Source organism: Synechococcus sp. Lug-A (assembly GCF_024345655.1).
Lineage (GTDB): Bacteria > Cyanobacteriota > Cyanobacteriia > PCC-6307 > Cyanobiaceae > MW101C3.
On record NZ_JAGQBN010000004.1, the window covers coordinates 1 to 53792 of the forward strand.

A 53792-nucleotide genomic window follows, 5' to 3' on the forward strand; every position below is an offset into this window, starting at 1 on the left:
ACCCGTCCGCCACTAGCCCGAAGGCTCGTTCGACTTGCATGTGTTAAGCACGCCGCCAGCGTTCATCCTGAGCCAGGATCAAACTCTCCGTTGTATTCACTGTTCCTTTAAATCAATTCATCAAAGCTTTTAGCATTCGCTAAACTCTTAAACTCATCGATCGCAAACAATGCCGTCTACGCCCAAAATCATTAACCTCTTCAAAACCACACTCGCGTATCGCTTCTTCAAAGCTCATGCTTTCAGTCGTGACCTCCTTCCTTGGAAGGGTTCGAGAGCGCATCTACAATCAAGCAATCTTGCTTTCGCCTCATTGCTCAATGTTCAATGACTTTCCAAATCACTCAGATCCGGTCGCTTCCTCGTAAACCGAAACTTGCATCCCTATTCACATCGTGAGAACGCAAATAGAAACATCTCAGCTCACTCAGTCGCTTGTTTCTTTTTGACGGGACCTCACACCTTTGCTGCACGTTCGTCACTCCCTCCAAAGGCAGCGCTTCCGCGCTCTCCTCCTTCAGTCATGACGCAGCAAAAGCGTCAGTTCCTAAACTTTTTAGTTGTCCAGGTGCGCCTCCCCCTTCTTCAGGGTTTGGCTCTCGCGGCTTCCTCAGCCACTTTCAAAACTTACAGCATCGTCGGCTCGCGCCTCCTTCTCCGTAAGCCCTGCAGCGCTCGCCTCTCGGCTCCCGCGCAGTCCAAAAAACTAGCACACAAACTCACCCCCCCGCCTCAACCAAGGCCTCCGCCCATGGCGCGAAGCGTGCCAGCTGCTCGCTATTGCTCGCCGCAAGCACGGGAAAGTCTGTGCTCGCAAGGCTTTCGCCCGCTACTAGAGCGGTGGGACTGCGTTGCAGCCACTGCTCTCAACGAGCCTCAGGAGCCACTGCGAAACGAGCCAAACCGTCCAGTGTGAACTTTTGCAACAGTCACGCGGCTCCCTGGCTCACGGTTGCGCTGGCCGCGCGCTTGAAGCCACGAGAGAAGACAGCAGGTGCCACACGAAGGCAACGACTCCGCTCAGACCTCTCCAGCGCACGCCCTCCTGGCAGAGCTGAGAGAAGCCGGTTCGCACCAGAGGCCGAGCACAAGCTCTTCGGAGGTAGCCGTTCCAAGCCCCATCGCATTCCAGCTTCCAATCCCCGCTCCGCTACTCCGGTTCTCACCACCCGGGGGCCGGCTTGCTGATCGCGACGGACGGATAAGGCCCAGAAGCCCGCAGCCATAGGGAGGGCCAGTGTGCTCAGGAAGGTGCGTTCAAAGCCGTGAGCAGACTTAGCCTCAATCGGACCTCTGCCCCTGGGAGGCCTTCGAGCAGCAGAGTGTGGCTGTCACTACAGACGCGCTACCGAGAGGCAAACCCATGTCTGCCCAGGCCAGAGCAAAACCGAGGCAACAGAGGCGATAGCAGTTGCTGGCCTGCCTCAAGAGAGAAGAAGGCCCAGGACCTGCCAGCGGACCGTTCTCCCATAAAAAAGCCGCGGCTGGTGCCGCGGCGGGGGAGTATTGGCTGAGCTCGGAAGAGGCTCAGAACAGACCAAGGGTGAGGGACTTGTCAATCGGCATGGCGGCACCGATGCCCAGGTAAATCGTGAAAGCAGTACCAAAAAGGAAGGCACCCATGGCCACAGGGCGGCGGAAGGGGTTCTGGAACTTGTTGAAGCTCTCAATAAAAGGAATGAGCATCAAGCCGAGGGGCACCATCGTTTGAAGAGCGATGCCGAGCAGCTTGTTGGGGACAACCCTCAGAATCTGGAAGACGGGATAGAGGTACCACTCGGGGAGAATTTCCAGAGGAGTGGCAAATGGATCGGCTTTGTCGCCCAGCATGGCTGGATCGAGGACAGCGAGCCCAACAACGCACGCGATGGTGCCAAGGATCACCACTGGGAAGATGTAGAGGAGATCGTTGGGCCAAGCGGGCTCTCCGTAGTAGTTGTGCCCCATGCCCTTGGCGAGCTTGGCGCGGAGCTTGGGATCGCTCAGATCAGGCTTCTTGAGGATGTGCATGGAGGGGACCTAGTGAGGGCGGCGGAAAGCAGAGAGCAGGGGCAAGAAACAGGCAGAGATCACAAGGGACCGGAAATGCCTTGCTTACGGATCATCAGGAAGTGCATGAGCATGAAGACCGCAAGCAGCCAGGGCATCACGAAGGTGTGAAGGCTGTAGAAGCGGGTAAGAGTGGACTGACCGACGCTTTCACCACCACGGAGCAGCTCAACCATGAAGTCGCCAACCACAGGGACGGCGGCAGGAACACCGGAAACAATCTTGACGGCCCAATAACCCACCTGATCCCAAGGGAGGGAATAGCCGGTGACCCCGAAAGAAACTGTGATGACAGCCATGGTGACGCCGGTGATCCAGGTGAGCTCACGGGGACGCTTGAAGCCGCCAGTGAGATACACGCGGAACACGTGAAGAATGAGCATCAGCACCATCATGCTGGCGCTCCAGCGATGCACTGAGCGGATCAGCCAACCGAAGCTGACATCCGTCATGAGGTACTGAACCGAGGCATACGCCTCAGCGACGGTGGGCTTGTAATAGAAGGTCATCGCGAAGCCGGTGGCAAACTGGATCAGAAAGCACACCAGGGTGATGCCGCCGAGGCAATAGAAAATGTTGACGTGGGGCGGCACGTATTTGGAGGAGATATCGTCTGCGATCGCCTGGATCTCCAGACGCTCCTCAAACCAGTCGTACACAGGGGACGACTTGGCAGCCGGAGACGAGTTCGCCATGCAGCAGGGGACGGTGGGTTGCGAGAGTCTACCGATTGCCGTGGACCGGTCGTGATTGCTGGCAGGCCTCTGAAACAGAGGGCATGGGCCTTGGTGTCGGCGGCCTCTTTGGCCCTGATTCTGCTGGGGTGTCCGCCCCCCGTGCAGGCCCTCAACGACGCGCAGCAACTGGTGGTGGAGGCCTGGCGCCTCGTGAACCAGAGCTATGTGGACCCCGAGCGCTTCGAGGCTGTGCACTGGCGCCAGTTGCGCCAGCAGGCCCTTGAACAGAGGATCGAAAGCAGTGGTGAGGCCTACGACGCCATCGCCGCCATGCTGGCCCCGCTGGGTGACCCCTACACACGGTTCCTCAGCCCATCTGACTACGCCGCTCTTCGTTCAAGCACCAAGGGGAGCGTCAGCGGGGTGGGCCTGCAGCTTGGGACGGTGGGCAACGACCAGACCATCGTGGTGATTGCGCCCCTGGATGGCTCACCGGCTGCCGAGGCGGCCATCGGCAGCGGCAGTGCACTGCTTGAAGTGGAGGGGCAAAGCTGCGCCTCACTCGGTCTGGAGGCCACAGCGGCACGGCTGCGGGGACCGGCTGGAAGCCGGGTTCAGCTGCTGGTGCGCTCACCCGAAGGCGTGGAACGGCAGCTGCTGCTGGAACGCAGAACCGTTGACCTGCAACCCGTGCGGCAGCGCGAGTTCAATGCGCAGGGCCACCGGCTTGGGTACCTGCGCATCAGCCAGTTCAGCGAGCAGGTGCCCGAACAGGTGCGCGACACCCTCACTGCCTTCGACAGCCATGGCGTGGAAGGGCTTGTGCTGGACCTGCGCAACAACTCCGGCGGACTGGTGGATGCCGGAGTTGCCGTAGCCGGCGCCTTGCTGGATGGCCAGCGGATCGTGGAAACCCGCACCCGCAGCGGCCTGAGCGAAGAGAGGCAGGCCCCTCCCGGCCAACTGTTCCGCGGGCCGATGCTCACGCTGGTGAATGGCGGCACAGCCAGTGCCAGTGAGATCCTGGCCGGGGCTCTCCAGGACGATGGACGTTCGGAGCTGTTGGGTAGCCGCACCTTCGGGAAAGGGCTGATTCAGACACTGATCGGGCTGGGCGACGGCAGTGGCCTCACGGTGACCGTGGCCCGCTACGTGACCCCCAGCGGCCGCGACATCCAAAGCCTGGGCATCACCCCCGATCAGCCCCTGCCCGAGCCGGAACCGCTCAACCCCGGCGGAGAGGACGACACCTGGCTGGCGGAAGCGGCCGCGACGCTCGCCGGGGAGTTGGCCTGAATGAAACGCACCCGCACGTATCACGATCCCCTGCATGGGGCCATTCGCCTCGACCGTGACAATCCAGCCGAAGCGCTGGCCATGGAACTGGTCGATACCGTGCCGTTTCAACGGCTGCGCCGCATCCGCCAGCTGGGGCCCGCCTTTCTGACCTTCCACGGAGCTGAATCCAGCCGCTTCACCCATTCCCTCGGGGTGCTCCATCTGGTCCGTCGCGCCCTGGCGGAACTCACTCCCCAGGCTCCCGATCTGCTCGAAGCCCAGGGCGTTCTGTATGCCGCGGCCCTGCTGCACGACGTGGGCCATGGCCCGCTCAGCCACTCGGGCGAGGAGATGTATGGGTTAAGGCACGAGCGCTGGTCGGCCCGGCTGGTGCGCGAGCACCCGGATCTGCGCGGCCCGATGGAGCAGTTCGCTCCCGGCACCGCCGAGGCTGTGGCCAGCCTGCTGGAAGAGGGCAGCCATCCGCATCCCTCGATCGCGGCGCTGGTGAGCAGCCAGCTCGACTGTGACCGCCTCGACTACCTGCTGCGGGACAGCCACAGCACCGGAACCTGCTTCGGACAGCTGGACCTCGACCGCCTGCTGGCCGCCCTGACCCTGGCCCCCGACCGCAGCCTTGCCATCCATCCCAAAGGCCTGATGGCAGTGGAGCACTACCTAGTGGTGCGCAATCTGATGCACCGCAGCGTCTACAACCACCGCCTCAACGTGGTCTGCAACTGGCTGCTGCGGCAGCTGATCCTGGCCGCCCGCGACGCTCGCCCCGATCAGGTGTTTGCCGATGCGGTGATGGCCCGCTGGCTGTGGGAACCGGCGGCGCTGGATGTCTCCACCTATCTGGCCAACGATGACGTACGCACCGGGTACCACCTGCTCCGCTGGGTCGAGGACGGACCTGAGCCCCTGCGGCAGCTGAGCGCTCGCCTGCTGGAGCGCAGGCTGTTGAAGGCCCTTGACGTGAGCGCCCTGCCAGCGCAGGGCCGGTTGGAGCTGCTGGCACTGGCCCAGCGCCACGCTGCCGCCGCCGGCCTCGACCCACGGGTGTGTTGCGGGCTCGATCAGCGCCAGAGCCGTGGGTATCACCCATACAAAGGTGGGCTGCGGCTATGGGACGGTCACACGCTCGAAGCGCTTGAGGAGCGATCGCCATTGGTGAGCAGCCTGGTCAAACCGGTGGAGCTGTGTTGGCTGATCCATCCGGCTGAGGTCAACGCGCAGCTGAGGCAAGCGCTCCGGCAGCGATCGGCTGAATCGAGACCTCCTGGGTAAGTTGTCCTCCTTCGCCCGCACCGATGGCTGCCGTTCTGATTGCGGCTTCAGCGCCCGGCCTCGCCCATCAGATGCTGCTGCCGGCCTCCCCTGACGGAGCAGCCACTGCCTTTCAGAACGTGCGCCTCGCTCTGGGGCACAGACCACCGCAGGGGCCGGTGGTGCTGCAGAGCGGAACCTGGCAGCTGGATCTGCCCCAGCTGCGCGAGCTCCAGCGGTTGTTCCGCAGCCATGGCCTGAAGCTTTGCATGGTGGAGGGGCGGTGCGAGGAAACGCTGGTGGCGGCGGCGGCGATCGGACTTGCCGTTGTCTCCAGCCGCAGCTCGGAAGAGGGGTCAGGCGCGGCGGGGAACAGCGACAGCCAGGCGAGCGGCACCGTCGCAGGGCTGCCCGGCAGCGACGGACTCAGCCTGCATCGCGGCACGCTGCGCGCCGGGGACCACGTGGAGGTGGGGGGATCGCTGCTGGTGCTGGGGGATGTGAACCCGGGCGCCCGTGTACGCGCCGCGGGTCATGTGCTCGTGTGGGGACGGCTGCGGGGCATTGCCCATGCGGGCTGCGAAGGGGATGCAAACGCCAGGATCGTGGCCTTGCACCTGCGGCCTCTGCAGTTGCGGATCGCCGATGCCGTGGCCCGCGGGCCCGAAGATCAACCACCGCTGGGCTTCTGCGAGCAGGCCACGCTGGTGGCAGGAAGCATTCGGATCGATCCGGCGGAACCGTTCTGGCCGGTGACGGAGGCCTGAAGATCGCTTGGCTGGCATGTGTTCGGCGACAGCACTGACGAACAGCACGCTCATCAGCGGTTGATGATCCCCAGCCCGCCCAAAAGGCCCGCCACCCCCATGAACCACAGCGGCGAAAGCCGCGTGCGCAGCATGAGGAAGCACACCACAATCGAAACGAGATAACCCGGAACCCCGTGGTTGGCCGTGTTGAGGATCTTGAAGCCCACCACGAAGAGAATGCCCAGGGTGATCGGCCCAAGACCGCGCTCAAATGCCACCCGCCAGGGGGAATGCTCCAGGCGTTTCCAGCTGAGGCAGGCGACCACCATCAGCAGCGTGGATGGAACGAGAATGGCCAGTTCAGCGGCGTAGGCACTCACGAGCGCCATCCATGGCCCTTCCTTCCAGGCCGCCCCCATGCCCAGCAACCCCACAATCATTGAGCTGGGGCCCGGGGCCGCCTCCGCCAGCGCGTAGATATCCGAGAACTGGGAATCGGTGAGCCAGCAGAACTGCTCCACACTGATGTGGTGATACTCCGCCAGCAGGGTGTTGCCGCCTCCCAGCGAAAACAACGAAAGAGAAAGGAAGGTCCAGATCAGTTGAAGGAAGTCACCCAGCTGAGTGGTGGGAGGGGTCGCGCAGGAAAGCAAGACCAACGGCGAGCTCATGACGGCTCCTGGGCGCTGCTGCGGGGCCAGTACCAGACCATGGCCAGTGGACCCGCCACCAGCACCATCGGAATCAGCCGCACATGGAACACGGCCATCGCCACAAAGGTGAGCGCAGCCAGTAGCAGGGCAACCCGATCTCGCCAGTAGGTGTGCAGGATCTTGAAGCCCATCGACAGGGCCATGCCGGCCGCCGCTGCAACGACCCCGGCCAGCACCCGATCCACGGCCGGGATCTCATGCGCCTGGAAATACACGAGGCCGAGCAGCATCAGCAGCGTGAATGGCACCACCAACATGCCGGCAAGAGCCACCAGCGCTCCGACGAGCCCGTGAAAACTGGCGCCGATGTAAACGGCCATGTTGATCTGGTTGGGCCCGGGGAACAGGCGCGCCACGGTGAGGCCGGTGAGGAAGTCCTGGTCGGACATCCAGCGGCGCTGCTCCACCACGATGCGCTGGCTCCAGGCCGAAAGGCCACCGCCAAAGGAGGAGAGCGCGACCTGCAGCATGCCGATGAACAGCTGACGGAGGCCGGGGGGTGGCGCCAGCCCGGCAGGGCACGGAATCGGGTGCGGTTCGGGAGCAGACGCAGGCATCAATCGTGCACGAAGTGGGGATCAGGGGGGAGTTCACCCAGTTCGTGCAGGCTTGGATTGAGCGGGTCGGGGGCGGCATAGGGGCTGGCCTGCTCCCAGTCGGCTGCGAACGTGGCCTTGAGCCGTTCCACCACGGCCGGGGCATCACACTCGATGCCCAACTCCCGGCGCAGATCGAAGGCGCTGCGGTCGATGTTCATGGATCCGGTCTGGGCGGCAATACCATCCATGAGGATCAGCTTGGCGTGCAGCTTGAGATGTTTCTGCCGCCGCACCTTCACACCGAAGCGTTGCATCACCCGCAGCGATGAGAAGGTGTCATAAATGTCCCAGTCACTGATGCCGTGCTTTCCTCCGCAGAGCACGCGCACCTTCACCCCCCTTTCGCGGGCCGAAATGATCCGATCGAGGATCACCGCATCCACGAACTTGGGATGCTGGATCCACAGCGTGTCGTTGGCAGCATCCACGATCCGCGCCATCTGGCCGCGGCTGTGCAGACTGCTCCACAGCAGGCCGACCGCCAGATCAGGGGAGAAGAAGGTGCGGTTCCAGTCGGCCTCGAAGCCAGCAATCACCTGCTCCACCACAGCTTTGGCACAGCTCACCACGCCATAGTCGCGCGTCTGGGTGAAGTACTTGTCACTCAGGTTGAAGGTGGCGATCAGGGCCTGCTCGCGGTCCACCACCATCGATTTCTCGTGGGTCACAGGGAAGGCTTCGCTCGTCCAGTTCACCTCCATGCCCCAGTCACACAGGCGCTGGTAGGCGGCATCGTTCCAACGATCGCCGCCGGAAGTGTGAGGATTGAGCATCACCCGCACCTGCACACCACGTTGATGGGCCCGCAGCAAGGCCGCTTCCACCGCTTCCGATTCCAGCTTGAACTGCTTCAGCAGCAGTTGCTCCCTGGCCCCTTCAATGAGCGCCACCACCGCTTCAGCGCCGTCGTCGGGCATGACCAGAAGCCTCTGGTGATGGGGGAGCGGATCCGGCATCGGACAGGTGACAGCACGTGCACCGTTTTACTGGGCTCAGGAGCGTCTCGCCCGCAGCAGCAACGGGTACGGAGGGTGCCGACCACAAGTGGACGTAACCTGCAGGCATCCCTGGCAGCGCCGTGACCTCCGCCTCGAGCCGCACGATCCTCATCTGCTCCGGCAAGGGGGGGGTCGGCAAGACCACCCTCACCGCCAACCTCGGCATCGCCCTGGCCAAACAAGGCGCCAGAACCGCCGTGTTGGATGCCGATTTCGGTCTGCGCAATCTGGATCTGCTGCTCGGCCTCGAAAACCGGATCGTCTACACGGCGCAGGAAGTGCTCGCGGAAACCTGCCGCCTGGAGCAGGCGCTGGTGAAGCACAAGCAGGAGCCGAATTTATCGCTGCTGCCCGCAGGCAACCCACGCATGCTCGAGTGGCTTACGCCCGACGACATGAAGAAGATCGTGGCCATGCTGGAGGAGCGCTTTGATTTCGTACTGATCGACTGCCCGGCCGGCATTGAGGACGGCTTCAAGAATGCGGCGGCCGCCTCCCGCGAAGCCCTGATCGTGACCACTCCGGAAGTGTCCGCGGTGCGGGACGCTGACCGGGTGATCGGCCTGCTGCAGACGCGGGAAATCCAGCCGGTGCAGCTGGTGCTGAACCGGGTGCGGCCAAAGATGATGGCCAATCAGGAGATGCTGGCCGTCGACGACGTGACCGACATCCTCGCCCTGCCGCTGGTGGGCCTGGTGCTGGAGGACGAGCAGGTGATCGTGTCGACCAACCGCGGCGAACCGCTCACCCTCAATGGCAGCCGCTCCCCCGCAGGCCAGGCCTACATGAACGTGGCCAGGCGCCTGCGGGGCGAGGACGTTCCACTGGTGGATCCCACCAAGAAAGCACCAGGGCTGAGGGCCAAGATCGGCCGCTTGATGCAAACCAAGATCTTCTGATCACCGATGACGCTCCGCGAACTCATCGACAAGCTGCTTGGACGTCAACCGGCCAGCGCTGCCACCGCCAAGCAGAGGCTGCAGTTGGTGCTGGCTCACGATCGCAGTGATCTGAATCCTGAATTGCTGGAGCAGATGCGCCGGGAAATCCTTGAAGTGGTGTCGCGCTACGTGGAAATCGATCTGGAGGAAGGTGATGTGAGCCTGGAAACCGAAGACCGCGTGACTGCTCTGGTGGCCAACCTGCCGATCAAGCGGGCCCGCCCCACACCGTTACCTCCACCGCCTGGCACGGCTGCCGCCTCCGCCTGAGCAAGCCAGCGGCTTCAGCCGCTGGCCATGGGCTACGCCGGCGTGAAGTGGGAACCAGGGCCAGCAACGAGGGCGAAGCTGCGGTTGCGTGGGAACCCTGGCATGAGCCCCACTTCAGCGATGGATCCCTTGCCTGCCACCAGCGAAGCCACACTGACTTCACCCGTGCTCACCCCTGCCGAGAGGCGCGTGCTGCACATGTTGAAAGATGGGAGAAGCAACAAAGGCATTGCCGCCGCCCTTACCTTGAGCCACCGCACCGTGGAAAGCCACGTGTCGCACTTGCTGGCAAAAACCGGCTGCAACAACCGGAGCCAACTGCTGCTGTGGGCTCTGGGGGAGAGATAAGCTCAACGCGTGCCGGCTTAGCTCAGCGGTAGAGCAGCGCTTTTGTAAAGCGAAGGCCATCGGTTCAAATCCGTTAGCCGGCTTCTCTTTGCCCTCAAGCTCACTGCTGTTGCCTTCTGGCCAGCAGGTTCCGGCGGCGTGCCGGCCTTCCCGGTGCTGTGCAACAGCATTGCTCCTTGCCGCTTGATGCTGTTTTGCTCTATGCCCTGCAGGACGTCAGCGGCTCAGGAGGCAAGACAAGCAACACACGGGGAAGCCCCTCAGCCGACGCCGTCTTTCAGGAGCGCCGGCCCGCCAGCAACCAGCCGCCAGCGATCAGCGGCAGCCAGATCCAGCCGCTCAAGGAGAGGAGCGGCGTGAAGGCGCGCAGCACCGGCTCCAGGAGTGCGTCGAATCCCGTGAGCAGGAACACGATCAGCAGGATCAGCCAGAGCATGGCGGCATCATGGCGCGCCGTTGATGGGCATCACAGCCCCACGCCGCAGCACTTCCCAGCGATCGTCCGGATGCCAGCGAAGCACCGTGCTGGCCTGGCCCTCCATCGACGGCCATGGCAGCGGAGCCAGGATCGGCAACCCGCCGAACACCGCAGCCACCTCGACAGGGGTGCGGCAAGGCGGCTCCCCTGAGCGGTTGGCGCTTGTGGTGGCCAGAGGGCCGGTGCGCCGCAGCAGATCCAAAGCCGGGGCACAGGCTGGAATGCGCAGGCCCAGGGAGATTCCCTGCTTGGGCGCACTGGGCTGCAGGGCCTCAACGATCGGGCCGCTCGCCGGCAGCACGAGGGTGACCGCGCCTGGCCAGCAGCGCGCCGCCATCTCCAGCCAGGACGGCTGCAGAGGTTGGTGCAACGCCGCAAACAACAGCTCCGGATCTGCCCCCATGAGGATGAGCGGCTTGCCTTCAGGGCGCTGCTTGAGACGCCAGATCTGGGCGGCCACAAGGGGTTGGGTGGCCAGGGCGGGAAGGGTGTCGGTGGGAAACACCGCTGCTCCGCCACCGACCAGGTGCTGAGCCAGAGCCGCTGGCCCGAGGGTGAGCGGCAGAGAGGAGCCGGAAGCAGGCAACGAATCCATCAGTGGGGAATGGGCGGACGCCGGCCCTGGGCAAAGCGGAAATGCCCTTCCAGATCCTTGTGGGCAACAACCGCTTCCAGACCGGCCGCGCTGAGCAGAGCGCACACGGCGGGGGATTGGTCGTGGTGGTACTCAAGCAGCAGCCAGCCCCCGGGGGCCAGTGCCTGGAGAGCTCCGGCGGCAATCAAGCGAACTGCATCAAGGCCATCGGCACCGCCATCGAGGGCGAGATGGGGTTCATGCCAGCGCACCACGGGATCGAGCTGGCTCACCTCGGCTGAGGGGATGTAGGGGGGATTGCTCACCACCAGATCGAGCTGCCCCCAGACGGCCTGCAGGGGGTCCCACCAGGACCCTTCCAGCTGTGCGACCCGGCCTTGGACGCGGGCGCGCTGGAGATTGTTGTGCGTGTGGTGAAGCGCCTCCGGGGAGCAATCCACTGCCCATCCCTGAGCCTCTGGGAAAGCCAGCGCCAGCGCCACTGCCAGGCAACCGGAACCGCAGCCAAGATCGGCCCAGCGGCGCGGCCAGCCGGGGGCGAGGGCGCCGGCAAGCTCCAAGGCCAGTTCCACCAGCCATTCGGTTTCCTGGCGGGGAATCAGGGCCCCGGGCCCCACAACAAGCTCCAGATCGCGCCAGGGGCATAAGCCCACCAGGTATTGAAGGGGGATGTGCTCGCTCAGATGACGGCGCCAGAGGCGCTCGATCTCGCCGAGGCTGCATCGCAGATCCACGCTGAGCTCAGGCTCAAGCCGCAGGCGATGGCGGCAGCGGCCATCCACTCCGCCGGCGAGATCCAGCAGCCAATCGAAATCTGCGGCAACTCCGCCGAGGCGAAGTTGTTCGCGGCGCCAAGGCCAGAGTTCCTTGCCGCTGAGCCGAATCGGCCGTGGGGAGCCTGTGGATGGGGTTTCCACGGGGGAGAACGCCTGTGGCGAGGCTGGAACTGCGATGGGAATGCGTTTGGGCGATGCGGAAAGGCTAAGCAAAGCTGCCGTGGGCGGGCCGCCAGTACAGCCCAGGCTCGGCGCTGATCAGCCCCGCCAACTCCAGATCCAGAAGCAGGCTGGAGAGATGCGCTGGTGGCTCTCCAAGAGACTGGCAAAGGTGCTCAAGCGAGGCCCCGCTGCCCAGTGCGGCGAGCAGATTCCGCTGCACAAACGTCAGTGCCCCCACCCGGCAAGATGGCAAGCCCGTGGCTCCCTCAGCGGAGCTCTGCGCCTGCAACAGCGGGCCGGGGCCCAGCTGGTGCACAAGATCCCCAGGCTGCAGCAACGGTGTGGCACCTTGCAGCAGCAAGCGGTTGCTGCCCTGGGCAGACACCTTGGCCGCATCGGCCGGCACCACCCAGAGCGGCAGACCCTGCTCCCAGGCCAGCGCCGCGGAATGGAGAGCGCCACTTTTGAAGGGGCACTCGATCACTACCACCGCCTTTGCTAGGGCCACCTGCAGGCGGTTGCGGGCGGCAAAATGGCCACGCTGAACCGAGGCGCCCGGGGGTTGCTCGGTGATCAGCAGCCCCCGGGCGGCCACAAACTGCTGAAGGGGCCCGTGATGGCGGGGATAAGCCCGCCTTAGCGGCGTGCCGAGCACCGCCACTGGCTTGCCATCCTGAGCCAGACACCCTCGATGGGCGGCGGCATCGATGCCATCGGCGAGGCCGCTCACCACAGGCCAGCCTGCCGCGGCAAGGGCAGCACCCACCGCCTCCGCCATCGCCAGACCGTGCAGGGAGGGGTTGCGGGTGCCCACCACAGCCACTGCCTCACGACGGCGCAGCACCGGCCATAAGGCGCCCTGCCCCTGCCAGTAGATCGCCAGGGGTGGCCGTTCCAGGGCAGTGAACGCCCGCGGATTGGCGGGATCCCCGGGAAGCAGCACCCGGCGCATCGCCGCCGGCGCCGGCTTGCCGGCGGCGACCGGATCGGCGCCGTGCCGCTGCCGATAGGCCTCCACAGCGGCCCGCAACCCTGCACCCAACCCCTGCACAGCGGCAAGATCCGCGGCCGGCGCCTTCCAGGCCTCTTCCAGAGAGCCGAACCGCTGCTCCAGCCCCTCCAGCCGCCGGATTCCCAGACCCGGGCAGCCAGCCCATAGCAACCACCACCGCCGACGCCGCTCTGGCCATGGCAGCCCCATCTCAGACGTGGGATTACCAGAAACGAAGCCCTTGGGCCATGGGCTCCGCACAGCGCCAGAGCCCCGAGGAAAGCTGACGGCAACAAGCTCTCCCATTCCGCCGACAAAAGTTCAGTACGCTTGTACTATGACATGGCGGTCCGAGGGCCCCGCCGCAGGGCTGCCAGCGCCTCCGCCAGATCGGCGGGCGGTTGGCGTCGCAGCCGCCGCTGTGGAACCCCCCCGGCCGGATGGGGCCTGGATTCCACCAGCACAAGCTCCACCCGCGCGGTGGCAGCCACATGCCCTTCCATGCCCACGAACCTGCTGCACCAGGGCAGTCGCAGCCCCTGCGGATCACCCACCATGCTCTCGATGTCCACGCAGTCGCCGTGCTGGAGCGGGCGGCGGTAGTCGATGGTGAGCGAAACCACCGGCAGCTCAAGGCCCCGGTCGGAGAGCACCCGGTAGGGCAAGCCCACCGCGGCCAGCGCCTCCACTCGCGCCTCCTCCAACCAGCGGAGGTAGGCCCCGTGCCACATCACACCTGCGTGATCCGTGTGCTGAGGCAACACGCGCCGGGTCAGACGCCAGGGCCAGGTCGGATCACGATCGTCCATTACGACCTCGACAGGGCGGAGCTGCTGGCCCCGGAGGCGGCCATAGGCTGATTTTGAACCGTGACGCCCCCGTGTTTCGCAACCTTCTGATCGCCGATTCCGGCAAAGGTCATGTGGAGGAAATGGTGCGCATGCTGCGCGACCTCCCGGCCTTCCGGCAGGCACGGCTCAACCTGCTCCATGTGGTGCCCGAGCAGTCGGGGGAAACCGTGCAGGAGCACTGGCAGCGTGCCGGCGGGTTGATGGCGGAGGCCGTTCAACGCCTGGGCCTCAATCCCACCGATGTGAACACGATCATCCGTCAGGGGGATGCCAAGCAGACTGTGCTGAAGGTGGCCGATGAGCTGGATGCCGACTTGATCGTGATGGGGTCGCGCGGCCTTGGACGGCTGCAGTCGATCCTGGGCAACAGCTCGAGCCAATACGTCTTCCAGCTGTCCACGCGGCCCATGCTGCTGGTCCGCGACGACCTTTACGTCCGGCATGTCAACAGGGTGATGGTGACCATCGATGGCACCGGCGTGGGCGATGACGCCCTCAAGATCGCCTGTGAGCTGGTGAAGGAGATTCCCGGGGGCACCCTCACCGGTGTGCACGTGAGCCGCCAGCAACTGGCTCCCAGCCGAGGCGGAAAAACCCCGGCAGACGAGGTGCTGGAGAAGGCCAAGCAGCGCGCGCGCAGCTTTGGCGTGGAGCTCAAGGGGGTGCACCGCGATGGCAACGATGTGGGCCGGGAAGTGTGCGCAGCAGCCAAGGAGATCGAGGCCGATCTGCTGGTGATTGCCTCTCAGGATCGTCGCCCGCTGGTGGCCAAGGCACTGGTGGACATCGATCGGCTGCTCGGGACCTCGGTAAGCGACTTCATCCGGGTGCACGCTCCCGCGCCGGTGCTGCTGGTGCGCGAACCCGAACGCCGCGCCTGAATCCGAAAGCTCTGGCCCGTTTCAGCCGGAGCCGGTGGTGCAGTTGTCAGGGAATGGCGTAAAGGCAGTTGCGTTCGTGCAGTTGCGTGCAGGCAGCTGGCTTCACGGCCTGAAGAACGACCACCTGACTGGATCTCTAGCAAGCAGAACCAACGGCCAGCTCTGGGGAAAACCATTCCTGCGGCAAAAGGCGTGAGCAAACCACTGGGTTGCGCTCATGCGTTGCGCTCACCTTGCCCGAAAGCTGTGAGCGGAGGGAGCGATGCAGGCGGACGAAAACACGGGTTTCTCTCTGCCAGAAAATCACCCCAGGGCAAACCTGAGGTTGCTCTGGGGTGAAAAAGCGCCAGCTGCGGGCTCAGCCTTGCTGGCGGCTGTTGGTCTGGATGTAGAGGATGATCAGGAAAATGGCCGGGACCAGCACGAACAACAGGCTGGCCACGAAACCGAGATCGTTGGTTTCCATCAAGGCATGGAGGACTCAGCGGACCGTATCACCATTGCCAGACGCTTCAGGAAGCCCTTCACCCGTCGTTGCGGTCGTGGCGCCCTCGTCCTCGTCGTCCAACGGCGCTTCCACCACGGGCCAGCTGGTGGGGCCCTCCGGCAGCGGCTGCTGATGGGCCTCCGCAAGCAGCTGGTCACCGTCCGGCAAGGCGACCTGGGGGCGGGTCACCACGATCAGCGAGCGCTGCACCAGCGCCTGGCAAGCCAGGCGCCAGTTCCCAGGACGCTTGAGCAGCTTCCGCTCCTCCACAGCGGTGCGTGGGGAGAGGGCGGCCGCAGACGTTGCCGGCTCCTCAACCGCCACAAAACAGGTGATGCACTGGCCGCAGCCGCCGCAATTGCCCAATTTCCCCTTCAGGCCATAGATCTCCACCCCTTCGCGCAGGGCCACCTCCCGCAGGTTTTCGCCGGGATAACAGCTGACATCACGGCCTTCACGAACAAAGCGGATCACGGGCATGGAGGAACGGCTCAAACCACGCCATTGTGCTCCCAAGGTTGCGAAATGTAACTGCACCATCGCGACAGGGCCAGACCCCGTATCACGGCTCGTTTCAGCTCCCTTGGTGGCCTCTCCGCAACGGAAGGAAACCCTTACGATCGCCAGCACGGAACGATCCATCTGATCGTCCGCTGCTCGGGTCACACCCTTGCAGCCGTTTGTTTCCCCGGACCTAACCCCCATGGGATTGCCCTGGTATCGGGTGCACACGGTCGTGATCAACGACCCGGGCCGCCTTCTGGCCGTGCACCTCATGCACACCGCTCTTGTTGCCGGCTGGGCCGGCTCCATGGCGCTTTACGAGCTCGCCATCTTCGATCCCTCCGACCCGGTGCTCAACCCCATGTGGCGCCAGGGCATGTTTGTGATGCCCTTCATGGCCCGCCTCGGGGTCACAGGCAGCTGGGGAGGCTGGAGCATCACCGGTGAAACCGGTGTCGACCCTGGCTTCTGGAGCTTCGAAGGCGTAGCCGCCGCTCACATCATTTTCAGTGGCCTGCTGTTCCTTGCCGCCATCTGGCACTGGACCTACTGGGATCTTGAGATCTGGCAGGACCCTCGCACCGGCGAGCCCGCCCTGGATCTGCCCAAGATCTTCGGCATCCACCTCCTGCTGGCCGGCCTCGGTTGCTTCGGCTTCGGAGCCTTTCACCTCACAGGCGTCTTCGGCCCTGGAATGTGGGTATCCGATGCCTACGGCCTCACCGGGCACCTTGAGCCCGTTCAGCCCTCATGGGGGCCCGAAGGATTCAACCCCTTCAACCCCGGTGGAATCGTGGCTCACCACATCGCCGCCGGCATCGTTGGGATCATCGCCGGCATCTTCCACATCACCACGCGCCCCCCGGAGCGTCTTTACAAGGCTCTGCGGATGGGCAACATCGAAACGGTGCTCGCCAGCGCGATCGCAGCCGTTTTCTTTGCAGCCTTCATCGTGGCTGGCACGATGTGGTATGGCTCTGCGGCCACCCCAGTCGAGTTGTTCGGTCCCACCCGCTACCAGTGGGATCAGGGCTACTTCAAAACCGAGATCAACCGGCGCGTGGCCACGGCCATGGAGGCCGGAGCCAGCAAGAAGGAGGCTTACGCCTCCATCCCTGAGAAGCTTGCCTTCTTTGACTACGTCGGCAACAGTCCTGCCAAGGGAGGTCTGTTCCGCGTCGGCCCGATGGTGAACGGTGACGGCCTGCCCACCAGCTGGCTGGGTCATATCAGCTTCACCGACAAAGAAGGGCGCGATCTCCAGGTTCGCCGTCTGCCCAACTTCTTCGAGAACTTCCCCGTGGTCCTTGAAGACAGCACAGGCATTGTGCGGGCTGACATCCCCTTCCGCCGCGCCGAAGCGAAGTACTCCTTCGAGCAGACCGGCGTCACCGCCACCGTCTACGGCGGTGCTCTCGACGGTCAGACCTTCACCGACCCTGCAGACGTGAAGCGCCTGGCACGCAAGGCCCAGCTGGGTGAAGCCTTCGAATTCGATCGCGACACCTATCACTCCGATGGCACCTTCCGCAGCTCCCCCCGCGGCTGGTTCACCTTCGGGCACGCCACCTTCGCGCTGCTCTTCTTCTTCGGCCACATCTGGCACGGGGCTCGCACCCTCTACCGCGATGTGTTCGCAGGCATCGATCCTGATCTTGGCGAGCAGGTCGAATTCGGCCTCTTCCAGAAACTCGGTGACCGCTCCACCCGTCGGATCCCCGAGGGCTTCGTGCCCCCGGCCGGCAGCACGCTCAGCTGATCGTCCCTTCGCCCGAGAACCTCGATGGAGAGCTTCGCCTACATCCTGATCCTGACCCTGGCGATCGCCACCCTGTTCTTCGCCATCGCCTTCCGCGATCCCCCGAAGATCGGCAAGTGATCCCTGTCCAGCTCTGCCCCCGCCCCGGCGGGGGCTTTTTCATGCCGACGGGCCGGAGAGAGAGGGGGGAAACCTGAGGGCGAGAACCCTTTTCATTGAATGAATGTCTGCTTACAATTGATAAGCGCAACTTGCGGCGAAAAAAGGGATGCAATGTCCCTCCTGCCAACACACCGACAGCCGGGTCCTCGAATCCCGATCCGCAGATGGAGGCAGGAGTGTGCGCCGTCGCAGAGAGTGCCTCAACTGCGAAGCCCGCTTCACCACCTACGAGAGGGTTGAAACGGTTCCGGTCACCGTGGTGAAGCGCAACGGCCAGCGGGAGCTGTTCAGCCGCGAGAAGCTGCTGCACGGCCTGATCCGCGCTTGCGAAAAAACCGGCCTGGAGCCAGCCCGGTTGGAAACCGTGATCGACGAGATCGAGCTGCAACTCCAGCAACGCGGCGGTCGTGAGGTCAGCAGTGCCGAGATCGGCGAGCTCGTGCTCCAGCAGCTCGGCGAGATGAGTGAAGTGGCCTACGTGCGCTTCGCCTCGGTGTATCGCCAGTTCCAGGGGATCAGCGATTTCGTTTCCGCCCTCGAAGGGCTGAGCCGGCGTCCCGCCAAGCGCCGCAACGACGGATCCAGCCCGGCACTGGCCATCTTGAACTGACGGTCGCGCCGATTCGTATAGTCGGAGATTGGGTTTGCGCTGTCGGCGGGCAGCCAGGCCGAACCTTCGCTCTGCCACAGGCAGACCGCCACTCCTTCATGACCGTGACCCCTTCCGACATCAGCAGCGCCGAGGCCGACCTCGAACTCATCGACACCATCGCCGCTGATCTGGACCTCGACATTCCGGAAGAGGTTCCCACCGCTGACGACCCCTCGAGCCGGGCTGCAAGCCGCGACGCCGATGGGGCCGGTTTCACCCTGGAGGAGTTCGCCTCTCTTCTCAGCAAGTACGACTACAACTTCAAACCCGGCGACGTGGTGAACGGCACTGTGTTCGCCATGGAGCCAAAGGGCGCCATGATCGACATCGGCGCCAAGACGGCTGCCTTCATGCCTCTCCAGGAGGTCTCGATCAACCGCGTCGAGAACCTCAGCGACGTGCTGGAGCCCGGTGAGGTTCGCGAATTCTTCATCCTCAGCGAGGAGAACGAAGACGGCCAGCTCACCCTCTCCATCCGCCGCATTGAGTACCAGCGGGCCTGGGAGCGCGTGCGTCAGCTCCAGAAGGAAGACGCCACGATCTACAGCGAAGTGTTTGCCACCAACCGTGGCGGTGCCCTGGTGCGGGTGGAAGGCCTGCGTGGCTTCATCCCCGGCAGCCACATCAGCACCCGCAAGCCGAAGGAAGATCTCGTCGCCGACTTCCTGCCCCTGAAGTTCCTGGAGGTGGACGAAGAGCGGAACCGTCTGGTGCTCAGCCATCGCCGCGCCCTGGTGGAACGCAAGATGAACCGCCTCGAGGTCGGCGAAGTGGTGATCGGCACCGTGCGTGGCATCAAGCCCTACGGCGCCTTCATCGACATCGGCGGCGTCAGCGGCCTGCTGCACATCTCCGAGATCAGCCACGAGCACATCGAAACACCCCACACGGTGCTCAATGTCAACGATCAGATGAAGGTGATGATCATCGACCTCGATGCAGAACGTGGTCGGATCTCCCTCTCCACCAAGGCGCTCGAACCCGAACCCGGTGACATGCTCACCGATCCCCAGAAGGTGTTCGACAAGGCCGAGGAGATGGCCGCCCGCTACAAGCAGATGTTGCTGGAACAGGCGGAAGAGAGTGAGCCGATGGGCGTCACCCTCGACCTCGACTGATCCACGCCTCTCCCCCCGGGTGCATCCATGGCCGTCCTGGCCCTGCGCGGTGAACCGATTGGCCAGTTGGAGGCCGTTCTGTTCGACAAGGACGGAACCCTCAGCCATAGCGAGCCATTGCTGACCAGGCTGGCCCGCACCCGCATCGATCTCTGCGAGGCACGGGTGGCGCCTGAGCGCCGCCTTGAGCTGCGTGAACTGCTGGAGCGGGCTTATGGGCTCACGGGCGATCGTCTCCACCCTGCCGGAACCACTGCGGTGGCCAGCCGCAGCCACAACCTCATCTCCACCGCCACGGTGTTCTGCCTGGTGGGACTGGGCTGGCCAGAAGCCCTCCGCCACAGCGAGGAGGTGTTCTTTTGCACCGATGCTGCGCCGGGGGAGGATCAGGCCGCTGCTGTGGCTTTGCCTACCCAGGGCCTGGAGCGGCTGCTGGCTGAGCTCGACACTGCGGGCGTGGTGATCGGGGTGATCAGCAACGATCAACCCACAGGTATCGAGCGCTTTCTGAGGGCCCATCAACTTCAGCACCACATTCGTGGCATCTGGAGTGCCGATCACAAGCCCGCCAAGCCCGACCCGGGCGCCGTGCATGGGTTCTGCAGGCAGCTCGGTGTGGAACCGGCGGCCTGCGCCCTGATCGGCGACGCCGACAGCGATCTATCCATGGCTGAGGCCGCAGGAGTTGCCGTGGCCTTGGGGTATCTCTCCGGCTGGCTCACACCACCGGCGCTCGACGCCCGCTACCCCCGCATCCACCATTGGTCGGAGCTCACTGTGCTGGAGGCACCGGGCACCAACGGATCCGCTACCTGAGTACGAACCCCTGAGGATTCAGGGAATAGGCTCACCCCTCTAGATCCCTTTTCCACCGGCATGGCGCGATACGTCTTCACGTCCGAATCGGTCACCGAAGGGCATCCCGACAAGATCTGCGACCAGATCAGCGACGCGGTGCTCGATGCCCTGCTCAGCTCCGACCCCACCAGCCGTGTGGCCTGTGAAACGGTTGTCAACACCGGGCTCTGCCTGGTGACGGGGGAGGTCACCACCAACGCGAAGGTGGATTTCACCAGCCTGGTGCGAGGGGTGATCGAACGGATCGGCTACAGCGGAGCGCGGGCCGGCGGCTTCGACGCCCACAGCTGCGCCGTTCTGATCGCTCTCGATCAGCAATCTCCCGACATCGCCCAGGGAGTCAATGAAGCCGATGACCACGATGGCGACCCGCTCGATCTGGTGGGTGCCGGCGACCAGGGAATCATGTTCGGCTTCGCCTGCGATGAAACGCCGGAGCTGATGCCGCTGCCGATCAGCCTGGCGCATCGCCTCTCCAGGCGCCTCGCCATGGTGCGCCACGAGGGGACGCTTCCTTACCTGCTTCCCGATGGCAAGACCCAGGTGAGTGTGGTGTACGAGCATGGCCGCCCCGTGGCCATCGACACCCTGCTGATCTCGACCCAGCACCTGGCGGAGATCACCTTTGCCGATGGCGCGGTGGTGAGCGACGAAACCACCCTGCGCGAGCGGATCGCCGACGACCTGTGGACGCACGTGGTGGAGCCGGCCACTGCCGATCTCTACATCCGCCCGTCCCGCAGCAGCACCCGCTTCCTGGTCAACCCCACCGGGAAATTCGTGGTGGGCGGGCCGCAGGGGGATGCCGGACTCACCGGCCGCAAGATCATCGTGGATACATATGGCGGCTCTGCCCGCCATGGCGGCGGTGCCTTCTCCGGCAAGGACCCCACCAAGGTGGACCGCTCCGCGGCCTATGCCGCCCGCTTCGTGGCCAAAAGCCTCGTGGCGGCAGGGCTTGCCCGCCGCGTGGAAGTGCAGCTGAGCTACGCGATCGGTGTGGCCCGCCCGGTGAGCATCCTGGTGGAGAGCTTCGGCTCAGGCCTGCTCGGCGATGAGGCACTCACCGCCCTGGTGCAGGAGCATTTCGACCTGCGGCCCGGGGCGATCATCGACGTCTTCGGGTTGCGCACCCTTCCCCAGGAGCGCGGTGGTCGCTTCTATCAGGACGTGGCGGCCTACGGCCACTTCGGCCGCAGCGACCTCAACCTCCCCTGGGAGAACGTTGACGCCATGGCGGCCAAGCTGAGGCAGGCCACGGCCGATCGCATTCCAGCCGGAAGCGCCGCCTGACTGGAGGCCTCCGCCATGTCGGGGGCGGGACCGCAAGCCCCGTTCTGCCTGGGGATTGACCTGGGCACCAGCGGCCTGCGCCTTGCCCTCGTCGATGCGGCAGGACTGCCGGTGGCTGCAGGCGAGCGGGCCTTGCCCTACCCACAGCCGTTTGAACAGCCCGGCGGTTGGCGCTCCGGACTGATGGCCCTGGTTCAATCCCTGCCGGCAGCCTGGCGGCAGCAGGTGGCGGCCCTCAGTGTGGATGGCACCTCCGGCACCCTGCTGGCCTGTCGCCCCGATGGTGAACCACTGGGGGAGGCGCTGTCCTATGCACTGGCCTGCCCAGAGCAAGCCGCCAGCCTGGTCGCACTGGTGCAGCCCGGATCACCGGCCCGCAGCAGCTCCGGCAGCCTGGCGAGGGCGCTGCGGCTTCTGGAGGTCCACGACGCGCTGCAGGAACCAGCCCTTCTGCTCCGCCATCAGGCCGACTGGGTGATGGGCTGGCTGCTGGGGAACTGGCGCTGGGGGGAGGAAGGCAACAATCTCAAGCTCGGCTGGCAGCTGGAACCAGGCCTCTGGGCGGGCGCCATCGGCGAGCAGCACTGGTCGGGCGCGCTGCCGGAGATCGTGGCCAGTGGCACCGCTCTGGGCCCGTTGCATGCCCCAGCGGCCGCCGCCCTGGGTCTGCCGCCTGGCTGCCTGGTGATCGCAGGCACCACCGACGCCAACGCGGCCGTGCTGGCGGCGGCACCACGGGATCACGAAGGGGTTGCCGTGCTGGGGAGCACGTTGGTGCTGAAGCAGTTCGTGGCGCACCCGATCCAGGCGGCCGGGGTGAGCTGCCATCGCGTCGCTGGGCGCTGGCTGGTGGGAGGGGCCTCGAATGCGGGCGGCGTGGTGCTGAGGCGCTTCTTCACCGATCAGCAATTGCGGCAGCTGAGCCGTCAGATCGACATACGCCGCCCCAGCGGGCTGGATCTGCTGCCGCTGCCGTCGGCGGGTGAGCGTTTCCCGGTTGACGATCCCACCCTGGAGCCGGTGCTGGAGCCCCGGCCGGTCAGCGATGTGCGGTACCTGCAGGCCCTGCTGGAGGGCCTCAGCCGTATCGAGGCACAGGGCTGGCGGAAACTTCAGGAGCTCGGCGCGCCGGCCGTGCAGCAGGTGGTGACGCTGGGGGGTGGGGCCCGCAACCCCCAGTGGTGTCAGCTGCGTGAGCAGCTGTTGGGAGTCCCGGTGCGCTGCCGACCGGGTGTGAGCTGCGCTTTCGGCTCAGCCTTGCTGGCCCAGCGAGGCTGGCGGCAATGGCTGGCTGGCCGAGGATGATGACCTTGGAACCGTCTGCCTGCCTGCGATGAACGAACGACTGCGCACCGTCATCTCCATGGGGCTGTTCGTTGTTCTGGCGGGCTATGTGGCCTTCAGCGGCGTGCGGCTGGGGCTGCTCCTCTGGCAACGCTTCGGGGCCGGCTAGAGGCGCAGGGGCGAGCAGGGCAGCCAGAATCGCGCTTCGTCCCACTCCTTTGCGCGTCGATGTCCGCCGATCCCCTCACCTCAGCCGTCAGCGCACGCATCTGCGCCCACATGAACAACGACCACGCCGAGGCCGTACTGGCCTACGCCCGCCACTACGGCGGAGTGGCAGACGCCCAGGCGGCCCACATGCTTCAGGTGCTGCCGGAAGCCATGGAACTCGACGTGGATGGCGCCACCATCTCCGTACCCTTCGATCACCCGCTCACGGACAGTGAGGACGCTCACCGGACCCTCGTCGCCATGCTGCGGGCCATGCCCTCACAGCCGGGCTGAGCGGCGTCTGAGCCGCAGGGATCACATTGGCGCCGGTTGGGAAGGCTGAGGAGACACGGCAGGTGGGAGTCCTGCCACTCCCCGCCACCCCCGCCCACACGCCATGTTCCGGTCGTTTTTGAGCGGCTGCTGTGAGCTGCTCACCATCTCGGTCTGCCCACGCTGCCGCCAACCGTCGCCCAGCCGAGAGCAGGCGAGGCTTCTGTGCCTGCCGTGTCAGGAGCACCTTGAGTTCACCGGCATCGGGCTGCAAGGAACCGAGCCGCTGCCCTGGTGGAGCCTGGGCGCCTATGACGGCGCCTTCCGCCGCGAGCTGCTGGGACTGCGCAAGCGCCCTGATCCGGCCATGATTTCCGCCCTGGCGCGCAGCCTGGGCGCCACCCTGCCGGACGCACTCTGCCGTGACGGGCTGCTGGTGGCAGTGCCGAGCTGGAAGCGCCGGGCGAATCCCCTGCCGGAACAGATCTGCGCCGGACTCCCCCTGCCGGAGGCCGCGCTGCTGCGCCGCCGCCACGCCACCCTCGGGCAGCACCACCTCAATCGCCAGCTGAGGGAGCGCAACCAAGCTGGCTCGTTCTGCCTCAGTGCCGAAGGCGAGCGGTTGGCCGAGCAAGGCCTGCGCGCCTGCGGCGACTTGCCGGCCCCCACCTGGAGGAAGCAGCAGGTGCTGCTGGTGGACGACATCCTCACCACCGGCGCGACGGCGCAAGCCGCCGCTTTGGCCCTGGGACAGGGGGGATTCCAGGTGGCGGGGCTGCTCTGTCTGGCCCGCACGCCAGCAAGAAGGCGCCACGCGCCGTGATCTAAGATCCGGGAGCGCTGCGGCCGCAGCCTGCCGGGATAGCTCAGTTGGTAGAGCAGGCGACTGAAAATCGCCGTGTCCCCAGTTCAAATCTGGGTCCTGGCATCCACCATTTCTGGCCTACAGCCTTTGCGTGCCGCGATTTTCGGGCACCTTGCGCTGTGTAGTTCTGCCTGGCTTCGTGCTCAGCCGCTGAAACTCCGGGTCGATTCCGGCGTTGGCGGCGGTCACCAGGCCGGGGCTTGCCGAAACTGCCATTGCCCTCCCCGACGCAGCTTTCATGATGCGCACCCCCCCCGAGTGGGACTCGAATCAACTGTTCAACAACGCCGACAGCTTTGGCATGTCGTTTGATCAGGCCTGGCAGGCCTCTCTGGCGGCCGACCCCTCCCCGGACCTGAGCGAGGCGGAGAGGCTCGCGGCCATCCTGGACGCCCTGAGTGACCACCCTTTCGCCATCAACCAGCCGGATCTGGTGGCCCAGGTGGCGGCGTTCCGCCTGCGGTTGCTGGGCGGCTGAGGCTGGGGCTGGGGCTGGGGCTGGGGCTGGGGCTGGGGCATGCTGCACCGCAACGTTCTTCGGCTTCCACTACAGGCTTCCAGCAAAGGCTCCGGCCAGAAACTGCCAGCGCAGGCTCCGCTCATAGGATCCGCTCATGACCACGACCCTGCGCCGTCTGGTGGAGATGCTGAGCGCCGGCTTCAGCAACCAGCACCAGGCGTTTGAGAACCCACCGATCTACGCCCACATCCTGGTGGCCTTCCGTCCCGTGCCGCAGCTCGGAGAAGGTGCCTTGCTGCTGGAGCAGTCGTATGCCTTCGCACCGCGGCAGCCCTACCGGATCCGCATCCTGCGGGCTGAGGCGTCACCGGATGGCTCGGTGCGCATCCATAACCACGCGTTGGTGGAGGAGAAGCGGTTCTGGGGGGCTGTGGAGGAGCCGGAGCGGATGGCGACGATCCAGAACGACGACCTGCGCCTGCTCAAGGGCTGCTCGTACGTGGTTCGCCAGCAGGGAGAAGGTTTCGTGGGCGAGGTGGAGCCCGGCTGTGGTTGCCTGGTGGAACGCAAGGGGAGCGTGGCCTACCTGGTGAGCAGCTTTGAGCTCGATCCCCGCGGGATGCGCACGATCGACCGCGGCCACGATCCGGAAACCCACCAGCAGCTGTGGGGATCAGTGGCTGGCCCCTTCGAGTTTCAGCGAACCCACGATTACAGCGCAGAGATTCCAGCCGATTGGTTCGCCGCCTGAGGCATGACCGTGGCGGGCGGCACAGCCCGCCCCACCAACTTCAAGACTTCTTCATGAAGAGAATGTCATGAACTCTTATTTTGTAAAGGAGTATGTGTGGATGCTTTTCATTCACCAAGATCGCGACGAGAGCCTCTAGCTTCTACCACCAGCACAACACTTTCGCATGCCTCTGCCCCTGCTCGAATACAGCCAGATCGCGCAAAATGCCCGCGTCAAAAGCTATTCCGTCGGCAGTGAGGAGGATCCCCGCCGCTCCCCCGAAGGCCTGCGCCGCAGCCCTCAGGACATGGACGCTTTGATCGAGCGCTCCTACCGCCAGATCTTCTTCCACGCCTTCAAAGTCGACCGCGACGCCGCCCTGGAATCGCAGTTTCGCAACGGCCAGATCACAACACGACTCTTCATTCGCGGTCTTCTGCTATCGCCGCGATTCCGTGAAGGCTTCTATCGCTGCAACAGCAATTACGCGATGGTGGATCAGATCGTCGGCCGCGTTCTCGGCCGCAAAGTGAATGGGGATGGGGAACGGCTCGCTCTCTCCATTCTGATTGCGCAGCGCGGGCTTGAAGGCTGTGTCGATGCCCTGCTTGAGTCGAATGAGTATCTCGATCGTTTCGGTGAGATGGACGTTCCCCAGCAATTGGGACGTGTGCTGCCTGGCAACCCCGGCGGTGAGCTGCCGTTCAACCAGCAAGCCCCCCGTTACACCGCTTACTGGAGGGACGCCCAGTCCAAACGAGCGCCTGCAGGGCCCTTCCGCGGCACCCGCTCCTGGGGCAGCACCCCCCACATGGTGATGGGCACCGACGTGATGGCTCCCGGCCCGGTTCCCGTTCAGGTGTCGCCCACCTGGAAGAACGGCCAACCACCACGCCTTGCGATGAATCTCTGGCTGCTGGCCGGAGGCCTCGGCGCTCTCGAACTGGTGAGGGTGCTGCTCACAACGGCTGGCGCCATGCTGAGCACCGGTTCTGGGGGCTGAGTCCCAAGCGTGAGCAAGGGCTTGGGCACCCATGGCCCAGGCCCATCGTTCATCTTCAGATGGCTTGCCCAGGCAGCCCGCTTCAGGCCGTCAGTTCATCCATGAAGGGTTGTTCCTCGTCCTCGGGAAACACATCGTCGGCTTCGCTGGGGCGTTCAGGGCGCTCCAAGGCTGCCGGCATGGAACGCGCCTTCGCCAGCGACGACTCCTGAGCATGGAGGCCGAACACCTTGGCCCCGCTCATGGCGCCAGCAGCCTCAGCAGCGGCCAGATTGTCCCTGTCGCCGGGCTCGGGCGGCGATGCTTCGAGCAACGACTCTTCCAACGGGCGCCCTTCGACCTGCGCGCGGCGCCTGGGCTGGGCATGCAGCACCTGCAAACGCGGCGGCGCGGCATTGGCTTCAGCAACTACCCCCTGTGTCCCCTCCAGCAGCGACTCCAGAGAGGAAAGCCGTTGGCCGGTGGCTTCCAGCACATCCACCAGAGCGGCGGCGCTGCCGGCTTGCACCGAAGCCTGCTCTTCCAGGCACCGCTTCTGCTCATCCCAGCGGCCCATGCGCTCTTCCAGCTCCAGCAGACGGAGGGTGAGCGTTTCGCAGATCACACTGAGCGACTGGAGCTGAAGGCTCATGCGATGGGACCAGGAATCCGCCGCAGGCAGGGACGTCATGGCTTCACACAACAGACCAAGGCATGGCCGGATGGTATCGGCGTTGGCTGATGGCGCCAGATCTCTGCTTTGTAACGATTCTGGAACCAGGCGCTGGAGGTTGTAGTCCCCCCATAGGATCCCGCTAATGCCAGACCCGTCCGCGAGTGCCGCGCCGTGTACGGCACCCTCCCGACAGGCCCTGTCTCCCCACCCCCGGCTCGCACGCCCATGACACTCGTCAACGCTGCCTATCTGGGCATTGACCGTTTTTCGACCTCGCAAAACAAGGAAAACTGGCTGAACGCCACCGAATCCGACAAGGCCACATTGATTCGGGCTGTTTACCAGCAGGTTCTCGGCTTCCAATACGTCCTCAAGAGCGATCGCCTTGAGGGTCCTGAATCCCTGTTCCGTCGCGGCTATCTGAGTGTGCGCGAGCTGGTTCGCCAGATCGCCAAGAGCAGCCTCTACCGCAAGCGCTTCTTCGAAAGCACCAACCCCTACCGGTTCATCGAACTCAACTTCAAGCATCTTCTCGGGCGCGCTCCCCAGAACAAGGCCGAAATGCTTGAGCACTTCACCATCCTGCAGGAGCAGGGCTTCGACGCCGAAATCGATTCCTACATCGACAGCGCCGAGTACCAGGAGCGTTTCGGAGAAGATCAGGTCCCTTACCTCCACGGCTGGAATTACTCCGCCGGGCAGCAGGGCCTTCAGTTCTCCTACCTCCTCCAGCTCACCCGCGGCGTGGCCGCTTCCGTGAAAGGTGATCTGGCCAAGAACCAATCCCGTCTCAACCCCTCCATTCACAAGGAAGCCCCCATTCCGGTGGTGAGCCCGAATGCCTGCGGTTCGGCTTTCCGCAAGGTGGAAGACGATGGCGTCACCCGCATGGGCGTGGGTGCTGGCCAGCAAGGCCGCACCTATCGCGTTGAGATCACTGGTTTCAACAACTACAAACTGCACAAGCGCAGCAACCGTGTGCGCTTCATTCCGTTCGACAAACTGCTGGAGTACCAGCAGCAGATTCACCGCCAGGGTGGCAAGGTTGCCAGCCTCACACCAGTGAACTGATCTTTCTCTCCATCCCCTCGCCATCCCAGCCATGAAGGTCTCCGCAGGCACCCGCGGCAGCAGCTTCAGCAGCAACCGCCAAGTCACCATCAGCGTCACCGGCATCGTCAACAACGACTATGTGCGCAGCTCTGATTGCGTCATGCAGGTTCCCTATACCCGCATGAACGACACGCTTCGGCTCGTGAACCGCCTTGGCGGCAAGGTCACCAACGTCTCCGTCAGCGGCGGCGATATCGCAGCGGATTGATTCCGGCGGGGACAACCCACGCCGCCTAGCGCCTGAAGCCTGGGGCCCTTCCTGGGCCTCTTCTCATCAAACCTCCTCCATGGGAGGTTTTTTTATGGCAGCAATGACCTGGATTTGAACGGACGGCGTGAACCCCGGAAGCCAGTCCAGGGTGAAGGAGAGTCTTCAGCCAGCCCGACGTGAGCCGGGGACTCGACCATGAAACACACCAGGCCTTCACCCGAACAGATCCTCCGCACGCTCCAGCCCGAAGGCTTCTGCGAAGCAGTGGAAGCTTCTGGCTGAGGCAGAGCTGGAGAAGGCAATGCGCAAAGACCTTGCCGAGAGCAACTTCTGAGCCCGGAACTCCGGCGCAGGGCCGTCGTGGTCCTGCAGGAGCGATACCGGGCATCTGAACGCTTCGTCTGTCGGGTGGCTGGCCAGCACAGCAGCACGCAGCGCCATGGCGGCAAGGCCATCGATCTGGAGGAGAGCAAGCTCCGGCGGCGGCCCCTAAGGATCGCGGCCGAACACATCCGCTGGGACAGCCGCATGGCCTATCGCCTTCTGCGTGAGGGCTGGATGGTGAATCACAAGTGAGTGCAACGGCTGTGGCGGGAGATAGGCCTGCAGCGCCCCACTCCTCGCAAGCAGAAGCGTGCACGACCCGCCGAAGGCTCCGTGCGGCCTCACTAGGGTGAGCATCCCCATCAGGTGTGGGCCATGGGCGTCCAGTTCGATGCCACCGCTGATGGAAGGCGGCTCAAGTTCCTGAACGTGATCGACGAGGACAGCCGCCTGTGCCAGGCGATCCGTCTGGGACGGCGTTGCAAGGCCAGAGATGTGGTGGCGGTGCTGGAGAAGCTGATCAGGCTCTACCCAGCTCCGGCCTTCATCCGCAGTGACAACGGGCCGGAGTTCATTGCTCATGCCCTCAGACGCTGGAGCGAGAGCAGCGGTACGGGAACGGCCTAGATCGAGCCAGGATCGCCTTGGCAGAACGGCTTGCCGAGTCGTTGAACGGACGGTTCCGCGATGCGTTCCTGAAGACGGAACTGTTCTCGACACCAACCAAGGCCCAGTTGCCATCAGACCAATGGCAGAGGGACCACAACACCCATGAGCTCCGCTTGACTTCGTCTACAGGCCGCACTCAGCGCTCCAGGGTCATGCGCCCCTGGGAGCAGCTCAACTGGGAGCTGCAGCATGGCCACAACCAACAACTCTCCTTCGGCCTGGACCGATCAAGGGGGTGACTTCAGGGGTGCGGTCGGGCAGCGCGGAGCTGGGCTGGCCAGTGTCAATCCGAACCGAGCTGAACTGGACGCACTTGACCAGCACGGAAACGGACTGGACGCGTTGATCCCCTCAACGTTGAACTTGCAGCGCTCGAGCAGGATTCCCACAACTCGTGGGCATCAAAGTGATCCCACACATGGGATTTTCACCAGGTTTCTGTTCGCTCAGATACATTCACTGGGGCCTGCCACCTCAGCCTGGGCATAGAAAGCCTGGCTTCACCACGCAAAAGCCTTGCCCCGCAATGGATATCAGCAGGCAATGACCATTTGTTAAGCATCGCTCACAAGATTAGGCGTTGGGCCAAAAATACGTAGGCCAAGTCGGGGGTCCGCTGGCACCGGTCAAACAACGGTGTTCAGCGCAAGACACACCTTTCTGGCTCGCGTGAACGCCTTTGGCGCTCTCGCTTTGCACACCCACCCTCCCGACCCCACCCGTCGAGAACAGGAGCTCATTTACATGTTCGACGCCTTCACCAAGGTCGTTGCTCAGGCTGATGCCCGCGGCGAATTCCTCAGCAGCGCCCAGATCGACGCCCTGGCGTCGGTTGTCGCTGACAGCAACAAGCGCATGGATGCTGTCAACCGCATCACCTCCAACGCCTCCAGCCTCGTCACCAACGCTGCTCGCGATCTCTTCGATCAACAGCCTGCTCTGATCGCCCCCGGTGGCAACGCCTACACCCATCGCCGCATGGCTGCCTGCCTGCGCGACATGGAGATCATCCTCCGCTACGTCACCTACGCCGTCTTCACCGGCGACGCTTCCGTCCTGGAAGATCGTTGCCTCAACGGCCTTCGCGAAACCTATCTCGCCCTCGGCGTCCCCGGCGCTTCGGTGGCTGAAGGAGTCCGCAAGATGAAGGACGCCGCCATCGCTCTCGTCAACGATCGCAACGGCATCACCCCCGGTGATTGCTCCGCTCTCGTTTCCGAAATCGGCACCTACTTCGATCGCGCCGCCTCTGCTGTCGGCTGATCGGCTGCACCTGGATCGGCTGGTCTCATCCCGCTGATCCAACCCTTTCTTCGGTTCCCACCTTCTTCTCCTTCACCCAATGTCGAAGACTCCCCTCACCGAGGCCGTTGCTGCCGCCGACTCCCAGGGTCGTTTCCTGAGCAACACCGAGCTCAACGCCGCCTTCGGTCGCTTCGAGCGCGCCAAGAACGCCCTCGAAGCTGCTCGCCAGCTCACCGCCAACGCTGACGCTCTCGTCAACGGCGCTGCTCAGGCCGTCTACAACAAGTACCCCTACACCACCCAGCAGCAGGGTTCCAACTTCGCCTCCACCCCCCGGGGCAAAGAGAAGTGTGCCCGTGACATCGGTTACTACCTCCGTCACATCACCTATTCCCTCGTTGCTGGTGGCACCGGCCCCCTCGATGAGTACCTCATCGCTGGTCTCGATGAAATCAACCGTGCCTTCGAGCTCTCCCCCTCCTGGTACGTTGAAGCCCTGAACTACATCAAGGCCAACCACGGCGTCTCCGGCGACCCCGGTGTCATCGCCAACAACTACATCGACTACGCCATCAACGCCCTCGTCTGATCCCTCGTGGATTCAACGATGCAACCGAGGATTCTCTCCTCGCTTGCCATCGGCGCAACGGAGGCCTCACGGCCTCCTTTTTTTTACCCTCTTCCAGCCCGGCACCCATGACACTCGTCAACGCCGCCTATCTCGGCATTGAGCGCTTCGCCAACGATCGCGGTAACGAAAATTGGAGCAACGGCTCCGATCAGGACAAAGGGAAACTGATCCGCGCCGTTTACCGGCAGGTTTTCGGTTACCAATACCTGATGGAGAGCGAGCGGCTTGAAGGGGCAGAGTCCCTCTTCAAGAACGGCTACCTCAGCATCCGCGAGTTGGTGCGGATGATGGCGAAAAGTGGCCTGTACAGGGCAAAGTTCTTCGAGAACTGCAACCCCTACCACTTCATTGAATTGAATCACAAGCATCTGCTCGGCCGCGCCCCTCACAGCAAGGCGGAGATGCTGCATCACTTCACGATCCTCCAGGAGCACGGCTACGACGCCGAAATCGACTCCTACATCGACAGCGATGAGTATCAGGCGCGGTTCGGGGAAGAAACCGTTCCCTACCTGCATGGCTGGGATTACTCCGTAGGCCATGCCGGTCGTCAGTTCTCGTGGCTGATGCAGCTCACCCGCGGAGCGGCTGCTTCGGTGAAGGGTGACACTGCCGGCACCAACTTCCGTCTCGGCAAGGCCCTCCACCAGGACCGTGCACTGCCCGTGGTGAGCCCGAACGCCGCCGGTGCAGGCTTCCAGCCCACCAAGGTCGCCAACGAGTCGATCACCAAGATGGCCAAGGGGATCGGCCAGCAGGCGAAGATGTATCGGGTGGAAGTCACCGGGTTCAACAACTACCGGCTGCACAAGCGCAGCAACACGGTGCGCTTTGTTCCCTTCAACAAAATGCTGGAGTACCAGCAGATGATTCACCGTCAAGGTGGCCGCGTGGCCAGCGTCACACCGGTGAACTGACTCAACGTCCCCAGAATCCATGGGCATCAGGCCCGGCGGTGACCCCGCCGGGCTTTTTTTTTGGCCGTGCAGCGCCACCACCGTCCCTGCCGTGCACCTGGCTGTCAAGAGAGAAGCGGCAGGAGCACGGGGCTGTCGCCAGAAACAGCACGCACCAGCCAAGGCTGGCGGGTCAGCCTGTCGGCCAGAGCAGGGCGATTGGAGCGGCGCGCCTCAGCCGAGCAGCCGCCGACCTGATCGTGGGCCGCAGGGCACCAATCCAGTGACATCGGGTCAGTGAGGTTTGACCAGTGGCGTTGGGCGGCCAGGCAGCTCACTCAGAGACGGAGCGTCTTCACCAGCGGCGGAGCGCTTTGACCCACTGAGCAGCGATTCGTCCGGCAGCGGGGCGACATGGCCAGCCGTCTATGGATCTGGGTGCTGGCGTGGTGACCGCGCCGCCCGGGCACCAGCGGACATCGACGCGGACCTTGCCGGAGCGGGGCAACCGCCCTGTGGAGGCAAGACACACAGGCTTGACCACTCAAGGCCTTGGGGCCGACTTCAAGAGAAGGCCGGCCGACCAGGAGCAATGGCTGACCGCTGCGGGGACCGGCCACTGGCGGACCCGGGCCAGCGAGGCGGAATCCGGAACGATGCCTGCAGCCTCAGGGCTTGCCAACGGGGAGGGGCGTCGCCATCGTTGTAGCGTGGAGGCACAGACAAGGGGGTCTGACCCCAGTGCGCAAGGGGCTAGGTGACCCTTTGTGAACTTCCCACGGAACGGGTGCGTTCGTCCGCAGAATAGCGCAGTCGATCGGAAGAATCCGATCGCTGTCAACCCCATCCCGACCCCGATCGTCGAGAACAGGAGCTCATTTACATGTTCGACGCCTTCACCAAGGTCGTTGCTCAGGCTGATGCCCGCGGCGAATTCCTCAGCAGCGCCCAGATCGACGCCCTGGCGTCGGTTGTCGCTGACAGCAACAAGCGCATGGATGCTGTCAACCGCATCACCTCCAACGCCTCCAGCCTCGTCACCAACGCTGCTCGCGATCTCTTCGATCAACAGCCTGCTCTGATCGCCCCCGGTGGCAACGCCTACACCCATCGCCGCATGGCTGCCTGCCTGCGCGACATGGAGATCATCCTCCGCTACGTCACCTACGCCGTCTTCACCGGCGACGCTTCCGTCCTGGAAGATCGTTGCCTCAACGGCCTTCGCGAAACCTATCTCGCCCTCGGCGTCCCCGGCGCTTCGGTGGCTGAAGGAGTCCGCAAGATGAAGGACGCCGCCATCGCTCTCGTCAACGATCGCAACGGCATCACCCCCGGTGATTGCTCCGCTCTCGTTTCCGAAATCGGCACCTACTTCGATCGCGCCGCCTCTGCTGTCGGCTGATCGGCTGCACCTGGATCGGCTGGTCTCATCCCGCTGATCCAACCCTTTCTTCGGTTCCCACCTTCTTCTCCTTCACCCAATGTCGAAGACTCCCCTCACCGAGGCCGTTGCTGCCGCCGACTCCCAGGGTCGTTTCCTGAGCAACACCGAGCTCAACGCCGCCTTCGGTCGCTTCGAGCGCGCCAAGAACGCCCTCGAAGCTGCTCGCCAGCTCACCGCCAACGCTGACGCTCTCGTCAACGGCGCTGCTCAGGCCGTCTACAACAAGTACCCCTACACCACCCAGCAGCAGGGTTCCAACTTCGCCTCCACCCCCCGGGGCAAAGAGAAGTGTGCCCGTGACATCGGTTACTACCTCCGTCACATCACCTATTCCCTCGTTGCTGGTGGCACCGGCCCCCTCGATGAGTACCTCATCGCTGGTCTCGATGAAATCAACCGTGCCTTCGAGCTCTCCCCCTCCTGGTACGTTGAAGCCCTGAACTACATCAAGGCCAACCACGGCGTCTCCGGCGACCCCGGTGTCATCGCCAACAACTACATCGACTACGCCATCAACGCCCTCGTCTGATCCCTCGCGGATTCAACGATGCAACCGAGGATTCTCTCCTCGCTTGCCATCGGCGCAACGGAGGCCTCACGGCCTCCTTTTTCATGCGCCTGCCTGAATCTGCCTGGCTGATGCTGGCAGGCTCAGGCAGGGCCACCGGACACCGGTCCGGTTGTTCTTCCGGCAAAGGCAGGCCACCCGCCTGCCTTTGCGAACCCGACACACAGCGGCCATGGATGTCGCCGGATCCACCATCGACACACCCCTCTCAGACCCTGCCGCCACGGGCGGTGGCGCACCGATTTCGGAAGCGGAGGCCCTGCGGCGGCTCCGCCAGAGCGAAGACCAGTCGTTGCAGTATTACGCCGCCTGGTGGCTGGGTCGCATGCGCAGCCGCCACCCCGACGCCGTGCCCCTGTTGTGCGTGGCCCTGAGGCAGCGCCAGCCCCGCCAGCTGGACGCCGGGGTGGAGCACAATGCCGTCGCCCGCAACGCCGCCCGCGCCCTGGGCAAGCTCGGCTCTGCCGACGCCGTCGCCGACCTGATCGAAGCGCTCGACGATGAGGACGACGGGCTGCGCGAAGCCGCGGCCCGGGCCCTCGGTGAGCTGGGAGCCACCGCCGCGGTGGAGACTCTCTGCCGACGGCTCGCCAGCGGTCCCGCCGTGGCCGGGGCCGTGCAGCCGGCCAGCAGTCGGCTGCAGGAACCCTGCGAAGCGCTGCTGGAAGCCCTTGGGTCGCTTGGGCAGGCCACGCCCACCGTGCTGGCTGTGATCGAGCCCTTCGTGGCGCATGAGCGGCCGTTGATCCGCAGCGCCGCCTGCCGCGCTCTGCTGCAGCTCACGGGCGACCATCGCTGGGGCGAGCAGCTGGTGGAACTGCTTGATCATCCCCAGCTGCAGGTGCGGCGCGCCGCCTTGATGGATCTTGGAGCTGCCGGCTGGCGGCCTGCGCTGGAGCCGATTCGCCGCACCCTGGCCGAAAACAGCCTCAAGCTGATCGCTTTGCGCGGGCTGGCGGAAAACCTGCAGCCGCCCGCCGTGTCCGATCCCGCCACCACCGCTGTGCTGGCAGTGATGGACGACCTGCTCTGACCATGTCATCTGCTGATCCGAGCGTTCTGATTCGCAACCTCAAGGAGGCCGACAGCCCCGTCGGGCTGCTGCAGGCCACCCGCGCCCTGGCGACGGCCTGCCATCCAGAGGCTGCTGTCCATCTGGTGGAGGTGCTGGGCTTCAACAATCCCGGGGCAGCGGTGGCGGCGGTGGAGGGATTGGTCGCCCTCGGCACCGCTGCCGTGGAGCCCCTGCTGACCAACATCGACGGCTACAACTACGGCGCCAGGGCCTGGGCCGTGCGCGCCCTCTCCGGCATCGGTGATCCCCGCGGCCTGGCGGTGCTGGAGGAGGCCCTTGCCGAAGACATCGGGCCGAGCGTGCGGCGTGCGGCGGCCCGCGGGCTCGGCCAGCTGCGGTTGGAGAGCCTGCCTCAGGAGGAGCGCAGCGCCATCTGGCAGCGCTGTCTCACGGGGCTGCTGGCTGGAGCGGCCGATCCGGAATGGGTGGTGCGCTATGCCGTCGTGGTGAGCCTGGAGCAACTGCTGCCCCATCCTCTTGCGGCTGAACAGCACGTGCGCGGGCTGGCGCAGCTGGAGGGACTGGCCGCGCCGGCTTCGGAAGACACCTTGGTGGTGCGTCTGCGCGCCAGGCTGGCGCTCGACAATCTGTCTGGCTGATGGCGATGGCTCCGACCCGTGTCCTGTTTGTCTGCCTCGGCAACATCTGCCGCTCCCCGGCGGCGGAAGGGGTGTTCCTCAGCCAACTGGAGCAGGCCGGGCTCTCGCACGCCTTTGCTGTGGATTCCGCCGGCACGGGCGGTTGGCATGTGGGCCATCCCGCCGATGCGCGCATGCGCGCCGCTGCCGAGCGGCGCGGCATCCTGCTCACCAGCCGGGCCCGCCAGCTCGAGCGGAGCGATCTCGACCGCTTCGACCACATCCTCACGATGGATGAGGACAACCTGGCCGCCGTGCGTGCCCTGGCCGGCGACGGGAACCACAGAGCCACGGTCACCCCACTCACCACCTACTGCCGCCGCCACAGCGCCAGCCACGTGCCCGATCCCTATTACGGCGGCAGTCAGGGATTCGAGCAGGTGCTCGACCTTCTGGATGACGCCTGCGCCGGACTGTTGGCACACCTCGAAGCCAGTGGCGGCGAGGGTGGCTCTGCCAGTGGAGGCGCCGCCGGCGGTGGACACGACCCTGGCGGTGGAGCTGGAAACGGAGCCGGCGCGGCTTAGGCCGGATCCGGCCAGGCCTCTTCCGGCACCCGCTCGCGAAACAGTTCGGTGAGCCGTTCGATCACCGCTTCGATCGCCATACCATCGGTGATCACCTCCACCGCATCCTCGGCCTGGAGCAGGGGCGCAACAGCCCGGGTCGAATCGAGCCGATCGCGTTCGGCGATCTGCGCCACCAGCTCCGCGCCTGCTGGTACAGCGAAGCCCCGCTCCGCCAGATCGAGCGCCCGGCGACGCGCCCGCTCCGCCACGGTGGCCGTGAGGAACACCTTCAGCTCGGCGTCCGGGAATACAGCTGTGCCGATGTCGCGGCCTTCGGCCACCAGGCCGCCGCGCTCCCCCATGCCCTGCTGCTGACGAGTGAGCGCCTCACGCACACAGGCATGGGCCGCCACCACGGACACCTGAGCGGTGACGTCCGGACTGCGGATCGCCGTGGTGATATCGGTGCCGTTGATGGTGACGCACGGTTCGCCGCCGGGGCCGTTGTCGAGGCGAAGCTCCAGGGCCTCGAGCAGGGGAGCCACAGCCGCGGCATCGGCAGGATCGGCCCCCTGGCGCTGCACCCACCAGGTGACGGCGCGGTACATGGCGCCGGTGTCGAGATAGATCAGCCCCAGCCGCCGGGCGAAGGCGCGGGTCACTGTGCTCTTGCCGGCGCCAGCGGGGCCGTCGATGGCGACGATCGGGAGACGGGTCATCAGAACGGTGTGATCGATCAGGCGGCTGGGCCCGCAACGGACGGCCACGGCGAGCAGAGCCATGGCGCGGAGCTGGGTCACCGGCGCCAGGGTCTGGGGGACCACCAGCTCGGCGTACTCCACCGCAAGGGCGGCAGCCTCGAGACCTTGGCACACCGCCTGCTGCACCACGGCGGCGCTGCGTTCGCCTGCGGCCACCAGGGCCCGGCCGGCTTCCAGCGCCCGGGGCAGGGCTGCAGCCTGCAGGCGTTGGGAAGAGGTGAGATAACGGTTGCGGGAGCTGCCGGCCACGCCATCGGCTTCACGCCAGGTGGGACAGCCGCGGATCTGCAGCGGCAGCCCGAGATCGGCCACCACCCGACGCAGCACCACCAGCTGTTGCCAGTCTTTTTCGCCGAGCCAGAGCTGCTCAGGGCGGATGAGACCCAGCAAACGGCAGACCACCGTGGCCACCCCTTCGAAGTGGCCCGGGCGGTGCCGGGCGCAGAGGCCGGCAAGCAAGGCCGGCGGCGGGCACACGCGGGTGAGGCCTGCGTCACCACCGGGGAAGAGCTCTTCGGCCGTGGGCACGAACAACGCCATTGCTCCGGCCGCCTCAGCCAGAGCACGATCGGCCTCCAATGTGCGGGGGTACGACTGGAAGTCCTCGCCCGGGCCGAACTGGAGCGGGTTGACGAACAGGCTCACCAGCACGCGTGGCTGGTGGCGGCGGCCATCCGGCGCGGGCACCGGCCGGCCGGCCCGCTCGATCAGGCTGAGATGGCCGGGGTGAAGCGCCCCCATGGTGGGCACGAAGTGGAGGGGCACGTTCCGGGTGGAGGGGGTGCCGCACCAATGCTGCAGGTCCCGGCGAGTTCTCAGCAGGCGCACCGGCTCCACAAGCGAAAGGCCCCAACCGAGGGATTCTCGGATGGGGCCTGTGCACCCCTCAGAAGGGGTGTTGAAGAGGAAGACCTACCGCAGGACTTCCAGGCGGACCGGGGCGAGGCCGCTGGCCACGAGGCCCAGGTGCTGGGCGGCTCCATGGGCGAGGTCAATGACGCGGCCGCCGGTGAAGGGGCCTCGGTCATTGATGCGCACCACGGCCGTGCGGCCGTTGTTGAGGTTGGTGACCCGCACCTTGGTGCCGAAGGGGAGGGTGCGGTGGGCGGCCGTCATGGTGCCGGGGCGGAACACCTCGCCGTTGGCGGTGCGATTGCCGAAGAAGCCGGGGCCGTACCAGCTGGCTTTGCCGCTGCTCACGTTGACGACGCGCGGGGCGCGGGGAGCTGGGGCGACAGGGGCGGGAACAACCGGGCGCACTTCGGGTTCGGGAGCGACTTCGCTCTGCACTTCCCGGATGGCCACGTCAGTGCTGGTTTCGAGCTGGACCGTGGGCTGGCTCACCTGGGCCGAAGCCAGCAGGGGGGACTTGTGGGAAAGGGTCGAATCAGCCAGAGCCGGTACGGCGAGGCTGCTGCCGGAGAGCAGAAAGGCGATGGCGCCAAGGGAAAAGGAAGGTTGCATAACGCTCGGAACGCCCCTGGGTGAAAGAAATCGCCAATGAGAATTGGGAAATTTCTTTGGCTCTCCGCGCCAGGTAACGACCTGGAGCATCGAGCAGACGAAGGGAATTCCTGGGCAGAAGTAACGGCCCGGCAAAGTTAGGCTGTCTTTTCAGTGCAGTTCGGCCAGGAATACGCCGAAGAAAATGATCAGGAACAATCATCAAAGCCGACATCCCTGTCACTGTCTGCACTTCCTGACCACCACCGCCCAGGCAATGATCAGCGAACCCGATCACCCCGATCAGCGCCACTGATGGTTTCCTGTGCCAATCGACCCAGCGTCTACCGGAAATGGCGCCCGCCGGTCGCGAGCGGCACTGCATTCAGCGCAATCTGTCCCGCTGCATCGGAGGATCGGAGCGGAGATCGCCCGCCCTGAAGGACCTGAGCCATGGACTACCGCAGTGCAGGGGTGGATGTGGTCGCCGGTCGCGCCTTCGTTGAGCGCATCCGCAGCAGCGTGGATTCGACCCGCCGGCCTGAGGTGGTGGGGAACCTCGGCGGCTTTGGAGGGCTGTGCCGGCTGCCGGCCGGGCTGAAGAAGCCGCTTCTCGTCTCCGGCACCGATGGCGTGGGCACCAAGCTGGAACTGGCGCAGGCCCATGGCCGTCACCACGACGTGGGCATCGACCTGGTGGCCATGTGCGTGAACGACGTGGTCACCAGCGGCGCCGAGCCACTGTTCTTTCTCGACTACATCGCCACCGGCAAGCTGAGTCCTGAGGCCATGGCGGCCGTGGTGGAAGGCATCGCCGACGGTTGCCGTCAGAGCGGCTGTGCCCTGCTGGGTGGGGAAACCGCCGAGATGCCCGGCTTCTACCCCAGCGGTCGCTACGACCTGGCGGGGTTCTGCGTGGCGGTCGTGGAAGAGGACGCACTCATCGATGGGCGGCAGGTCAGCGCCGGTGATCGCCTCATCGCCCTGGGCAGCAGTGGCGTCCACAGCAACGGTTTCAGCCTGGTGCGACGGGTATTGGAGGCGGCAGGGGCCAGCAGTGAAACGCGGCTGCCCGGCAGCGGCGCGTCGGTGATCGAGGCCCTGCTGACGCCCACCCAGCTGTATCCCGCCGCAGTGAAGGCCCTGCTGACTGCTGGGGTACCGCTCCGGGCAATGGCCCACATCACCGGCGGCGGACTGCCGGAAAACCTGCCACGCGCCCTGCCGGCACACCTGCACGCAGTGATCGATCCCGCCAGCTGGGAGCGGCCTGCGCTGTTCTGCTGGCTGCAGGAACAGGGCAGCATCCCGGAAGAAGACCTCTGGAACACCTTCAACCTGGGGGTGGGATTCGTGCTGGTGGTACCGCCAGCGGCCCTGCCTGATGCGCTTGCCGTGTGCGCCGCCATCGGCCAGGCGGCCTGGCCATTGGGAGTAGTGGCAGAGGGCTCTGCAAGCAACCGTCCACTTGGGGGGTTGCCGTACTGACACCGCCTGCCAGAAATGACAAATTGGATTCGGCTTATCCGCGATCGGTCGTCGAGCAGGTGACACGATTCGCTTCACATGCTCCCCAGGCCTTCTGGAGCCAGCAGGAGCCACGTCTTCGTCGATAACTCCCTTTGTCCATGATTCCCAACCCCGGTCGCATCACCCGTCGCCGCAGCTCCGCTCCTCCTCTGGCTCCCGTGCCGCCTCGTCGCCACGGCGAAAGCTTCTCCCGACCCCCGATCCGCCCCACCTTTCTCACCCTGAGGGACTACGGCAAGGTGTATGTGGCGGATCTGCCGCGCCTCTCGGATGGCCAGCTGGGCCACGTGCTCAAGGAAGCCCGCGACATCCTCGAGAGTCTCAACAACCGCCTCAAGGAACTTGAACTGCAGGCCTCGCTCAGCCCGCTGGAGCAGGAAACCGTGATCCGGGCCGGCACCAAACGGGATGTGACCGAGCGCTTCATTCAGGCCCTTACCGAAGAGCTCGAACAGCGCCGCAACAACCCCGCCCTGCGCGCCGCCGTGGGCGAATCCCTGGCCCGTACCTTCCTGGAGATGGCTCGCCATCGGCTGCCAGGTTCAACCTTCGATTCCCTCCTGCAGGAGGCGATGGCCGCCTGCGGCGGCGACGACGGCTCCGCTCTGGCTGAAGCGGACGACATCGCCGACGAGGACGAATCGGAGGAACGCTCCGCCCCGGTGCTGGTGCGCGTCACCCGGCCTGCCGCCATGCCGGTGGTGCTCACACCCGATGCCTCCCCGGCGTAAGCCCCCAGGGCGCCTGTTCATCCATCGCCCGCCGTTCTGGAGCGCTTGGGTTCAGGCGCTCTGAAAGGGATTGGCCGGCATGCGCACCGGCAGGGCCAGTGCCAGCCCATCAAGCTCGTGGCGTTCAGCAGCGCTGAGCTGCCAGACCAGCGCTGACGCTGCTCCATCCACCTGTGCCGGCGTGCGCAGGCCGGGGATCGGCATGGCTCCGTGGGCGCGGCACCAGTTCAGCGCCACTTCCGCCACCTGGGCCCCACGGGCATGGGCCACCGCCCGCATCGCCTCGAGCAACGGGGTGATCCGTGGCCATAAGCGGCGGTACAACACACCCCTCGGGCCTACCGGCCAGCTCTCGCCAGCCCGGTGGCGATCGCTGAGCAGCCCCAGGGCGAGCGGGCTGTAGGCGATCAGCTCGACGCCGAGCTCGCGGCAACAGTCCGCCACGCCCCCCGGCGCCAGGGCCTCAGGTGCCAGCAGCGAGATCTGCACCTGCAGGCTCGCCAGCCGCACCCCCCGCTCGGCCAGGTGCCGGTGCACGCGGCGCAGGCGCTGCGGGCCCATGTTCGACACCCCCAGGCTGGTGGCAGCGCCGGCCAACACCCGATCCGCCAGTCCGTCGAGCAGGGGCCCCTCCTGCCAGGGCGCGTAGCGGGCGGTGCTCCAGTGCAGTTGCACCCGGTCGAGCTTGCCTCGCAGGCGCTCGCTTGATGCATCGAAGGCACGCCCGAAACCGCCGCGGCCCAGCCGCCAGGGGAAGGGGGCCAGTTTGGTGGCCAGGCACAACGCCTGCCGCTCGCCGGGTGGCAGGGCCGCAGCGAAGCGGCCGAGCAGGGTTTCGCTGCGGCCCGTGAACCGGCCGGTGCCGTAGGAGTCGGCGGTGTCGAAGAACCGGAAGCCCTGGGCCACCGCCCGCTGAAACGTGGCCTCCAGCTCGGCGTCGTGCCGCTCGGGCTGGTAGCCCCACAGAAACTGGTTGCCCCAGGCCCAGGTGCCCACGCCGATGGCTGGGACCGCCGCTGCCGGTGCAGCAGGCTCGAGGGAGGAACTCCGCTCCTGCATGGCTCCACGTTCTCCACGGCCTGGTGGCCATGATCGTGGTTCGTTGCTGTAGTGCGTCATGCAGCCAGGCGGCCGGTTGCCCGAGCCCAGCCCCGAGCCTCCCGTGGCCGTGGCTGATTCCACCCCTGCCGAACCGGTGCTGTGCCAGCACTGCGGGCGCACCGCCAGCAACGGGATCGCCTGCCAGGGGTCCTGCGTGGCCGATTCCGGCTACTGATCCACGCGTTGGCCGGCGCTTCTGCTCCGGCCGCTCCCCCGGATCAGCACAGACAATGGGGATAATCCCGCCCCTGAGCCGTGCAAACTTCTTTGAACGTGGCGGGCCGATGGGCGGCCCGTCTCTCCTTGGCGTTACTCGCCGCCGCCCCGCTGGGCGGTTCCTTCCCTTCGGTCGTCCGAGCCGCTGAGCCGGGCGACGATTTCGGCCGGCTGCGCAAAGCACCCGATACCTGCCGCGCCAACCTGGCGGAGGCGCCGGCAGTGGCCTGCACGTCGATCCAGCTGGAACAACGCGCCCGTGGGTCGCTCAGCATCCGCTTCTTCCTGCCGGAAGCGGAGGCAGTGAGCCACCAGCTCACGTTTGCGGGGGTGTTGACGCCGGGCAGCCAGCCGCTGCAATGCCGTCAGGGCCGTTGCCGCCTGCAGGGGCCGATCGAAACGGAGATCGGCAGCATCAGCGAAAGCGGCTTCGACGGCCGTGGGCTGGCGACCAGCTTGCCGAAGGCCTGGCCGGTGCGGGGCCGCTGCAAGGTCGAGCAACTGCAACTGAGCTGCGAAGGCACATCCTTCAGCGGAGAGCGCTGGCAAGCGCAGGCCAGCTTCTGACGACGCTGCTACCGCGCCAGTGACCTGCACTCTGCCGAAGCCCCGGGCCCCCACGCCTCATGGCGGGGCGAGGAGCTAACGGTTGACTGAATTAAAGAGGCGGCACCCAGATTCGAACTGGGGGTAAAGGATTTGCAATCCTCTGCCTTACCACTTGGCCATGCCGCCGCATGGGGGAGCAAACTCCCTGGACCGGATCGTATCAGCCACGGCATGCCCTCCCGTCTGCTGGTCCTGAGCAACGGGCATGGGGAGGATCTGATCGCGCTCAAGGTGATCGAGGCCCTGCAGCAGCGGCAGCCGGGCCTGGACGTGTGCGTTCTGCCCCTGGTGGGAGAAGGGCAGTGCTTTGCCGCGGCCGAAGCCGCCGGCGCCCTGCAGCGCATCGGCCCCCGCCAACGGCTGCCCAGCGGCGGCTTCAGCAACCAGAGTCTGTCGGGGCTGGTTCAGGACCTCGTCGCCGGCCTGCCCCAGCTCAGCTGGGGCCACCTGCAGACGGTGCGCCGCTGGGGGCGCACCCACCAGCCCCTGCTCGCTGTGGGAGACCTGCTCCCCCTGGCCCTGGCCTGGAGCAGCGGGGCACCGTTCGCCTTCATCGGCACCCCCAAGAGCGACTACACCTGGCGCAGCGGCCCGGGCCACAACGGCCTGGCCGATGGCTATCACCGCTGCAAAGGCAGCGAGTGGGATCCCTGGGAGTGGGCGCTGATGGGCTCGCGGCGCTGCCGGCTGGTGGCGGTCCGCGATGGGCTCACCGCCCGGGGGCTGCGCCGCCATGGGGTGCCGGCCCTGGCTCCGGGCAACCCGATGATGGATGGGCTGGCACCCACGGCCCTGCCGGCGGCTCTGGCCTCCAGCCGGCGGCTGGTGCTGCTGTGCGGCAGTCGTCTGCCGGAAGCGATCCGCAACTTCGAGCGGCTTCTTTCTGCCCTTCAGGGGCTGGCTGCAGAGCACGACACGCTGGTGTTCTGCCCGATCGGTGCCACCCCGGCGCCGGAGCAGCTCGGGCCAGCGCTGCGGGCGCATGGCTTCCAGCCTGTAGCCGTGCCCGGCGGCAGCGGCGCCGATCAGGCCTGGCGGCGGGGCGCGATGGTGCTGTTGCTGGGCCGGGGTTGCTTTCCGCGCTGGGCGGGGTGGGGAGAGCTGGGCCTGGCCACGGCGGGCACGGCCACCGAACAACTCGTGGGGCTCGGCCTGCCAGCCCTGTCTTTGCCGGGTCCTGGCCCGCAGTTCAAGCGGGCCTTCGCGCGCCGGCAGAGCCGGCTGCTGGGGGGAGCGGTGCAGGTGTGCGCCAGCCCTGGCGCATTGACCCGTCGCCTGAGGGAGCTGCTGCAGGATCCAGTCGGCATCCGCCGGCTGGGCCAGATCGGCCGGCGCCGCATGGGCAGCGCCGGCGGCAGCGAGCGACTGGCGGCCCTGCTCGAACGCCAGCTGCTGGCAGGGGGCCGGGGCTGAGGCGAGGATGGGGTCAACTCCCTACGCACCCCCCTGATGCCAGTTCCGCCCAATCGGGCCTATGCGGTGGCCACCGGCAACCTGGCCACCCTGCTGGGCATCAGCATCTCCTCCGCCCGGCGGCGGGTGGATCTGCAGGCGGCACGGGAGGAGGTGCGTGATGCCGCCGGCAGAGTGGTGATCGCCGAGCGGCTGATCGAGGCGGCGCGCGCCGATGCCCTCAGCCAGGGCCGGCTGCTGGATGAGCTGCTGGTGGCCAAGCCTTCGGAATCTAATTTCCTCGACGAGGACTGAACGTCACCGGCGCTGGGCGGATAGGGCTTCAGCGACCTTGGTCGTGGGGCGCCTCAACGGCTTTGTGCGGGCAGCCCTTCATCGGCCCTGGGCGTGCGAACCCTCAGCGACCCTGGGCCGAATGCTCGAACACGGAGCCGAAGCGGCTGCGGTCGAGGTCGGCGAACACCGGGATGCAGGCAAAGCAACGCTGCGCCAGCTCGAGGCGCTCTTCGCGTTCCAGGATCGCGCTCAGGCGGCGGTAGGCGGGCAGCAGGTAGCGGGCATCGTTGGCCGCATAGGCCAGCTGGGCCTCATCGAGCTCCTCCACCCGTCCCCAGTCGCTGCTCTGGGCCTGCTTGTCGAGCTCCACACCCACGAGCTCCTGCACCACCTCCTTGAGGCCATGGCGGGAGCTGTAGGTGCGGGCCAGGCGGCTGGCCACCTTGGTGCAGAACAGCGGCGCCACAGCGATGCCGAGCCCTTCCCCCAGGGCCGCCACATCGAAGCGGGCGAAATGGAACACCTTCTCGATCGTGGGGCTTTCCATCAGCTGCTGCAGACGCGGCGCCGCCTTCTGGCCGCGGGCGATGCGGATGCAGCAGACGTTGTCCTCGTCGTCGGCGATCTGTACCAGACAGAGGCGGTCACGACCGTGCACCAGCCCCATGGCTTCGGTATCCACCGCCAGGGCGAGCGCAGCGGCATACAGCCCCAGCCATTCCTCGTCGAGGTCGCCATCGAAGACGGCGAAGCGGGCGGGTGCGGAGGCGGAGGAACCCATCGAAGGCGAAGCGACGGTCGTCATCGTCGCCCGCCGGGGGACTGGGAGAGAATGGCCGCCACACACGGCCCGCTCCCCATGCCCCCTGCCCTGGGCTCCACCCTGCTGCTCACCGTTCTGCTGGCGATCGGGCTGGTGTTCTTCCTGCGGGCCGCCAGCAAGGACCGCACCACGGTGGTGGAGGTGCACTCGCCCCGCCCGCCGGTGGAGGTGCTGGAGGGCCTGAGCCAATGGTTGCTGCAGCGCGGCTGGCGCACCGACAGCGGCGATGCCGAGCGGCGGGTGCTTCGCTTCCAGGGCACCGTGGCCGCCAGCACCAATCTGGCGCTGCTGCTGTCCCTGCTGGCGGCGGTGGGGGGGGCCTGCCTCGGCCTGGTGCTGCGTCAGCTGTTGCCGGTGCTGGGCGGCTGGCCGCTGCTGCTGGTGGCGGCAGGCCCACTGGCGGGGGTGGTCTACCGGCGGCGGGCCAACCGGCAGGAGCAGGTCGAGTTGCGTCTGATCAGCGGCGATGAGGCCTCCGGCAGCAGCCTGCAGCTGCGGGCCCACCGCGATGAACTGATCGCCCTGGAACTGGAGATGGGCCCCCGCCTGCAGCTGGCCAGCGACGGTGCCCTGCTCAGCTCCCCGATCTGATCCCCATGCACTGCCTCGCCCCGACGCGCTGGCCCGGATCGCTGCTGCCCCGGTTCGGCCTGCTGGCGCTGGTGATCACCACCACGCTGCCGGTGCCGGCGGCCCTGGCCGGCCCTGATCCTCTCACCGGTCCCCGCACCCGGCTCAGCAAAGACTGGGTGGGCACCCGCACGCTCCCCCCCGGCACGCCGGTCCTGGTGCTGGCGGGCCACGCCGACTCCCAGGGCATCGCCGGCGCCGGCACACCGGGTGAGGCCGTGGCCCTGTTCGGGGCGGCCCCGATGCAGGCGGAGATCCGCGACGAGCTCTTCTGGAACCTGGCGGTGGCCCAGGAGGTGGCACGGCTCGGCCAGCAGCGTGGTCTGGCGATCGGCTTCTACGACCCCCCGCTCCGCACGATCGTCAACGGCGACGATCCCCGCACCAACTGGAGTGTGGGCCGCGAGCACGTGCGCCGCGGCGGCTATGCGGTCGAGATCCACTTCGATGCCTACGGCCCCGATGGATTCGGCTCCGGCCTGATCCCCCCGTTGCAGCAGCCGCTCAGCCGCCTCGACGAAGCACTGGCCGGTGCCTTCGGCGGGTTTCCGGCCCGCTTCCGCCAGGGGCTGGGGGCGCCCCGGCGCGGCATCGCCATCCTTGAGATCGGCAAGCTGGAAGGGCCCCTGGAAGCCGCGCTGCGCGACCCCTACCGGCGCCAGGCCACTCTGGAGGCCATCGCCGCCCGGGTGGTGCAGGCCATCGAGACGGGTCTCACGCCCAGTCCTGGCGGGCCCGGGACGGCTCCGCTCAGTCCACGGCCTGTCGGGGTCGGCAGCGTTCCTCCAGCGATGGATCGCTGAGCCACTCCTGCGGGCGGGTGAACAGCTCGGTGAGCAGCGCTTCGCGGCTGCCGGGCTCCGGCACATACCCGTATTCCCAGCGCACCAGCGGCGGCAGCGACATCAGGATCGACTCGGTGCGGCCGTTGGTTTGCAGGCCGAAGATCGTGCCGCGGTCGAACACCAGGTTGAACTCCACGTAGCGCCCGCGCCGGTAGAGCTGGAACTGCCGCTCTCGCTCGCCGTAGGGAAGGCCATTGCGCTTCTCCACGATCGGGATGAAGCTGGGCAGGAAGGCATTGCCGCAGGCTCCGGCCAGGCGGAACAGCTGCTCCCAGCCGTGGCTGCAGGGCCCCAGGGCCTTGCTGACGGCAGCGGCAGGGCCGGCTGGATCCTGCCCCTTGTAGAGGATGCCGCCCGGATCCTGGTAGTCGTAGAAGATGCCGCCGATGCCGCGGGTCTCGCCTCGGTGCTTCAGGTGGAAGTATTCGTCGCACCACGGTTTGAAAACCGTGTAATAGGCCGGGTCGACGCTGTCGCAGGCAGCCTTGAGCGTGCCGTGGAAATGGCGCGCGTCCTCCAGGAACGGGTAGTAGGGGGTGAGGTCGGCGCCGCCGCCGAACCACCACACAGGGCCGGCCTCGAAATAGCGGTAGTTGAGGTGGACGGTGGGAACGTAGGGGTTGCGGGGGTGGAGCACCATTGAGGTGCCGGTGGCGAACCAGTGCTGCCCCTTGGCCTCGGGGCGCTGGTTGAGGATTGACGGGGGAAGGTTGTCACCCTCCACCTCGGAGAAGTTCACACCGCCCTGCTCGAACACACGGCCCTCGCGCATCACCCGCGAGCGACCGCCCCCGCCTTCGGGGCGCTCCCAGCTTTCCTCCTTGAAAGTTCCCTCGCCGTCCAGGGCTTGCAGTCCCGCGCAGATGCTGTCCTGCAGGCCCATCAGCAACTGTCTGGCGCGCTGGCGTGAATCCGCGGGGGGTGGCGTCGCCGTGCCCTCTGGCCCGGGGGCCGTCGCTGTGCCCGCGGGGCCGGGGGACTGGGTTCCCACCGGCTCCGGCCCGCCCTGCCTGGCCACTCCCTGCTCCGCCACCAATCCCTTCGCCGCAAACGGCGCCCGATACCTGAACACCATTCCAGCCTGTCGCCCCGCCAGACAAGCCTTCGAGAGGGTCTGTCATGGGAGCGGCGCCTAAGATCACCCTCTTTGCCCAGTCAGCCGGATGGCCACCGCCGATCAGGCACGCGAAGCCCTTCAGGCCCTCTGCGACGCGGGCACCGGCCGCAGCCTGCTGGAACTGGCCTGGATCAGCCAGGTGCGCACCCAGGACAACCGCGCCCTGTTCCGACTCGCCCTTCCCGGCTACGCCACCAGCCAGCGCGAGCAGATCGCCAGCGCCGCGAGGGCAGCCCTGCTGGCACTTGATGGCATCGACGACGTCCAGATCGAGCTGGCCCAGCCCACCTCCAGCGCGGGGCACGGCCATGGCCATGGCGCCTCGGCGGCCCCGGGGCAGCTGCCCGAGCGCCAGGGCATCCCCGGGGTGAAGCGGGTGATCGCCGTCAGCAGCGGCAAGGGCGGTGTCGGCAAGAGCACGGTGGCCGTCAACCTGGCCTGCGCCCTGGCCGCCAGCGGCCTGAAGGTGGGCCTGCTGGACGCCGACATCTACGGCCCCAATGCCCCCACCATGCTGGGCGTGGCCGACCGCACCCCTGAGGTGAGCGGCAGCGGCGACCAGCAGGTGCTCACACCGATCGACACCTGCGGCATCGGCCTGGTGTCGATGGGCTTGCTGATCCAGGAGAACCAGCCGGTGGTGTGGCGTGGACCGATGCTCAACGGCATCATCCGCCAGTTTCTGTATCAGGTGAACTGGGGCGAACGCGACGTGCTGGTGGTCGACCTGCCACCCGGCACCGGCGACGCCCAGCTCACCCTCGCCCAGGCCGTGCCCATGGCCGGCGTGGTGATCGTCACCACACCCCAGAAGGTTTCGCTGCAGGATGCGCGCCGCGGCCTGGCGATGTTCCTGCAGATGGGGGTGAAGGTGCTGGGCGTGGTGGAGAACATGAGTGTGTTCATTCCTCCCGACAGGCCGGAGACCCGCTACGCGATCTTCGGCAGCGGTGGCGGCGCCGCCCTGGCCGCCGAAGCCGAGGTGCCCCTGCTGGCGGAACTTCCCCTGGAGATGAGCGTGATGGAGGCCGGTGATCAGGGGTTGCCGGTGGTGGTGGCCCGGCCGGATTCCGCCATGGGCCAGGCCTTCCGCGCCCTGGCGCACAGCCTCTCCAGCCCGAGCCTGACCCCGGCCTGAGCGTGATGGGCTTGCCCAAAGGGCGGCAGAGCATGTTCTCGGCGCGGCGGCCCCAACGGCGATCGCCGTTTCACGAGATCGATCTGGTGCTGTGGGGCATCCCCCTGGCCATGACCTTCCTGGCCGGCATCCTGATCGCCAGCACCCAGCGCCAGGCCGAATTCGCCGACTGGTATCAGCACTGGATCACCGGAGGGGTGGGCCTGGTGCTGGCGGCCCTGCTGTCTCGGGTGCCGCTGGAGCGGCTCAGGGCGTTGCTGCTGCCCATCTACGGCTTCACCGTGGTGAGCCTCATCAGCGTGCGATTGATCGGCACCTACGCCCTCGGGGCGCAGCGCTGGATCAACATCGGCGGCTTTCACGTGCAGCCTTCGGAGTTCGCCAAGCTCGGCGCGATCCTGCTGCTCGCCGGTGTGCTGTCGCGCTACCCGATCGAGCGACCGGTGGATCTGATCAGGCCCACCGGGGTGTTCCTGATTCCCTGGACCCTGGTGTTCCTGGAACCCAACCTGGGCACCTCTTTGGTGTTCGCCGCCGTTCTGCTGGTGATGATGTTCTGGGCCGGCATGCCGCTGGGCTGGGTGGTGCTGCTGCTGTCACCGCTGGTGGCAGCGATCCTGGCCGGCACACTCCCACCGGCGCTCGTGATCTGGGTGCCGCTCATGGGCCTGATCGCCTACCGCTCTTTGCCGTGGCGCTGGATCGGCGTGGCGATCACCCTGGCGGTGCAGGGTCTGTTTGCGGCCATCACCCCTTACCTCTGGATGCATGGGCTGAAGGCCTACCAACGCGACCGGCTGGTGCTGTTTCTCGATCCATCCAAGGATCCCCTCGGTGGGGGGTACCACCTGCTTCAGAGCAAGATCGGCATCGGCTCCGGCGGGCTCTGGGGCACCGGCCTGATGCACGGTCAGCTGACCAAACTGCGTTTCATCCCCGAGCAGCACACGGATTTCATCTTCAGCGCCCTCGGCGAGGAGCTCGGTTTCGTGGGCGCGATGCTGCTGCTGCTCGGCTTCGGTGTGCTGATGTGGCGCCTGTTGCAGATCGCCGGCAAGGCCCGCACCGATTTCGAGTCGTTGGTGGTGATCGGCGTGGGCGCCATGGTTCTGTTCCAGGTGGTGGTGAACATCAACATGACCATCGGGCTGGGGCCGGTCACCGGCATCCCCCTTCCTTGGATGAGCTACGGGCGTTCCTCCCTGCTGGTGAACTTCCTGGCGCTGGGGCTTTGCGCCTCGGTGAACCGCCACAGCCGCCACCAGCAGAGCCACTGGTGACCTCCCCGAGCCTGGCGCAGATCAGGCAGAGGCTGGCCGAAGGGGTGCCGCCCGGGCGCGCCGACGAGGACGGCGTGCGCCGGCAATGGTGGGCGGCCCTGGCCACCTTGCAGAACGACTTCCTGCCCGCGCTCCAGCCGCTTCGCGGCGTTTGGCTGGCCTCGCCCCTGCCGGCTCTCTACGAGCCAGCGTTGCTGCAACAGCTGCAGGGATGGGTCTGGACCCCGGCGGCGGTGGGGTCGTTGCTGCAGCCGCCGGTTGCACTGCTTCCGGATCCGCGCGGCGCCGTCCCGGCGGCGGCGGAAGGGAAGGCCGCCGCCTTCGAACGCCTGATCTTGCGGGACGACGACGGCACCGATCCGCTGTTGTTGCTGATCACCCCCGACCTGCAGGTGGCCATGGCCCTGGAGGGTGAGCCCCCGCGCCGCCGCTTTGTGCTGCGCTTCGATCCCGCCACCCTCTCGGCCGCCCTGCAACTGGTGGACCAGCGGCTTCAGGACACGGCTCCGCAGGCGGGTCTGCAATTGCGCAGCGCTCTGCAGCGGCTGGGCCAGCTGCGCAGCGACGAGGGCATGGCCTTGCGCTTCTGGCCGCGGCTGGGGGAACAGCTGGCCGCCATGGCGCCGAGTGTCACGCTTCAGCCGCTGGTGGCTACGGGAGCCGGCAACGATCACCAGGCCGAACGCTCCAGCGAGCTGGCCCTGCTGGAAGCCCTCACCCATGAGGTGCGCACGCCCCTGGCCACGATCCGCACCCTCATCCGCTCCCTGCTGCGGCGCCGCGACCTGCCCGCCGTGGTGGAGCAGCGGCTGCAGCAGATCGACAGCGAATGCAGCGAACAGATCGATCGCTTCGGTCTGATCTTCCATGCCGCCGAGCTGCAGCGTCAGCCGCGGCAGCAGCAACAGCTCGCCCGCACCGATCTGGCGGCCCTGCTGCACCAGCTGGCAGGGCTCTGGCAGCGGCAGCTGGAACGGCGCGGCCTGACGCTGCAGCTTGAGGTGGCCGAGGCGATGCCGCCGGTGCTCAGCGATCCGAGCCGCCTGGAAACGATGCTGGGCGGCCTGATCGACCGGTTCAGCCGCAGCCTGCCGGGGGGCACCACCGTGCGGATCCGCTTGCAACCGGCGGGATCACGGCTGAAATTGCAGCTGAGCTGCGATGAAGCCGGCGGCGGCCGTGAGCCTGACGGAGACAAGTCCGGGGGGCGGGGATCCACCGCCACCGTCGGACCGGTGCTGCGCTGGGATCCGCTCACCGGCAGCCTGCAGCTCAGCCGGCAGGCCACTCAGGACCTCTTCCGCAGCCTGGGGGGCCGGTTGACCGAACGCTCCGGCAGCGGCCTGACCGTGTTCTTTCCCCTCGCCAACCAGGGGGCGACCGCGCCTCCGCCACGCGAACCCGCCTGACTTTGTTGACGGGTGTGAAGACCAGGCGCCGAGAGACGGTCTGGCTGAAATGACAGTGCTAGCTTCCAGCCGAAATGGTCGGCGGACGGCTTCTGAGCACCCCTCAGACCCCTGCAGACTCCCCTCCCCCCACAGCCATGACAGCAACGGCGCTGAGCGGTCAACTTCCCAAGTACATCGGCAGCACCGGCGGTCTGCTCAACTCGGCTGAAACTGAGGAGAAGTACGCGATCACCTGGACCAGCTCCAAATCCCAGCCCTTCGAGCTGCCCACCGGTGGTGCCGCCGAGATGAACGAAGGGGAGAACATCATGTATTTCGCCCGCAAGGAACAGTGCCTCGCCCTCGGCACTCAGCTGCGCACCAAGTTCAAACCCAGAATTGAGGATTACAAAGTTTACCGTATCTTCCCCGGCGGTGACACCGAGTATCTGCACCCGAAAGATGGTGTGTTCCCCGAGAAGGTCAACGAAGGCCGCCCAATGGTGAACCACAACGCCCGCCGCATCGGCCAGAACCCCGACCCTTCCTCGATCAAGTTCTCGGGCCGCAACACCTTCGACAGCTGAAGCTCTGACCTGCGCTGATCCCTCGCGCAAACAACACTTAGAAAGGCGGGGCCGGTGGCCCCGTTTTTTTTGCCCGGCCGTAGGCCCGATGCCCTTTCCCGATCGCGACGCCTTTCTCGCTCAGGCCAGCTCAGGCCGCACCTTCATCCCCCTGTGGGACCGCTGGCCAGCCGACCTCGAAACGCCTCTCACCACCTGGTTGAAGGTGGGCACCACAAGCAGCCATGGGGTGCTGCTGGAGTCGGTTGAGGGCGGCGAGCGGGTGGGGCGGTGGAGCTTCGTTGCCACCGATCCCCTCTGGACGCTCACGGTGCGTGGTGCCAGCGCCGAGCGCCTCTGGCGTGATGGGCGCTGCGAGCCGCTGGAAGGCAACCCCTTCGAGCTGTTGCGCGACGGCCTGGCCGGCCTCCATACCAGCCCGATCCCCGGCCTGCCGCCGGTGGGGCAGCTGTTCGGCTTCTGGGGCTACGAGCTGATTCGCTGGATCGAACCCAGCGTGCCGGTGCATCCCTGCGATCCGCATGGCCCGCCCGATGGCTGCTGGATGCTGGCCGACAGCCTGCTGGTGTTCGACCAGGTGAAGCGGCAGATCACGGCTGTGGCCTACGCCGACCTGAGCCAGGGGGGCGATCCCGAGCAGGCCTACGCGGCGGCAGTGGAGCGCATCTCGGCGCTGGAAGCCCGCATGCATGCTCCGCTGCCCAGCAGCGTCCTTCCGCTGCGCTGGGAATCGGAGCCCACCAGGACGCTCCCCACCACCAGCAACCGCAGCCGGGAGGATTTCGAGTCCGCCGTGCGGGCCTCCCGCGAACACATCGCCGCCGGCGATGTGTTCCAGCTGGTGCTCAGCCAGCGGCTGGAAACCCGCATGCACCGCGATCCGTTCGACATCTACAGAAGCCTGCGGATGGTGAACCCCTCCCCTTACATGGCCTTCTTCAACTTCGGCGGCTGGCACCTGATCGGCTCGAGCCCCGAGGTGATGGTGAAGGCCGAGCCGATGGCGGCAGGGGTGAAGGCCTCGCTGCGGCCGATCGCCGGCACGCGCCCCCGCGGCGCCGATGAAAGCGAAGACCAGCAGCTCGAGCGCGACCTGCTGGCCGATCCCAAGGAACGGGCCGAGCATGTGATGCTCGTGGATCTCGGTCGCAACGACCTGGGCCGGGTCTGCGCACCCGGCAGCGTCAAGGTCACGGAGCTGATGGTGATTGAGCGCTATTCCCACGTGATGCACATCGTCAGCCAGGTGGAGGGCGTGCTCGCCGCTGGCAAGGACATCTGGGACCTGCTCAAGGCCTCCTTCCCCGCCGGCACCGTGAGTGGCGCCCCGAAGATCAGGGCGATGCAGCTGATTCATGCCCTTGAACCCGATGCCCGAGGCCCGTACTCCGGCGTCTACGGCGCCATGGACCTGAGCGGTGCGCTCAACACCGCGATCACGATCCGCACGATGGTGGTGCTGCCCCACCCGGACGGCGGCTGGCGGGTGCAGGTGCAGGCGGGAGCCGGCCTGGTGGCGGATTCCCAGCCCGCCAGTGAGTACGAGGAAACCTTGAACAAGGCGCGCGGCCTGCTCAAGGCGCTGGCCTGCCTCGGCGAGGAACGGCCATGAGCGCCTCCCTGCTGACCAAGGGGTT

Annotated in this window: 61 protein-coding genes, 3 tRNA genes, 1 rRNA gene and 2 pseudogenes (1 of these 67 running past the window's edge); 47 read left to right on the forward strand and 20 right to left on the reverse strand. The window is 66.1% G+C overall.

Features of this window, described 5'->3' with window-relative positions; genetic code table 11:
- The 3 genes from KBY86_RS03910 to petB all read right to left on the reverse strand — a co-directional run.
- Positions 1-94: ribosomal RNA gene (locus KBY86_RS03910) — 16S ribosomal RNA — on the reverse strand; the annotation flags it as partial.
- A 1433-nt stretch (positions 95-1527) separates the two neighbouring features.
- Complete coding sequence (gene petD, locus KBY86_RS03915; RefSeq protein WP_094514044.1) at positions 1528-2010, reverse strand: cytochrome b6-f complex subunit IV; 483 nt, start codon at positions 2008-2010, stop codon at positions 1528-1530.
- A gap of 59 nt (positions 2011-2069) precedes the next feature.
- Positions 2070-2744, reverse strand: coding sequence for a cytochrome b6 (petB, locus tag KBY86_RS03920; protein WP_094514048.1), 675 nt, complete (start codon positions 2742-2744; stop codon positions 2070-2072).
- Positions 2745-2813: 69 nt separating this feature from the next.
- Between petB and ctpZ the strand changes: the two genes are divergently transcribed.
- The 3 genes from ctpZ to minC are packed head-to-tail and all read left to right on the forward strand — an operon-like array spanning position 2814 to position 6040.
- The gene (gene ctpZ / locus KBY86_RS03925; RefSeq protein ID WP_399221120.1) at positions 2814-4022 is read left to right on the forward strand and encodes a carboxyl-terminal processing protease CtpZ; all 1209 of its coding nucleotides are present in this window, start codon (positions 2814-2816) and stop codon (positions 4020-4022) included.
- Positions 4023-5294, forward strand: a complete 1272-nt coding sequence (locus KBY86_RS03930) for an HD domain-containing protein (RefSeq protein ID WP_255140319.1) — start codon at positions 4023-4025, stop codon at positions 5292-5294.
- Positions 5295-5317: 23 nt separating this feature from the next.
- Positions 5318-6040: a septum site-determining protein MinC gene (gene minC / locus KBY86_RS03935; protein ID WP_255140320.1), complete on the forward strand. Its 723-nt coding sequence runs from the start codon at positions 5318-5320 to the stop codon at positions 6038-6040.
- Positions 6041-6093: 53 nt separating this feature from the next.
- Here the strand turns inward: minC and KBY86_RS03940 are convergent, their stop codons facing one another.
- From KBY86_RS03940 to KBY86_RS03950, 3 genes are read right to left on the reverse strand one after another with little or no spacing between them, the layout of a single operon-like run.
- On the reverse strand, positions 6094-6675 hold the full coding sequence (locus KBY86_RS03940; protein WP_255140321.1) for a chromate transporter: 582 nt from the start codon (positions 6673-6675) through the stop codon (positions 6094-6096).
- Positions 6676-6689: 14 nt separating this feature from the next.
- The gene (locus KBY86_RS03945; protein ID WP_255140322.1) at positions 6690-7292 is read right to left on the reverse strand and encodes a chromate transporter; all 603 of its coding nucleotides are present in this window, start codon (positions 7290-7292) and stop codon (positions 6690-6692) included.
- Positions 7292-8251, reverse strand: coding sequence for a phospholipase D-like domain-containing protein (locus tag KBY86_RS03950; protein ID WP_255140323.1), 960 nt, complete (start codon positions 8249-8251; stop codon positions 7292-7294). Before KBY86_RS03950 ends, KBY86_RS03945 begins: the two co-directional genes overlap by 1 nt.
- Before the next feature lie 161 nt (positions 8252-8412).
- Here KBY86_RS03950 and minD point away from each other — a divergent pair, with 161 nt between their 5' ends.
- From minD to KBY86_RS03970, 4 genes are all read left to right on the forward strand, one after another.
- Positions 8413-9231 carry a septum site-determining protein MinD gene (gene minD / locus KBY86_RS03955; RefSeq protein ID WP_094514061.1) on the forward strand — a complete coding sequence of 273 codons (819 nt, stop codon included), beginning with the start codon at positions 8413-8415 and terminating at the stop codon, positions 9229-9231.
- Between the two features lie 6 nt (positions 9232-9237).
- The gene (gene minE, locus KBY86_RS03960) at positions 9238-9543 is read left to right on the forward strand and encodes a cell division topological specificity factor MinE (RefSeq protein ID WP_094514062.1); all 306 of its coding nucleotides are present in this window, start codon (positions 9238-9240) and stop codon (positions 9541-9543) included.
- Positions 9544-9663: 120 nt separating this feature from the next.
- Positions 9664-9891 (forward strand): response regulator transcription factor, encoded by a 228-nt coding sequence (locus KBY86_RS03965; RefSeq protein ID WP_255140324.1) that lies wholly within the window; start codon positions 9664-9666, stop codon positions 9889-9891.
- A gap of 11 nt (positions 9892-9902) precedes the next feature.
- A tRNA-Thr gene (locus tag KBY86_RS03970) sits at positions 9903-9974 on the forward strand.
- Positions 9975-10168: 194 nt separating this feature from the next.
- Here KBY86_RS03970 and KBY86_RS03975 read toward each other — a convergent pair.
- The 5 genes from KBY86_RS03975 to KBY86_RS03995 form a co-directional block, all read right to left on the reverse strand.
- Positions 10169-10327 carry a hypothetical protein gene (locus KBY86_RS03975; protein WP_198948317.1) on the reverse strand — a complete coding sequence of 53 codons (159 nt, stop codon included), beginning with the start codon at positions 10325-10327 and terminating at the stop codon, positions 10169-10171.
- A gap of 7 nt (positions 10328-10334) precedes the next feature.
- Complete coding sequence (locus KBY86_RS03980) at positions 10335-10964, reverse strand: L-threonylcarbamoyladenylate synthase (protein WP_255140325.1); 630 nt, start codon at positions 10962-10964, stop codon at positions 10335-10337.
- Positions 10964-11881 (reverse strand): peptide chain release factor N(5)-glutamine methyltransferase, encoded by a 918-nt coding sequence (gene prmC, locus KBY86_RS03985; RefSeq protein ID WP_255140326.1) that lies wholly within the window; start codon positions 11879-11881, stop codon positions 10964-10966. The genes KBY86_RS03980 and prmC overlap by 1 nt, the downstream gene beginning before the upstream one ends.
- A gap of 64 nt (positions 11882-11945) precedes the next feature.
- Positions 11946-13064 carry a DNA-processing protein DprA gene (locus KBY86_RS03990; RefSeq protein WP_255101491.1) on the reverse strand — a complete coding sequence of 373 codons (1119 nt, stop codon included), beginning with the start codon at positions 13062-13064 and terminating at the stop codon, positions 11946-11948.
- 164 nt (positions 13065-13228) lie between these two features.
- On the reverse strand, positions 13229-13702 hold the full coding sequence (locus KBY86_RS03995) for an acyl-CoA thioesterase (protein WP_255140327.1): 474 nt from the start codon (positions 13700-13702) through the stop codon (positions 13229-13231).
- A 71-nt stretch (positions 13703-13773) separates the two neighbouring features.
- On the opposite strand from KBY86_RS03995, the gene KBY86_RS04000 reads away from it, so the two are divergent.
- Positions 13774-14625 (forward strand): universal stress protein, encoded by an 852-nt coding sequence (locus KBY86_RS04000; RefSeq protein WP_094514074.1) that lies wholly within the window; start codon positions 13774-13776, stop codon positions 14623-14625.
- A 358-nt stretch (positions 14626-14983) separates the two neighbouring features.
- On the opposite strand, the gene psbM is transcribed toward KBY86_RS04000, so the two are convergent.
- Both psbM and KBY86_RS04010 read right to left on the reverse strand, forming a co-directional pair.
- The gene (gene psbM / locus KBY86_RS04005) at positions 14984-15091 is read right to left on the reverse strand and encodes a photosystem II reaction center protein PsbM (RefSeq protein WP_094514076.1); all 108 of its coding nucleotides are present in this window, start codon (positions 15089-15091) and stop codon (positions 14984-14986) included.
- 15 nt (positions 15092-15106) lie between these two features.
- Positions 15107-15592 carry a 2Fe-2S iron-sulfur cluster-binding protein gene (locus KBY86_RS04010; RefSeq protein ID WP_255140328.1) on the reverse strand — a complete coding sequence of 162 codons (486 nt, stop codon included), beginning with the start codon at positions 15590-15592 and terminating at the stop codon, positions 15107-15109.
- Positions 15593-15815: 223 nt separating this feature from the next.
- On the opposite strand from KBY86_RS04010, the gene psbB reads away from it, so the two are divergent.
- From psbB to KBY86_RS04075, 13 genes are all read left to right on the forward strand, one after another.
- Positions 15816-17375, forward strand: a complete 1560-nt coding sequence (psbB, locus tag KBY86_RS04015) for a photosystem II chlorophyll-binding protein CP47 (RefSeq protein ID WP_094514080.1) — start codon at positions 15816-15818, stop codon at positions 17373-17375.
- A gap of 24 nt (positions 17376-17399) precedes the next feature.
- Entirely contained in the window at positions 17400-17495 is a 96-nt protein-coding gene (locus tag KBY86_RS04020) for a photosystem II reaction center protein T (protein ID WP_006042122.1), read from the forward strand.
- A 148-nt stretch (positions 17496-17643) separates the two neighbouring features.
- Positions 17644-18147, forward strand: a complete 504-nt coding sequence (gene nrdR, locus KBY86_RS04025; protein ID WP_094514082.1) for a transcriptional regulator NrdR — start codon at positions 17644-17646, stop codon at positions 18145-18147.
- A 98-nt stretch (positions 18148-18245) separates the two neighbouring features.
- Complete coding sequence (locus tag KBY86_RS04030) at positions 18246-19307, forward strand: 30S ribosomal protein S1 (protein WP_094514084.1); 1062 nt, start codon at positions 18246-18248, stop codon at positions 19305-19307.
- Between the two features lie 27 nt (positions 19308-19334).
- Positions 19335-20123, forward strand: coding sequence for an HAD family hydrolase (locus tag KBY86_RS04035; protein WP_094514086.1), 789 nt, complete (start codon positions 19335-19337; stop codon positions 20121-20123).
- A gap of 60 nt (positions 20124-20183) precedes the next feature.
- Positions 20184-21458 (forward strand): methionine adenosyltransferase, encoded by a 1275-nt coding sequence (metK, locus tag KBY86_RS04040; protein WP_094514088.1) that lies wholly within the window; start codon positions 20184-20186, stop codon positions 21456-21458.
- Positions 21459-21473: 15 nt separating this feature from the next.
- Positions 21474-22763, forward strand: a complete 1290-nt coding sequence (locus tag KBY86_RS04045) for an FGGY-family carbohydrate kinase (protein WP_255140329.1) — start codon at positions 21474-21476, stop codon at positions 22761-22763.
- 207 nt (positions 22764-22970) lie between these two features.
- Positions 22971-23246, forward strand: coding sequence for a DUF2470 domain-containing protein (locus KBY86_RS04050; RefSeq protein WP_094514093.1), 276 nt, complete (start codon positions 22971-22973; stop codon positions 23244-23246).
- 103 nt (positions 23247-23349) lie between these two features.
- A complete protein-coding gene (locus KBY86_RS04055; protein WP_255140330.1) occupies positions 23350-24048 on the forward strand; it encodes a ComF family protein in 699 nt (232 codons plus the stop codon).
- Between the two features lie 32 nt (positions 24049-24080).
- A tRNA-Phe gene (locus KBY86_RS04060) sits at positions 24081-24153 on the forward strand.
- Between the two features lie 178 nt (positions 24154-24331).
- On the forward strand, positions 24332-24568 hold the full coding sequence (locus tag KBY86_RS04065) for a hypothetical protein (protein ID WP_233133102.1): 237 nt from the start codon (positions 24332-24334) through the stop codon (positions 24566-24568).
- Between the two features lie 136 nt (positions 24569-24704).
- Positions 24705-25301 carry a chromophore lyase CpcT/CpeT gene (locus KBY86_RS04070; RefSeq protein WP_094514098.1) on the forward strand — a complete coding sequence of 199 codons (597 nt, stop codon included), beginning with the start codon at positions 24705-24707 and terminating at the stop codon, positions 25299-25301.
- A gap of 166 nt (positions 25302-25467) precedes the next feature.
- Positions 25468-26286, forward strand: coding sequence for a phycobilisome rod-core linker polypeptide (locus KBY86_RS04075; RefSeq protein ID WP_255101504.1), 819 nt, complete (start codon positions 25468-25470; stop codon positions 26284-26286).
- A gap of 82 nt (positions 26287-26368) precedes the next feature.
- Here KBY86_RS04075 and KBY86_RS04080 read toward each other — a convergent pair whose 3' ends face one another.
- Entirely contained in the window at positions 26369-26956 is a 588-nt protein-coding gene (locus KBY86_RS04080) for a hypothetical protein (protein ID WP_255140331.1), read from the reverse strand.
- A 210-nt stretch (positions 26957-27166) separates the two neighbouring features.
- Between KBY86_RS04080 and KBY86_RS04085 the strand changes: the two genes are divergently transcribed.
- The 12 genes and pseudogenes from KBY86_RS04085 to KBY86_RS04140 form a co-directional block, all read left to right on the forward strand.
- Positions 27167-28012 (forward strand): phycobilisome linker polypeptide, encoded by an 846-nt coding sequence (locus KBY86_RS04085; protein WP_094514107.1) that lies wholly within the window; start codon positions 27167-27169, stop codon positions 28010-28012.
- A 31-nt stretch (positions 28013-28043) separates the two neighbouring features.
- The gene (locus tag KBY86_RS04090) at positions 28044-28262 is read left to right on the forward strand and encodes a phycobilisome linker polypeptide (protein WP_094514109.1); all 219 of its coding nucleotides are present in this window, start codon (positions 28044-28046) and stop codon (positions 28260-28262) included.
- 411 nt (positions 28263-28673) lie between these two features.
- Positions 28674-28841 (forward strand): hypothetical protein, encoded by a 168-nt coding sequence (locus tag KBY86_RS04095; protein ID WP_255140332.1) that lies wholly within the window; start codon positions 28674-28676, stop codon positions 28839-28841.
- Positions 28842-28952: 111 nt separating this feature from the next.
- Positions 28953-29216 (forward strand): annotated as a pseudogene (locus tag KBY86_RS04100) (DDE-type integrase/transposase/recombinase); the annotation flags it as partial.
- 786 nt (positions 29217-30002) lie between these two features.
- On the forward strand, positions 30003-30521 hold the full coding sequence (locus KBY86_RS04105) for a phycocyanin subunit beta (RefSeq protein WP_094514122.1): 519 nt from the start codon (positions 30003-30005) through the stop codon (positions 30519-30521).
- A 79-nt stretch (positions 30522-30600) separates the two neighbouring features.
- Complete coding sequence (gene cpcA, locus KBY86_RS04110) at positions 30601-31092, forward strand: phycocyanin subunit alpha (RefSeq protein WP_094514115.1); 492 nt, start codon at positions 30601-30603, stop codon at positions 31090-31092.
- 107 nt (positions 31093-31199) lie between these two features.
- Positions 31200-32051: a phycobilisome rod-core linker polypeptide gene (locus KBY86_RS04115; protein WP_255140333.1), complete on the forward strand. Its 852-nt coding sequence runs from the start codon at positions 31200-31202 to the stop codon at positions 32049-32051.
- Positions 32052-32913: 862 nt separating this feature from the next.
- Positions 32914-33432: a phycocyanin subunit beta gene (locus KBY86_RS04120; RefSeq protein WP_094514122.1), complete on the forward strand. Its 519-nt coding sequence runs from the start codon at positions 32914-32916 to the stop codon at positions 33430-33432.
- A 79-nt stretch (positions 33433-33511) separates the two neighbouring features.
- Positions 33512-34003, forward strand: a complete 492-nt coding sequence (gene cpcA / locus KBY86_RS04125; RefSeq protein ID WP_094514115.1) for a phycocyanin subunit alpha — start codon at positions 33512-33514, stop codon at positions 34001-34003.
- A 211-nt stretch (positions 34004-34214) separates the two neighbouring features.
- Positions 34215-35075 (forward strand): HEAT repeat domain-containing protein, encoded by an 861-nt coding sequence (locus tag KBY86_RS04130; RefSeq protein ID WP_255140334.1) that lies wholly within the window; start codon positions 34215-34217, stop codon positions 35073-35075.
- Positions 35076-35077: 2 nt separating this feature from the next.
- Positions 35078-35716: a HEAT repeat domain-containing protein gene (locus KBY86_RS04135; RefSeq protein WP_255140335.1), complete on the forward strand. Its 639-nt coding sequence runs from the start codon at positions 35078-35080 to the stop codon at positions 35714-35716.
- Positions 35717-35721: 5 nt separating this feature from the next.
- A pseudogene (locus KBY86_RS04140) lies at positions 35722-36183 on the forward strand (low molecular weight protein-tyrosine-phosphatase); the annotation flags it as partial.
- A gap of 95 nt (positions 36184-36278) precedes the next feature.
- Here KBY86_RS04140 and KBY86_RS04145 read toward each other — a convergent pair.
- A complete protein-coding gene (locus KBY86_RS04145; RefSeq protein WP_255140336.1) occupies positions 36279-37853 on the reverse strand; it encodes a bifunctional pantoate--beta-alanine ligase/(d)CMP kinase in 1575 nt (524 codons plus the stop codon).
- A gap of 84 nt (positions 37854-37937) precedes the next feature.
- Entirely contained in the window at positions 37938-38489 is a 552-nt protein-coding gene (locus tag KBY86_RS04150) for a septal ring lytic transglycosylase RlpA family protein (protein ID WP_094514131.1), read from the reverse strand.
- A gap of 432 nt (positions 38490-38921) precedes the next feature.
- Between KBY86_RS04150 and purM the strand changes: the two genes are divergently transcribed.
- Together purM and KBY86_RS04160 are read left to right on the forward strand one after the other, a co-directional pair.
- The gene (gene purM, locus KBY86_RS04155) at positions 38922-39956 is read left to right on the forward strand and encodes a phosphoribosylformylglycinamidine cyclo-ligase (protein ID WP_255101382.1); all 1035 of its coding nucleotides are present in this window, start codon (positions 38922-38924) and stop codon (positions 39954-39956) included.
- Positions 39957-40096: 140 nt separating this feature from the next.
- The gene (locus KBY86_RS04160; RefSeq protein WP_094514137.1) at positions 40097-40729 is read left to right on the forward strand and encodes a hypothetical protein; all 633 of its coding nucleotides are present in this window, start codon (positions 40097-40099) and stop codon (positions 40727-40729) included.
- Between the two features lie 51 nt (positions 40730-40780).
- On the opposite strand, the gene KBY86_RS04165 is transcribed toward KBY86_RS04160, so the two are convergent.
- Positions 40781-41788: an aldo/keto reductase gene (locus KBY86_RS04165; protein ID WP_255140337.1), complete on the reverse strand. Its 1008-nt coding sequence runs from the start codon at positions 41786-41788 to the stop codon at positions 40781-40783.
- A 76-nt stretch (positions 41789-41864) separates the two neighbouring features.
- On the opposite strand from KBY86_RS04165, the gene KBY86_RS04170 reads away from it, so the two are divergent.
- A complete protein-coding gene (locus KBY86_RS04170) occupies positions 41865-42005 on the forward strand; it encodes a hypothetical protein (protein ID WP_255101380.1) in 141 nt (46 codons plus the stop codon).
- A 128-nt stretch (positions 42006-42133) separates the two neighbouring features.
- Entirely contained in the window at positions 42134-42613 is a 480-nt protein-coding gene (locus KBY86_RS04175; protein WP_255101379.1) for a hypothetical protein, read from the forward strand.
- Between the two features lie 97 nt (positions 42614-42710).
- On the opposite strand, the gene KBY86_RS04180 is transcribed toward KBY86_RS04175, so the two are convergent.
- Positions 42711-42781, reverse strand: a tRNA-Cys gene (locus tag KBY86_RS04180).
- Between the two features lie 45 nt (positions 42782-42826).
- On the opposite strand from KBY86_RS04180, the gene KBY86_RS04185 reads away from it, so the two are divergent.
- Complete coding sequence (locus KBY86_RS04185; RefSeq protein WP_094514149.1) at positions 42827-44068, forward strand: lipid-A-disaccharide synthase-related protein; 1242 nt, start codon at positions 42827-42829, stop codon at positions 44066-44068.
- 36 nt (positions 44069-44104) lie between these two features.
- Positions 44105-44362 (forward strand): hypothetical protein, encoded by a 258-nt coding sequence (locus KBY86_RS04190; RefSeq protein WP_255101377.1) that lies wholly within the window; start codon positions 44105-44107, stop codon positions 44360-44362.
- Positions 44363-44465: 103 nt separating this feature from the next.
- On the opposite strand, the gene KBY86_RS04195 is transcribed toward KBY86_RS04190, so the two are convergent.
- A complete protein-coding gene (locus tag KBY86_RS04195) occupies positions 44466-45125 on the reverse strand; it encodes a ribonuclease D (RefSeq protein WP_255140338.1) in 660 nt (219 codons plus the stop codon).
- A 78-nt stretch (positions 45126-45203) separates the two neighbouring features.
- On the opposite strand from KBY86_RS04195, the gene KBY86_RS04200 reads away from it, so the two are divergent.
- Together KBY86_RS04200 and KBY86_RS04205 are read left to right on the forward strand one after the other, a co-directional pair.
- The gene (locus KBY86_RS04200) at positions 45204-45758 is read left to right on the forward strand and encodes a cofactor assembly of complex C subunit B (RefSeq protein ID WP_094514160.1); all 555 of its coding nucleotides are present in this window, start codon (positions 45204-45206) and stop codon (positions 45756-45758) included.
- A 5-nt stretch (positions 45759-45763) separates the two neighbouring features.
- A complete protein-coding gene (locus tag KBY86_RS04205) occupies positions 45764-46600 on the forward strand; it encodes a dehydrogenase (RefSeq protein ID WP_255140339.1) in 837 nt (278 codons plus the stop codon).
- On the opposite strand, the gene hemF is transcribed toward KBY86_RS04205, so the two are convergent.
- Positions 46548-47717, reverse strand: a complete 1170-nt coding sequence (gene hemF, locus KBY86_RS04210) for an oxygen-dependent coproporphyrinogen oxidase (RefSeq protein WP_255140341.1) — start codon at positions 47715-47717, stop codon at positions 46548-46550. The two genes, KBY86_RS04205 and hemF, sit on opposite strands and share 53 nt — an antisense overlap.
- 88 nt (positions 47718-47805) lie before the next feature.
- On the opposite strand from hemF, the gene KBY86_RS04215 reads away from it, so the two are divergent.
- The 6 genes from KBY86_RS04215 to gshA form a co-directional block, all read left to right on the forward strand.
- On the forward strand, positions 47806-48897 hold the full coding sequence (locus KBY86_RS04215) for an Mrp/NBP35 family ATP-binding protein (RefSeq protein WP_255140342.1): 1092 nt from the start codon (positions 47806-47808) through the stop codon (positions 48895-48897).
- A gap of 5 nt (positions 48898-48902) precedes the next feature.
- Positions 48903-50177, forward strand: a complete 1275-nt coding sequence (gene rodA, locus KBY86_RS04220) for a rod shape-determining protein RodA (RefSeq protein ID WP_399221095.1) — start codon at positions 48903-48905, stop codon at positions 50175-50177.
- Entirely contained in the window at positions 50174-51586 is a 1413-nt protein-coding gene (locus KBY86_RS04225; protein WP_369803082.1) for a sensor histidine kinase, read from the forward strand. The genes rodA and KBY86_RS04225 overlap by 4 nt, the downstream gene beginning before the upstream one ends.
- Before the next feature lie 137 nt (positions 51587-51723).
- Positions 51724-52155 carry a photosystem I reaction center subunit II PsaD gene (locus tag KBY86_RS04230; protein ID WP_094514174.1) on the forward strand — a complete coding sequence of 144 codons (432 nt, stop codon included), beginning with the start codon at positions 51724-51726 and terminating at the stop codon, positions 52153-52155.
- A gap of 88 nt (positions 52156-52243) precedes the next feature.
- The gene (locus tag KBY86_RS04235; RefSeq protein ID WP_255140343.1) at positions 52244-53767 is read left to right on the forward strand and encodes an anthranilate synthase component I family protein; all 1524 of its coding nucleotides are present in this window, start codon (positions 52244-52246) and stop codon (positions 53765-53767) included.
- Positions 53764-53792: the start of a glutamate--cysteine ligase gene (gshA, locus tag KBY86_RS04240; RefSeq protein ID WP_255140344.1), read on the forward strand. Its footprint extends 1132 nt past the window's final position; the window shows 29 of its 1161 coding nt (coding positions 1-29); its start codon is at positions 53764-53766; its stop codon lies beyond the right edge, outside the window. Before KBY86_RS04235 ends, gshA begins: the two co-directional genes overlap by 4 nt.

What these genes read in the sequence shown, in the direction of transcription:
- petD (WP_094514044.1), bottom strand. Translation starts at nt 2,010, where the DNA reads ATGCACATCCTCAAGAAGCCTGATCTGAGCGATCCCAAGCTCCGCGCC.
- petB (WP_094514048.1), bottom strand. Translation starts at nt 2,744, where the DNA reads ATGGCGAACTCGTCTCCGGCTGCCAAGTCGTCCCCTGTGTACGACTGG.
- KBY86_RS03930 (WP_255140319.1), top strand. Translation starts at nt 4,023, where the DNA reads ATGAAACGCACCCGCACGTATCACGATCCCCTGCATGGGGCCATTCGC.
- minC (WP_255140320.1), top strand. Translation starts at nt 5,318, where the DNA reads ATGGCTGCCGTTCTGATTGCGGCTTCAGCGCCCGGCCTCGCCCATCAG.
- KBY86_RS03945 (WP_255140322.1), bottom strand. Translation starts at nt 7,292, where the DNA reads ATGCCTGCGTCTGCTCCCGAACCGCACCCGATTCCGTGCCCTGCCGGG.
- KBY86_RS03950 (WP_255140323.1), bottom strand. Translation starts at nt 8,251, where the DNA reads ATGCCCGACGACGGCGCTGAAGCGGTGGTGGCGCTCATTGAAGGGGCC.
- minE (WP_094514062.1), top strand. Translation starts at nt 9,238, where the DNA reads ATGACGCTCCGCGAACTCATCGACAAGCTGCTTGGACGTCAACCGGCC.
- KBY86_RS03965 (WP_255140324.1), top strand. Translation starts at nt 9,664, where the DNA reads ATGGATCCCTTGCCTGCCACCAGCGAAGCCACACTGACTTCACCCGTG.
- KBY86_RS03975 (WP_198948317.1), bottom strand. Translation starts at nt 10,327, where the DNA reads ATGCTCTGGCTGATCCTGCTGATCGTGTTCCTGCTCACGGGATTCGAC.
- KBY86_RS03980 (WP_255140325.1), bottom strand. Translation starts at nt 10,964, where the DNA reads ATGGATTCGTTGCCTGCTTCCGGCTCCTCTCTGCCGCTCACCCTCGGG.
- KBY86_RS03995 (WP_255140327.1), bottom strand. Translation starts at nt 13,702, where the DNA reads ATGGACGATCGTGATCCGACCTGGCCCTGGCGTCTGACCCGGCGCGTG.
- psbM (WP_094514076.1), bottom strand. Translation starts at nt 15,091, where the DNA reads ATGGAAACCAACGATCTCGGTTTCGTGGCCAGCCTGTTGTTCGTGCTG.
- KBY86_RS04010 (WP_255140328.1), bottom strand. Translation starts at nt 15,592, where the DNA reads ATGCCCGTGATCCGCTTTGTTCGTGAAGGCCGTGATGTCAGCTGTTAT.
- psbB (WP_094514080.1), top strand. Translation starts at nt 15,816, where the DNA reads ATGGGATTGCCCTGGTATCGGGTGCACACGGTCGTGATCAACGACCCG.
- KBY86_RS04020 (WP_006042122.1), top strand. Translation starts at nt 17,400, where the DNA reads ATGGAGAGCTTCGCCTACATCCTGATCCTGACCCTGGCGATCGCCACC.
- nrdR (WP_094514082.1), top strand. Translation starts at nt 17,644, where the DNA reads ATGCAATGTCCCTCCTGCCAACACACCGACAGCCGGGTCCTCGAATCC.
- KBY86_RS04030 (WP_094514084.1), top strand. Translation starts at nt 18,246, where the DNA reads ATGACCGTGACCCCTTCCGACATCAGCAGCGCCGAGGCCGACCTCGAA.
- KBY86_RS04035 (WP_094514086.1), top strand. Translation starts at nt 19,335, where the DNA reads ATGGCCGTCCTGGCCCTGCGCGGTGAACCGATTGGCCAGTTGGAGGCC.
- metK (WP_094514088.1), top strand. Translation starts at nt 20,184, where the DNA reads ATGGCGCGATACGTCTTCACGTCCGAATCGGTCACCGAAGGGCATCCC.
- KBY86_RS04045 (WP_255140329.1), top strand. Translation starts at nt 21,474, where the DNA reads ATGTCGGGGGCGGGACCGCAAGCCCCGTTCTGCCTGGGGATTGACCTG.
- KBY86_RS04050 (WP_094514093.1), top strand. Translation starts at nt 22,971, where the DNA reads ATGTCCGCCGATCCCCTCACCTCAGCCGTCAGCGCACGCATCTGCGCC.
- KBY86_RS04055 (WP_255140330.1), top strand. Translation starts at nt 23,350, where the DNA reads ATGTTCCGGTCGTTTTTGAGCGGCTGCTGTGAGCTGCTCACCATCTCG.
- KBY86_RS04065 (WP_233133102.1), top strand. Translation starts at nt 24,332, where the DNA reads ATGCGCACCCCCCCCGAGTGGGACTCGAATCAACTGTTCAACAACGCC.
- KBY86_RS04070 (WP_094514098.1), top strand. Translation starts at nt 24,705, where the DNA reads ATGACCACGACCCTGCGCCGTCTGGTGGAGATGCTGAGCGCCGGCTTC.
- KBY86_RS04075 (WP_255101504.1), top strand. Translation starts at nt 25,468, where the DNA reads ATGCCTCTGCCCCTGCTCGAATACAGCCAGATCGCGCAAAATGCCCGC.
- KBY86_RS04080 (WP_255140331.1), bottom strand. Translation starts at nt 26,956, where the DNA reads ATGACGTCCCTGCCTGCGGCGGATTCCTGGTCCCATCGCATGAGCCTT.
- KBY86_RS04085 (WP_094514107.1), top strand. Translation starts at nt 27,167, where the DNA reads ATGACACTCGTCAACGCTGCCTATCTGGGCATTGACCGTTTTTCGACC.
- KBY86_RS04090 (WP_094514109.1), top strand. Translation starts at nt 28,044, where the DNA reads ATGAAGGTCTCCGCAGGCACCCGCGGCAGCAGCTTCAGCAGCAACCGC.
- KBY86_RS04105 (WP_094514122.1), top strand. Translation starts at nt 30,003, where the DNA reads ATGTTCGACGCCTTCACCAAGGTCGTTGCTCAGGCTGATGCCCGCGGC.
- cpcA (WP_094514115.1), top strand. Translation starts at nt 30,601, where the DNA reads ATGTCGAAGACTCCCCTCACCGAGGCCGTTGCTGCCGCCGACTCCCAG.
- KBY86_RS04115 (WP_255140333.1), top strand. Translation starts at nt 31,200, where the DNA reads ATGACACTCGTCAACGCCGCCTATCTCGGCATTGAGCGCTTCGCCAAC.
- KBY86_RS04120 (WP_094514122.1), top strand. Translation starts at nt 32,914, where the DNA reads ATGTTCGACGCCTTCACCAAGGTCGTTGCTCAGGCTGATGCCCGCGGC.
- cpcA (WP_094514115.1), top strand. Translation starts at nt 33,512, where the DNA reads ATGTCGAAGACTCCCCTCACCGAGGCCGTTGCTGCCGCCGACTCCCAG.
- KBY86_RS04130 (WP_255140334.1), top strand. Translation starts at nt 34,215, where the DNA reads ATGGATGTCGCCGGATCCACCATCGACACACCCCTCTCAGACCCTGCC.
- KBY86_RS04135 (WP_255140335.1), top strand. Translation starts at nt 35,078, where the DNA reads ATGTCATCTGCTGATCCGAGCGTTCTGATTCGCAACCTCAAGGAGGCC.
- KBY86_RS04150 (WP_094514131.1), bottom strand. Translation starts at nt 38,489, where the DNA reads ATGCAACCTTCCTTTTCCCTTGGCGCCATCGCCTTTCTGCTCTCCGGC.
- purM (WP_255101382.1), top strand. Translation starts at nt 38,922, where the DNA reads ATGGACTACCGCAGTGCAGGGGTGGATGTGGTCGCCGGTCGCGCCTTC.
- KBY86_RS04160 (WP_094514137.1), top strand. Translation starts at nt 40,097, where the DNA reads ATGATTCCCAACCCCGGTCGCATCACCCGTCGCCGCAGCTCCGCTCCT.
- KBY86_RS04165 (WP_255140337.1), bottom strand. Translation starts at nt 41,788, where the DNA reads ATGCAGGAGCGGAGTTCCTCCCTCGAGCCTGCTGCACCGGCAGCGGCG.
- KBY86_RS04185 (WP_094514149.1), top strand. Translation starts at nt 42,827, where the DNA reads ATGCCCTCCCGTCTGCTGGTCCTGAGCAACGGGCATGGGGAGGATCTG.
- KBY86_RS04190 (WP_255101377.1), top strand. Translation starts at nt 44,105, where the DNA reads ATGCCAGTTCCGCCCAATCGGGCCTATGCGGTGGCCACCGGCAACCTG.
- KBY86_RS04195 (WP_255140338.1), bottom strand. Translation starts at nt 45,125, where the DNA reads ATGGGTTCCTCCGCCTCCGCACCCGCCCGCTTCGCCGTCTTCGATGGC.
- KBY86_RS04200 (WP_094514160.1), top strand. Translation starts at nt 45,204, where the DNA reads ATGCCCCCTGCCCTGGGCTCCACCCTGCTGCTCACCGTTCTGCTGGCG.
- KBY86_RS04205 (WP_255140339.1), top strand. Translation starts at nt 45,764, where the DNA reads ATGCACTGCCTCGCCCCGACGCGCTGGCCCGGATCGCTGCTGCCCCGG.
- hemF (WP_255140341.1), bottom strand. Translation starts at nt 47,717, where the DNA reads ATGGTGTTCAGGTATCGGGCGCCGTTTGCGGCGAAGGGATTGGTGGCG.
- KBY86_RS04215 (WP_255140342.1), top strand. Translation starts at nt 47,806, where the DNA reads ATGGCCACCGCCGATCAGGCACGCGAAGCCCTTCAGGCCCTCTGCGAC.
- rodA (WP_399221095.1), top strand. Translation starts at nt 48,903, where the DNA reads ATGGGCTTGCCCAAAGGGCGGCAGAGCATGTTCTCGGCGCGGCGGCCC.
- KBY86_RS04230 (WP_094514174.1), top strand. Translation starts at nt 51,724, where the DNA reads ATGACAGCAACGGCGCTGAGCGGTCAACTTCCCAAGTACATCGGCAGC.
- KBY86_RS04235 (WP_255140343.1), top strand. Translation starts at nt 52,244, where the DNA reads ATGCCCTTTCCCGATCGCGACGCCTTTCTCGCTCAGGCCAGCTCAGGC.